Origin of the sequence: Marivita sp. (assembly GCF_965656765.1) — a bacterium.
Classification (GTDB): domain Bacteria; phylum Pseudomonadota; class Alphaproteobacteria; order Rhodobacterales; family Rhodobacteraceae; genus Marivita.
This window is the reverse complement of record NZ_CBFHLV010000022.1, coordinates 1-44,694: the sequence shown is the minus strand read 5'-3', so window position 1 is coordinate 44,694 and position 44,694 is coordinate 1. Positions and strand designations below refer to the sequence as shown.

Annotated in this window: 49 protein-coding genes and 1 riboswitch; of the genes, 35 read left to right on the top strand and 14 right to left on the bottom strand. The window is 58.6% G+C overall.

Features of this window, described 5'->3' with window-relative positions; all coding sequences use genetic code 11:
* Positions 1–452 precede the first annotated feature (452 nt).
* Positions 453–869, bottom strand: coding sequence for an iron response transcriptional regulator IrrA (gene irrA / locus ACTG4M_RS08495; RefSeq protein ID WP_439123219.1), 417 nt, complete (start codon positions 867–869; stop codon positions 453–455).
* Positions 870–1,040: 171 nt separating this feature from the next.
* Here irrA and fabA point away from each other — a divergent pair, with 171 nt between their 5' ends.
* Positions 1,041–1,550 carry a bifunctional 3-hydroxydecanoyl-ACP dehydratase/trans-2-decenoyl-ACP isomerase gene (gene fabA / locus ACTG4M_RS08490; protein WP_439123218.1) on the top strand — a complete coding sequence of 170 codons (510 nt, stop codon included), beginning with the start codon at positions 1,041–1,043 and terminating at the stop codon, positions 1,548–1,550.
* 27 nt (positions 1,551–1,577) lie between these two features.
* On the opposite strand, the gene ACTG4M_RS08485 is transcribed toward fabA, so the two are convergent.
* Positions 1,578–2,240, bottom strand: a complete 663-nt coding sequence (locus ACTG4M_RS08485) for a dimethylsulfonioproprionate lyase family protein (RefSeq protein ID WP_439123217.1) — start codon at positions 2,238–2,240, stop codon at positions 1,578–1,580.
* A 294-nt stretch (positions 2,241–2,534) separates the two neighbouring features.
* Here ACTG4M_RS08485 and ACTG4M_RS08480 point away from each other — a divergent pair, with 294 nt between their 5' ends.
* From ACTG4M_RS08480 to ACTG4M_RS08465, 4 genes are all read left to right on the top strand, one after another.
* Entirely contained in the window at positions 2,535–3,764 is a 1,230-nt protein-coding gene (locus ACTG4M_RS08480; RefSeq protein WP_439123216.1) for a beta-ketoacyl synthase N-terminal-like domain-containing protein, read from the top strand.
* Positions 3,765–3,766: 2 nt separating this feature from the next.
* Positions 3,767–4,558 (top strand): enoyl-ACP reductase FabI, encoded by a 792-nt coding sequence (locus ACTG4M_RS08475; protein ID WP_439123215.1) that lies wholly within the window; start codon positions 3,767–3,769, stop codon positions 4,556–4,558.
* A 62-nt stretch (positions 4,559–4,620) separates the two neighbouring features.
* The gene (locus ACTG4M_RS08470) at positions 4,621–5,295 is read left to right on the top strand and encodes a flavodoxin reductase (RefSeq protein WP_439123214.1); all 675 of its coding nucleotides are present in this window, start codon (positions 4,621–4,623) and stop codon (positions 5,293–5,295) included.
* 129 nt (positions 5,296–5,424) lie between these two features.
* Positions 5,425–6,447, top strand: a complete 1,023-nt coding sequence (locus ACTG4M_RS08465; RefSeq protein WP_439123213.1) for a PAS domain-containing protein — start codon at positions 5,425–5,427, stop codon at positions 6,445–6,447.
* A 13-nt stretch (positions 6,448–6,460) separates the two neighbouring features.
* On the opposite strand, the gene ACTG4M_RS08460 is transcribed toward ACTG4M_RS08465, so the two are convergent.
* Positions 6,461–7,327, bottom strand: coding sequence for a hypothetical protein (locus ACTG4M_RS08460; RefSeq protein ID WP_439123212.1), 867 nt, complete (start codon positions 7,325–7,327; stop codon positions 6,461–6,463).
* 113 nt (positions 7,328–7,440) lie between these two features.
* On the opposite strand from ACTG4M_RS08460, the gene miaB reads away from it, so the two are divergent.
* From miaB to rpsA, 15 genes are all read left to right on the top strand, one after another.
* Positions 7,441–8,763, top strand: coding sequence for a tRNA (N6-isopentenyl adenosine(37)-C2)-methylthiotransferase MiaB (gene miaB, locus ACTG4M_RS08455; RefSeq protein ID WP_439123211.1), 1,323 nt, complete (start codon positions 7,441–7,443; stop codon positions 8,761–8,763).
* A 129-nt stretch (positions 8,764–8,892) separates the two neighbouring features.
* The gene (locus ACTG4M_RS08450; RefSeq protein ID WP_439123210.1) at positions 8,893–9,423 is read left to right on the top strand and encodes an OmpA family protein; all 531 of its coding nucleotides are present in this window, start codon (positions 8,893–8,895) and stop codon (positions 9,421–9,423) included.
* A gap of 11 nt (positions 9,424–9,434) precedes the next feature.
* Positions 9,435–9,737, top strand: a complete 303-nt coding sequence (locus tag ACTG4M_RS08445) for a hypothetical protein (protein WP_439123209.1) — start codon at positions 9,435–9,437, stop codon at positions 9,735–9,737.
* Between the two features lie 75 nt (positions 9,738–9,812).
* Positions 9,813–10,790, top strand: a complete 978-nt coding sequence (locus ACTG4M_RS08440; protein WP_439123208.1) for a PhoH family protein — start codon at positions 9,813–9,815, stop codon at positions 10,788–10,790.
* Positions 10,791–10,921: 131 nt separating this feature from the next.
* Positions 10,922–11,935, top strand: a complete 1,014-nt coding sequence (locus ACTG4M_RS08435; RefSeq protein WP_439123207.1) for an IS110 family transposase — start codon at positions 10,922–10,924, stop codon at positions 11,933–11,935.
* 311 nt (positions 11,936–12,246) lie between these two features.
* Positions 12,247–12,750 (top strand): rRNA maturation RNase YbeY, encoded by a 504-nt coding sequence (gene ybeY, locus ACTG4M_RS08430; protein ID WP_439123221.1) that lies wholly within the window; start codon positions 12,247–12,249, stop codon positions 12,748–12,750.
* Positions 12,751–12,942: 192 nt separating this feature from the next.
* A complete protein-coding gene (locus ACTG4M_RS08425; RefSeq protein ID WP_439123220.1) occupies positions 12,943–13,722 on the top strand; it encodes a hemolysin family protein in 780 nt (259 codons plus the stop codon).
* A gap of 4 nt (positions 13,723–13,726) precedes the next feature.
* Positions 13,727–15,214, top strand: coding sequence for an apolipoprotein N-acyltransferase (gene lnt / locus ACTG4M_RS08420; protein ID WP_439123206.1), 1,488 nt, complete (start codon positions 13,727–13,729; stop codon positions 15,212–15,214).
* A 12-nt stretch (positions 15,215–15,226) separates the two neighbouring features.
* A riboswitch (SAM-SAH riboswitch) is annotated at positions 15,227–15,274 on the top strand.
* A 3-nt stretch (positions 15,275–15,277) separates the two neighbouring features.
* Positions 15,278–16,459 carry a methionine adenosyltransferase gene (gene metK, locus ACTG4M_RS08415; RefSeq protein ID WP_439123205.1) on the top strand — a complete coding sequence of 394 codons (1,182 nt, stop codon included), beginning with the start codon at positions 15,278–15,280 and terminating at the stop codon, positions 16,457–16,459.
* Between the two features lie 115 nt (positions 16,460–16,574).
* Positions 16,575–17,318 carry a dienelactone hydrolase family protein gene (locus ACTG4M_RS08410; RefSeq protein ID WP_439123204.1) on the top strand — a complete coding sequence of 248 codons (744 nt, stop codon included), beginning with the start codon at positions 16,575–16,577 and terminating at the stop codon, positions 17,316–17,318.
* Entirely contained in the window at positions 17,315–17,857 is a 543-nt protein-coding gene (locus ACTG4M_RS08405) for a histidine phosphatase family protein (RefSeq protein WP_439123203.1), read from the top strand. Before ACTG4M_RS08410 ends, ACTG4M_RS08405 begins: the two co-directional genes overlap by 4 nt.
* Positions 17,858–17,926: 69 nt before the next feature.
* Positions 17,927–18,643: a tRNA (guanine(46)-N(7))-methyltransferase TrmB gene (gene trmB / locus ACTG4M_RS08400; RefSeq protein WP_439123202.1), complete on the top strand. Its 717-nt coding sequence runs from the start codon at positions 17,927–17,929 to the stop codon at positions 18,641–18,643.
* Complete coding sequence (cmk, locus tag ACTG4M_RS08395; RefSeq protein WP_439123201.1) at positions 18,640–19,254, top strand: (d)CMP kinase; 615 nt, start codon at positions 18,640–18,642, stop codon at positions 19,252–19,254. Before trmB ends, cmk begins: the two co-directional genes overlap by 4 nt.
* 102 nt (positions 19,255–19,356) lie before the next feature.
* A complete protein-coding gene (locus ACTG4M_RS08390) occupies positions 19,357–20,454 on the top strand; it encodes a Hint domain-containing protein (RefSeq protein WP_439123200.1) in 1,098 nt (365 codons plus the stop codon).
* A gap of 227 nt (positions 20,455–20,681) precedes the next feature.
* A complete protein-coding gene (gene rpsA, locus ACTG4M_RS08385; protein WP_439123199.1) occupies positions 20,682–22,367 on the top strand; it encodes a 30S ribosomal protein S1 in 1,686 nt (561 codons plus the stop codon).
* Between the two features lie 184 nt (positions 22,368–22,551).
* Here rpsA and ACTG4M_RS08380 read toward each other — a convergent pair whose 3' ends face one another.
* From ACTG4M_RS08380 to ACTG4M_RS08370, 3 genes are all read right to left on the bottom strand, one after another.
* On the bottom strand, positions 22,552–23,391 hold the full coding sequence (locus ACTG4M_RS08380; RefSeq protein ID WP_439123198.1) for a 3-keto-5-aminohexanoate cleavage protein: 840 nt from the start codon (positions 23,389–23,391) through the stop codon (positions 22,552–22,554).
* A gap of 75 nt (positions 23,392–23,466) precedes the next feature.
* Positions 23,467–24,309 carry a sugar phosphate isomerase/epimerase family protein gene (locus ACTG4M_RS08375; RefSeq protein WP_439123197.1) on the bottom strand — a complete coding sequence of 281 codons (843 nt, stop codon included), beginning with the start codon at positions 24,307–24,309 and terminating at the stop codon, positions 23,467–23,469.
* Positions 24,306–25,289, bottom strand: a complete 984-nt coding sequence (locus tag ACTG4M_RS08370) for a fatty acid desaturase (protein ID WP_439123196.1) — start codon at positions 25,287–25,289, stop codon at positions 24,306–24,308. The genes ACTG4M_RS08375 and ACTG4M_RS08370 overlap by 4 nt, the downstream gene beginning before the upstream one ends.
* A 204-nt stretch (positions 25,290–25,493) precedes the next feature.
* Here ACTG4M_RS08370 and ACTG4M_RS08365 point away from each other — a divergent pair, with 204 nt between their 5' ends.
* From ACTG4M_RS08365 to ACTG4M_RS08310, 12 genes are all read left to right on the top strand, one after another.
* Positions 25,494–26,624, top strand: a complete 1,131-nt coding sequence (locus ACTG4M_RS08365; protein ID WP_439123195.1) for a lytic murein transglycosylase — start codon at positions 25,494–25,496, stop codon at positions 26,622–26,624.
* 64 nt (positions 26,625–26,688) lie between these two features.
* The gene (locus ACTG4M_RS08360) at positions 26,689–27,078 is read left to right on the top strand and encodes a hypothetical protein (protein ID WP_439123194.1); all 390 of its coding nucleotides are present in this window, start codon (positions 26,689–26,691) and stop codon (positions 27,076–27,078) included.
* Positions 27,079–27,251: 173 nt separating this feature from the next.
* Positions 27,252–28,076, top strand: coding sequence for an urease accessory protein UreD (locus ACTG4M_RS08355; protein ID WP_439123193.1), 825 nt, complete (start codon positions 27,252–27,254; stop codon positions 28,074–28,076).
* 3 nt (positions 28,077–28,079) lie between these two features.
* Positions 28,080–28,382: an urease subunit gamma gene (locus tag ACTG4M_RS08350; protein WP_439123192.1), complete on the top strand. Its 303-nt coding sequence runs from the start codon at positions 28,080–28,082 to the stop codon at positions 28,380–28,382.
* 15 nt (positions 28,383–28,397) lie between these two features.
* Positions 28,398–28,568 (top strand): hypothetical protein, encoded by a 171-nt coding sequence (locus ACTG4M_RS08345; RefSeq protein WP_439123191.1) that lies wholly within the window; start codon positions 28,398–28,400, stop codon positions 28,566–28,568.
* The gene (locus tag ACTG4M_RS08340) at positions 28,565–28,870 is read left to right on the top strand and encodes an urease subunit beta (protein ID WP_439123190.1); all 306 of its coding nucleotides are present in this window, start codon (positions 28,565–28,567) and stop codon (positions 28,868–28,870) included. Before ACTG4M_RS08345 ends, ACTG4M_RS08340 begins: the two co-directional genes overlap by 4 nt.
* Complete coding sequence (locus ACTG4M_RS08335) at positions 28,870–29,184, top strand: antifreeze protein (protein ID WP_439123189.1); 315 nt, start codon at positions 28,870–28,872, stop codon at positions 29,182–29,184. The genes ACTG4M_RS08340 and ACTG4M_RS08335 overlap by 1 nt, the downstream gene beginning before the upstream one ends.
* A gap of 1 nt (position 29,185) precedes the next feature.
* Complete coding sequence (gene ureC, locus ACTG4M_RS08330) at positions 29,186–30,946, top strand: urease subunit alpha (protein ID WP_439123188.1); 1,761 nt, start codon at positions 29,186–29,188, stop codon at positions 30,944–30,946.
* A 120-nt stretch (positions 30,947–31,066) separates the two neighbouring features.
* A complete protein-coding gene (locus ACTG4M_RS08325; protein ID WP_439123187.1) occupies positions 31,067–31,507 on the top strand; it encodes an urease accessory protein UreE in 441 nt (146 codons plus the stop codon).
* Positions 31,479–32,129 (top strand): urease accessory protein UreF, encoded by a 651-nt coding sequence (locus ACTG4M_RS08320; protein WP_439123186.1) that lies wholly within the window; start codon positions 31,479–31,481, stop codon positions 32,127–32,129. Before ACTG4M_RS08325 ends, ACTG4M_RS08320 begins: the two co-directional genes overlap by 29 nt.
* A complete protein-coding gene (gene ureG, locus ACTG4M_RS08315) occupies positions 32,126–32,737 on the top strand; it encodes an urease accessory protein UreG (protein WP_439123185.1) in 612 nt (203 codons plus the stop codon). Before ACTG4M_RS08320 ends, ureG begins: the two co-directional genes overlap by 4 nt.
* 96 nt (positions 32,738–32,833) lie before the next feature.
* Entirely contained in the window at positions 32,834–33,292 is a 459-nt protein-coding gene (locus ACTG4M_RS08310) for an NUDIX hydrolase (protein ID WP_439123184.1), read from the top strand.
* A 53-nt stretch (positions 33,293–33,345) separates the two neighbouring features.
* On the opposite strand, the gene ACTG4M_RS08305 is transcribed toward ACTG4M_RS08310, so the two are convergent.
* Complete coding sequence (locus ACTG4M_RS08305; RefSeq protein ID WP_439123183.1) at positions 33,346–34,656, bottom strand: cytochrome-c peroxidase; 1,311 nt, start codon at positions 34,654–34,656, stop codon at positions 33,346–33,348.
* On the opposite strand from ACTG4M_RS08305, the gene ACTG4M_RS08300 reads away from it, so the two are divergent.
* Positions 34,642–35,118 carry a tetratricopeptide repeat protein gene (locus tag ACTG4M_RS08300; RefSeq protein ID WP_439123182.1) on the top strand — a complete coding sequence of 159 codons (477 nt, stop codon included), beginning with the start codon at positions 34,642–34,644 and terminating at the stop codon, positions 35,116–35,118. The genes ACTG4M_RS08305 and ACTG4M_RS08300 overlap by 15 nt on opposite strands.
* Before the next feature lie 555 nt (positions 35,119–35,673).
* Here ACTG4M_RS08300 and fdh3B read toward each other — a convergent pair.
* From fdh3B to ACTG4M_RS08270, 6 genes are all read right to left on the bottom strand, one after another.
* On the bottom strand, positions 35,674–36,267 hold the full coding sequence (gene fdh3B, locus ACTG4M_RS08295) for a formate dehydrogenase FDH3 subunit beta (protein WP_072776190.1): 594 nt from the start codon (positions 36,265–36,267) through the stop codon (positions 35,674–35,676).
* A gap of 14 nt (positions 36,268–36,281) precedes the next feature.
* Positions 36,282–39,170: a formate dehydrogenase subunit alpha gene (locus ACTG4M_RS08290; protein WP_439123181.1), complete on the bottom strand. Its 2,889-nt coding sequence runs from the start codon at positions 39,168–39,170 to the stop codon at positions 36,282–36,284.
* A gap of 100 nt (positions 39,171–39,270) precedes the next feature.
* Positions 39,271–39,462 carry a ubiquinol-cytochrome c reductase iron-sulfur subunit N-terminal domain-containing protein gene (locus ACTG4M_RS08285; RefSeq protein ID WP_439123180.1) on the bottom strand — a complete coding sequence of 64 codons (192 nt, stop codon included), beginning with the start codon at positions 39,460–39,462 and terminating at the stop codon, positions 39,271–39,273.
* Positions 39,463–39,541: 79 nt separating this feature from the next.
* On the bottom strand, positions 39,542–40,156 hold the full coding sequence (locus ACTG4M_RS08280) for a TorD/DmsD family molecular chaperone (RefSeq protein WP_439123179.1): 615 nt from the start codon (positions 40,154–40,156) through the stop codon (positions 39,542–39,544).
* Positions 40,153–40,836, bottom strand: a complete 684-nt coding sequence (locus tag ACTG4M_RS08275) for a DUF3306 domain-containing protein (RefSeq protein ID WP_439123178.1) — start codon at positions 40,834–40,836, stop codon at positions 40,153–40,155. The genes ACTG4M_RS08280 and ACTG4M_RS08275 overlap by 4 nt, the downstream gene beginning before the upstream one ends.
* Positions 40,833–41,399: a DUF3305 domain-containing protein gene (locus tag ACTG4M_RS08270; protein ID WP_439123177.1), complete on the bottom strand. Its 567-nt coding sequence runs from the start codon at positions 41,397–41,399 to the stop codon at positions 40,833–40,835. Before ACTG4M_RS08270 ends, ACTG4M_RS08275 begins: the two co-directional genes overlap by 4 nt.
* Positions 41,400–41,525: 126 nt before the next feature.
* Between ACTG4M_RS08270 and ACTG4M_RS08265 the strand changes: the two genes are divergently transcribed.
* Entirely contained in the window at positions 41,526–43,496 is a 1,971-nt protein-coding gene (locus ACTG4M_RS08265; protein ID WP_439123176.1) for a 4Fe-4S binding protein, read from the top strand.
* Between the two features lie 56 nt (positions 43,497–43,552).
* On the opposite strand, the gene ACTG4M_RS08260 is transcribed toward ACTG4M_RS08265, so the two are convergent.
* Positions 43,553–44,320 carry a hypothetical protein gene (locus tag ACTG4M_RS08260; protein ID WP_439123175.1) on the bottom strand — a complete coding sequence of 256 codons (768 nt, stop codon included), beginning with the start codon at positions 44,318–44,320 and terminating at the stop codon, positions 43,553–43,555.
* A gap of 99 nt (positions 44,321–44,419) precedes the next feature.
* On the opposite strand from ACTG4M_RS08260, the gene ACTG4M_RS08255 reads away from it, so the two are divergent.
* A complete protein-coding gene (locus ACTG4M_RS08255; protein ID WP_439123174.1) occupies positions 44,420–44,611 on the top strand; it encodes a DUF6494 family protein in 192 nt (63 codons plus the stop codon).
* Positions 44,612–44,694: the final 83 nt, after the last annotated feature.

The window sequence follows — 44,694 nt, the reverse complement described above, 5'->3', positions numbered from 1 at the left end:
AACATCCAAAAATGGCTGCTGAACACTCCAATCAGCAACACCGCTCAAGCCAAACGAAAGACCCGCAGAAGACGTCTGCGTCCCAAAAACGTCGGTCAAGGGTTCCATGCCCCACTCCACTCATCCAAAACGCCCCCGCTGAAAGGGATGAATGGTGATGTGTGAATGCGGTCTTAAAGGTTGGATTTGTTTGAAATTGTTGATGCCAGTATGGAGCTATTGCGCCGCGACACTGGCGACGACAGATGCGCATTAAACCGCGCAAAAGCAGTGGTTTATGGTTGGGAAACAGGGAGTTGGTTAATGATCAGATCGCTGTGTCATAAGATGCTGAGACATTGAGACAAACACATTGTATCGTCGGCACCCCGCAAAATCGGTCATGCTTAACGATGTTTAAAGCACCAAATTTACCAGACGGTGCCGGAATGTCTTGGAATGTCCTGCGTCGATCAGGTGCGGCGCAGCTTGATCACAACGTTTACGCTTGAGATTTCAGCCCCTTCCGGAGGGCCGGGGATGCGCGCGATTTCAAGCTCATCTGCGGGGGCGTCGGTCAAGCGACCTTCGTCTTCCCAAAAGAAATGTGGATGGTCATGGGTGTTGGTGTCAAAATAACTGCGCGCGCCATCGACCGTTACTTCTTGCATGAGCCCTGCGTCACAAAAGGCGCGTAATGTGTTATAAACAGTGGCCAGCGACACTTGTTCGCCAGTATTTTGAACGGCGGCAAAAAGGCTTTCAGCTGTGACATGGCGGTTTTTTCCGTCGCCTACCAACAGTGACGCGAGCGCCACGCGCTGACGGGTCGGGCGCACGCCGCCCTTTGACAGCCAATCGGTTCCGCGTTCGATGGATTGTGACGACATGCCGTTTCCGCTCCTTGTTAGTGTACATATAGGGTGCGAATGGCTCGCAGTTCAAATAAATTCCTTGCAACAACTTGTCTCATGTCCGCATGGGGGCGGGCTTGCGTGGGCGCTGCGCCAGATGATAGAGGAAGCGGGATTTTGCCAATCATTCCGGGAGCCACGCCAAATATGACCGATTTTCCACGCAGCTTTGATCGCGACGACCTTCTGAAATGTGCGCGGGGCGAGCTGTTCGGGCCGGGAAATGCGCAGCTTCCCGAACCACCGATGCTCATGATGGATCGGATCACCGATATTTCGGGCGATGCAGGTGAGCATGGCAAAGGCCATGTTGTGGCCGAGTTCGACATCAAACCCGATCTTTGGTTTTTCGAATGCCACTTTCCCGGCAATCCGATCATGCCTGGCTGTCTTGGCCTTGATGGCTTGTGGCAACTGACCGGGTTCAACCTTGGATGGCGCGGTTGGCAGGGGCGTGGTTATGCGTTGGGCGTTGGTGAGGTGAAACTGACGGGCATGGTGCGACCAGACCGCAAAATGCTGACATATTACGTGGATTTCACCAAGGCGATCCAAACACGTCGCTTGACCATGGGTGTTGCTGATGGCCGTGTCGAGGCAGATGGCGAGACCATTTATTTGGTCAAGGACATGAAGGTCGCCCTGTCAGAAAGCTGATCCACCGGCTGCGTTCGCTAAAATTGACTATTTCTTTGGGCCACGGCTGAACACCATCTTCTGGTTTGCCAGCTTGTCGCGGTCGCCTGTCCACGCATAGCACAGAAGAGCCGGGTTCTGTTCAGCGACAGTGATGCGGTGGCGTTGTTCGGGCGGGTTAAAGATGAGAGACCCGGGCGCATAGACGCCTTGGTCATTTTCGGACACCGCTCCGGACAGGCAGATATAGCTTTCCGAGATGCCATCATGGGCATGTGCCGGATATGTACAGCCGGGGGCAAACAGCACAAGGCCAAGGATGACCTCGTTTGTGATGACCGGGCCAGTGGGCCCGGCAAGTTCGGCATATGCGTATTTACGTTCCAAACCACGCGGAACCTTTTCATAGCCATATTGCCAGACAAGATGCGCCTGCACGCTTTCCAAAGCGCGGATGAATGGCGCGTGACGTTCCATCCGGCCATTGTCTAGCGCGCGACGCAGATGCGCAGTGACTGGTTTGGACACGGTGTCGTGTTCCCGCACTTCAGCATTGGATTTGATGACGCGGCTGATTCCTTCGCGCACGGTTTTCTGGTGACTGCGGATCTTGGCACTGCCGCCGGCCGACAGGCGACGATAAAGTTCATAATAGTCACGCAACAGATAGAGCCAGTCTGGGCGATCCTGAAGGCGAATTTGGTCTGTCATAACGGTCACCGTCCGGCGCTGTGGTTGAATGCGAATCTCAGTGTTGTGTCCTGATTTCCGAGGCAGGGCGCAATACTGTTATTCATGCCGCGAGCGCATAGCGGCTTGCACGATCATCAATTCGGGCATGGCTGTTCTTGGTGAATGTCAGACCGTTGATTACGATAGTGGAAATCACCGGTGCCACGGTATTGCGACACGGGCTGCGACCGGGCGGCTTGCAAGCGCCCAATCTGCTTGCCCCCACCCCCCACCTTCCCCTACACACACTTGCAACAATTGTAAGGAGCCGTGATGCGCCGTGTTGTCGTGACAGGATTGGGGATTGTTTCGTCCATTGGGAACAATACCGACGAGGTGACCGCGAGCCTGAAGGCTGGGCGGTCTGGGATCACAGCGAATGCCGATATGGCCGAACACGGGTTTCGGTCACAGGTGGCGGGTGCGCTTGATCTGAATGTGGCCGACCATGTAGACAAGCGCACGCTGCGCTTCATGGGGCCCGGGGCGGCTTATGCCCATATCGCGATGGGACAGGCGATCGCAGATGCTGGGCTGACGCCCGAAGAAGTTGTGGATCCCATGACGGGTCTTATTGCCGGGTCCGGTGGTCCCTCAACGAGCGCAATGCTGGCAGCACATCAGACTGTGCTAAAGACTGGCGGGACCAAGCGCATTGGCCCATTTGCAGTGCCTAAGACAATGTCATCGACCGTCAGTGCAAACCTTGCAACGGCGTACCAGATCAAGGGCATGAATTTCTCAATCACATCCGCTTGCTCGACATCGTTGCATTGCATCGGCATGGCAGCGCAGCAAGTGGCTTTGGGTGCCCAAGACGTGATGTTTGCTGGCGGTGGCGAAGAACTTGACTGGACTTTGTCCTGTCTGTTCGACGCGATGGGTGCGATGTCGTCCAAGTACAACGACATGCCCGAGAAAGCTTCGCGCGCGTTCGATGCGGGCCGCGATGGGTTCGTGATTTCCGGTGGTGGCGCGATGGTCGTGCTGGAATCGCTCGACCGTGCCGTGGCGCGCGGCGCCACGATCTATGCCGAAGTGACCGGCTTTTCAGCCACCTCTGACGGGGCCGATATGGTTGCGCCGTCTGGTGAAGGTGGTGAACGCGCGATGCGTGGCGCGCTTAAGACGCTGCCAGAGGGCCGGACGGTCAGCTATATCAACGCGCATGGCACTTCGACCCCTGTGGGTGACGTGGGCGAGATCGAAGCGGTCCGCCGCGTTTTTGGCGACGGAAGCACGCCGCCCGTCAGCTCGACCAAATCCATGACCGGTCACAGTCAGGGCGCGACAGGTGCGCAAGAGGCGATCTATTGCCTGCTGGCGCTGCGCGACGATTTCATTATCCCGTCGATCAACGTCGAAACGCTTGATCCAGCGCTCAAGCCCGAAGAAATCGCAACCGATCTGGTTGAAAACGCGGGGCTGGATACGGTGATGACCAACTCTTTCGGGTTTGGTGGCACAAACGGGTCGATGCTTTTGTCGAAATACATGGATTGAAAATGACCGGACAATTAGAGGGCAAGCGCGGCCTGATCATGGGCGTCGCCAACGAGCGATCCATCGCGTGGGGGATCGCCAAGGCGATGGCAGAAGCCGGGGCCGAGCTTGCCTTCACCTATCAAGGTGAGGCATTTGGCAAGCGTCTTGAACCGCTGGCAGCAAGTGTTGGGTCGGATTTCATGGTCGACGTGGATGTGACGGATGACGCATCCTTGGATGCTGCGTTTGAAAAGCTGGGCGCCCGGTGGCCGACGATTGATTTTCTGGTGCATGCGATTGCCTTTTCCGACAAATCGGAATTGCAGGGTCGTATCCTGAACACCAGCCGGTCAAACTTTAAGAACTCGCTCGATATCTCGGCCTACAGCTTTATCGACGTGGCCCGCCGGGCGCATCCGTTGATGGTCGAAAACGGCGGCACATTGCTGACGCTGACTTATATGGGCTCAACCCGCGTTACGCCGAACTACAACGTCATGGGTGTCGCCAAGGCCGCACTTGAAGCGTCCGTGCGCTATCTTGCCAACGATCTTGGCCCAGAGGGCATCCGCGTCAATGCGATCAGCCCCGGTCCGATGAAAACGCTCGCCGGGGCGGCTATTGGCGGTGCGCGCAAGACCTACAAGCACACCGATCAGAATGCGCCGCTGCGATCCAACGCGACGCTTGACGCGGTTGGTGGCACAGCGGTTTATTTGGCGTCTGATTCAGGGGCCTGCACAACCGGGGAAATCGTTCGGGTCGATGGTGGTTTTCACGTCTTGGGTCTTCCGCAATACGAGTATCTTTGATCAAATCGGGAACCCTGCTTTGATTTGACAGTTATCTCCGGCAAAAGGAGAACACTGTTCACATGACGCATACCCTGACGCTGCAAAGTATCGAACCCGTAACGCACGACACCTACCATTTGGTGTTCAACAAGCCGGATGGATATGAATACACGCCCGGGCAAGCGTGCGATTTTGCTCTTGCGAAAGATGGCTGGCGGGATGAACAGCGGCCGTTCACATTTACCGGACTGCCGACAGAGCCCACGCTGGAATTTGTCATCAAATCCTATCCTGATCATGATGGTGTGACAGACCAAATTGCTGGATTGCAGATGACCGATCAGGTCGAAATCTCGGACGCCTGGGGCGCCATCGAGGACAAGGGGCCGGGCGTTTTCATCGCCGGTGGTGCAGGCATCACGCCCTTTGTTGCTGTTCTCAAACGCCGTTTGCAGACGCATGGATCGCTAGAGGGTTGCCAGCTGGTCTTTTCGAACAAGTCCGAGAAAGACATCATACTCCGCGACACGTTTACGTCGATGCCGGGCCTCACCTGTCATTTTGTAGTGACCGACGATCCGGATAGTGAATTTGCACGTGAAAAGATCGACAAAGACTTTCTGCGAGGCATCGTCGCTGACACCGATGGTCCAATCTATGTCTGCGGTCCCGAGCTGATGATTGAAGACATCGTTGCCGCACTTCATGCGCTGGGCGTGGCCGAAGCTCGTATCGTCACCGAGGATTTAGACTAACCAAGCGCAGCCGATACGACAATCAACTTGTCCAGGATGTCGCAGCGCAGAGTTGACGGCGTCATCTGCAGGTCAAACGAGCACCCGGCGATGCGGTTCAGTTCCGCGCGCCGAGCAAGGTAAGGTACGATGGATAGAGATGTTTCCTTTCAACCTGGCGATATCAGCGAACAGGACGCCACCGCCATTTTTAGCGGATCAACGGTGGCCATGGTTCTGACCAACCCGCGCTTACCGGACAACCCCATTGTCTATGTCAATCGCGCCTTTGAACGGTTGACGGGTTACACCTCTGATATGGCGTTGGGCAGAAATTGCCGGTTCTTGCAAGGCGAACAAACCTCGACCTCTTCAGTGTACGAGTTGCGTAAGGGTATCGAAAATCGCGAAGAAGTCGCGACGGTTCTCACCAATGTCCGTGCCAACGGCGATGCGTTCCTCAACGCCTTGCTCATTTCGCCTGTAATCGACGACAACGGCGAGCTGGTCTATTTTGTCGGCCTCCAAAGTGAGGTTGTGAGCGACAAACAGGCAGAGCGGCTCAAGCAGTTCGAGACCGTTATGGCCGAGATACAGCATAGGGTGAAAAACCACCTGTCGATGATCCTTGGGCTGATCCGGATGAAGGCCCGCAAAAGCAGCGTGCCGGATGAATTCAAAGACTTGTCACGCCGCATCGAAAGCCTGCAACTGCTCTACGAAGAAATGTCCGCGGCAACGCTTGAAAGAAACGACGGCAAGATCAAGCTGGGCGCGTATTTGGGTCGTGTTGCGAATGCGATTGCCTATCTCGACAGTCGTCCTGGCGTGCGAATGAACATTCATGTCGAACCTCTCATGGTTGACACGGAAACGGCTGTTCGCATTGGCCTTATCCTTTCCGAAGTGTTGACCAACGCCATGCAGCACGCGTTTCAGGATCAGAAATCCGGTCTGGTAGAATTGCGCGTGATGCGCACCGACAATGGTGGCATGCGTGCAATGGTGACCGATGACGGGGTTGGTATGCCTGACAACGTGACATGGCCCAACTCAGACGGTCTGGGTGGCCGGATCGTCGAGGGCTTGTGTGACGGACTGCAAGCGTCGCTTCAGGTCACGCGCGGTGCAGTCGGAACGACAGTAACTTTGGATGTGCCGGTAGCTGACTGACTGTGTCGGTGGTTTAGAACCACTGACCTGATTCCATTAGTCCTAGATCCAGCAATTGCCTTGAGTGCCATTCAAACGGCACTGAATTGTGCCAGCGAAAGGTTTCGATCTCGTAAGCCGATCCCGGATTACGCTTCAGCGCCTTGGCAGTGCGGAATGTCGCGACCGCAGCAGTAAGATTGTGATGCCATGGGCAAGCGTAGGTGTTGTATTCTTCGTGATTGAACGTGTGGTCAGGCCGAAGCTCAAGACCCGGTTTGGCACGGAATAGCGCGATCCGATCGATTTTGCGACGCTCTGGTGGCACGTGCTCCTCGTACCGCCACCGCAATCCGCCAAAGAAATCAAGCTGCCGTTCCTTGGGGTAAGTGGTTAACGGATCATTTCGACCCAGCGCATAGTAGCCCGACCTGTCGATATAGGCGTCATCAATGCACACCGCGTTTGGATGGGTGTCCAGATCGCCTGCATAGAGGTCGATGGCGTAACACAGCATCGCATCGCGCCGCTCTTCGGTATGGAAGGCCAGCAATTCGCCAATGGTACGGGTCTCGCAAAATGGAAAAAATAAGTATTCGGCGTTGTAGCACACGTAGATCCAAACGCCCGAAGCCTTGGCGATTACAGTGTTCACGATCTCTTCACGGTTGCCCTGACGCGTGAGGTCGCAATCCACGCGCAAGACGGTTTCCGCGACATCTTCGGCAAGTTCAAATTCGGGCGTCATGAACAAAATGACCGACTTGAACCCAAGGTGCAGATTATGCCGTACGGTTGTGTCGATCTCGACCGGATCTTCGGCAAAAACCAATGCGATCGGCCCCTTGGCAATAGCGCCTGGGTTCTGGGATATGAGTTCATTGATGTCTGCGTAGCGCATGAGTTGGCCTCTGCGAGAGTTTCCCACAGAGTCGATGAAAAAAGCGTGCATTGCAAGACAGGGGTGACATGCGGTATCGGCACGCCCTGAACCTTGCCCCGGAGGATTGGCCCATGTCCGAACCGAAGAAGCTCTTTATCAAGACCTATGGCTGTCAGATGAACGTTTATGACAGCGAACGCATGGCCGAGGCTTTGGGTGGTCAGGGCTATGTCGAAACCCAGACGCCCGACGACGCAGACATGATCCTGATGAACACCTGCCACATCCGCGAAAAAGCGGCCGAAAAGGTGTATTCCGAATTGGGCCGTTACAAGAAATTCAAGGCCGCAAAGCCGGACCTTAAGATCGGTGTGGCGGGCTGTGTCGCGCAGGCCGAAGGGCAGGAGATCATGCGCCGCCAGCCGATGGTCGATCTGGTTGTTGGCCCGCAAAGCTATCACCGCCTTCCCGAACTTGAGGCAAAAACACGTGCCGGCGAAAAGGCATTGGACACGGATTTTCCCGAAGAGGACAAATTCGAAGTTCTAAAAAACCGCCCCAAAGCAAAACGTGGCCCAACCGCTTTCCTGACCGTACAAGAAGGCTGCGACAAATTCTGTGCCTTCTGCGTGGTGCCCTATACCCGAGGCGCCGAGGTCAGCCGTCCTGCAGACCGTATCCTCACCGAAGCCCGCGATCTGGTAGAGCGCGGAGTGCGCGACATCACGTTGCTCGGTCAAAACGTAAACGCCTATCATGGCGCCGGAGCGGGCGGGGATTGGTCGCTCGCCCAACTGATCTGGGCGTTGAACGATATCGACGGGCTGGAACGCATCCGGTTTACCACCAGCCACCCTAACGACATGACGGATGAGCTGATCGAAGCGCATGCCAGCTGTCCCAAGCTGATGCCGTACCTGCACCTGCCTGTGCAGTCCGGGTCAGACCGGATCCTCAAGCGGATGAACCGTCAACATACGTCAGAAAGCTATTTGGAGATCATTAAGAAACTGCGCGCGGCGCGTCCCGACCTTCTGCTCTCGGGCGATTTCATTGTCGGCTTCCCTGAAGAAACCGAGGCAGATTTCCAAGCAACAATGGATATCATCCGCGCTGCCAATTACGGGTATGCCTACAGCTTCAAATACTCGACCCGCCCGGGCACGCCGGCAGCTGAACGCGACCAACTGCCCGAAGACGTCAAGGATGACCGCCTACAACGTCTTCAGGCGCTGATCACCGAACAACAAAAAGCGGCACAAGACGCGATGGTCGGCAAAGAGGTCGGCGTTCTGTTCGAAAAGCCGGGTCGCCTAGAAGGACAGATGGTCGGAAAATCAGATCACTTGCACGCGGTGCATGTTCAGGCCGATGGCCTGCAACCGGGTGACCTTCGCCGCGTCCGGATCATCGAGTCCGTGCGCAATTCGCTTAAGGGTGCGTTGATCGAATAACACATCATCTAAGGCTAAGCCGCGATATATAGAGGTTGCCCCTTTTCTGAACCGCAATCTTTGGTACTATGTCCATGAATCGGGTGGTCCATATGTGCGGATGCACCACCAAAGCTGGGAGATGCGGAAATGATTGGGCGGTTGTCCGCATTGATAGTAAGTGTCGCGCTGACGATGCCGCAGATTGCGTCTGCCCAGCAAAGCGAACGCTACACTCCGGGGATTTGGATCGATCCCGACGGGTGTGAACACTGGGTCATGGACGACGGTGTCGAAGGCTTCATGAGCCCACACCTGCGCCGCAACGGCACACCCGTCTGTCACAAGATCAGCCGCTGTGCCGTTGTCCCCACGGACACGATGTTTGGCACATCCAGCGCAACGCTCGCTCCGGGTGGCGTAAACAGTCTGCGCAATTTCTTTGCCGCCAACCCGGCAAACGGCTTTGTCATCGAAGGCCATACCGACAGCCGTGCATCTGACGCATCGAACATGGTGCTCAGTGAACGGCGCGCGCGGGCTGTCGCACGGGTTGCGCAACAGGCAGGAGCGCGGGTGTATTCAGTACGCGGATTTGGCGAAAGCCGTCCCATCGCCAACAACTCAAGCGCCGCCGGAATGGCCAAGAACCGCCGGGTGGAAATCCTATGCCTGCGCTAAGGAGATCCCACATGATCCGCACCATCACCCTAGTTACACTCTGCGCTGCGCTTGCGGGGTGTGAATCTGCCAGCACCGATAAAAGTTTTGATCGGGGGTTCGACAAAAAATCCCTGAGCGAACTGCAAGCTGGCATCTGGATTGACCCTAATGGTTGCGATCATTGGATCATTGACGATGGTGTGGAAGGCTATCTTTCCCCGCGCCTCGATCCCACCGGCAAACCAATCTGTTCGGGAAACTCTAGTGAACGCAGTATCGCTATTGGTGACTTTAAAGGCGGCTCTACATCTTTGATCGGGGATGCACTGTGAAGGAAGGGGTGACCGCTTGCACTGCGTGATGGAACTTGACACCCTGTTCTCGACACCTTTGCACCGGAGACCCGCGTGACCACAGACACCTTGTCAGAAGCGCTTGTAGAATTTCCAGATAACCGTTTGCTTATCGATCTTTGTGGCGAATACGACCGCAACCTGACCGAGATCGAAACCCGGCTTGGCGTTCAAATCCTGCGCCGTGGGAATCAGTTGGCCATTCATGGCGAACCCGATGCACAGGCCGAGGCGCGCGATGTGCTGATGTCGCTCTATCAGCGGCTGGAGCAAGGGCGTAGCGTCAGCCCGGGCGACATTGACCGCGAATTCCGCATGGCCCCAGACGAGGCAACGCCGGATGCTCAGATCGAGATGTTCGAAGGCGGCCCGGTCGAAATCAAGACCCGCAAGAAACTGGTGGAACCGCGCACCGATGCCCAGAAAGCCTATGTGCGCAGCCTGTTTGAAAACGAACTCGCCTTCGGCATTGGACCGGCGGGCACAGGCAAAACCTATCTTGCCGTGGCTGTTGGTGTGAACATGTTCATCACCGGACAGGTCGACAAGATCATCCTCAGCCGCCCGGCGGTCGAGGCAGGTGAAAAGCTGGGCTATTTGCCGGGCGACATGAAGGACAAGGTCGATCCCTACATGCAGCCGCTTTACGATGCGCTGAATGACTTCCTGCCGGGTAAACAGCTGGCACGCATGATCGAAGAAAAGACAGTGGAAATCGCGCCCTTGGCGTTTATGCGCGGTCGCACGTTGTCCAATGCATTTGTCGTGCTGGACGAGGCGCAAAACGCGACGTCCATGCAAATGAAGATGTTTCTGACCCGTCTCGGCGAAGGATCGCGCATGGTCATCACCGGCGACCGCACCCAGATCGACCTGCCGCGGGGCGTGGCCTCTGGCCTGTCAGATGCGGAACGCTTGCTCAAAACCATCCCCAAGATCAGCTTTAATTACTTCACGTCCAAAGACGTGGTCCGTCATCCTCTTGTGGCCGCGATCATCGAAGCTTACGAAAAAGACGCGGAAACGCCCTGATCTTCCTCTTTTGAAAATATGCCGGTGGGGCCGTTCATTTTGCGCCATTGATGAAGTGGATGGCTCCCGCTTCCGGCATCGCAATGTGCCATGTTGGTTGCTGTGAACTCGGCCAACAAAGGGAGCCATCCATGAACGACATTACCACAATCGGGATCGATCTGGCGAAGTCCGTTTTCCAGTTGCACGGCGTTGACGCCGAGGGTCGCCCATCGTTGCGCCGTCAACTCAGGCGCAGCCAGATGCTCGAGTTCTTCCAGCGCCAGCCGGCGTGTCTTATCGGCATGGAAGCCTGCGCGAGTGCGCATTACTGGGCACGGGAGTTGATCAAGCTCGGCCACGATGTCCGGCTGATGCAGCCCAGCTATGTGAAGGGCTACGTCAAGCGCGGCAAGACAGACAAGGCTGACGCGGAAGCGATTTGCGAGGCGGTGTCCCGCCCTTCGATGCGGTTTGTCCCCGTGAAGAGCGAGGACACGCAGGCGCTGCTCATGACGCACAAGGCGCGGGAGTTTCTGGTCCGACAGCAGACCCAGATCGTGAACGCCATGCGCGCGCATCTGGGCGAGTTCGGCATCGTCGTGCCCACGGGGATTCACAACGTCGAGCGCCTGATCGCGGCAAGTGACAGGGCCGATCTGCCCGCGCCAGCGCGCAAGGCTCTGAACCTGCTGGCCGATCAACTGGTCGACACGCAGAAGAAGATCGAAGCTCTGACCGCAGACATCCGCGCGGACGCGAGGGCCAACGCAGCCGCACGGCGCCTGCAAACGATTCCCGGCATCGGGCCGATCACCGCAAGCGCACTGGCTTCGGCTCTACCCGATATCTCGGACTTCAAATCAGGACGGGATCTCTCTGCCTGGCTGGGTCTGACGCCGCGACCTCATTCAACGGGTGGTAAGGAAAGGCTGGGGCGCATCTCGAAGATGGGCAACAGATATCTGCGGCGGTTGCTCTATCTTGGCGCCATCGCGCAGGTCAGCGCCCGGCGTCGTGGCGAGCCCGGTGAGGATTGGTTGTGGAAGATCATGCAGCGCAAGAAGCCTAAGCAGGCCGCAATTGCCCTGGCCAACCGCATGGCGCGCACGGCCTACGCGCTGATGAAGAACCAGACGGAATTCAGGGAGGCAGCGACCACCTGACAGAGACAGGGGGATCACCCCCTACAAGAAGGCAAGTGCATCGTGAGATGATGGCAAATGACGGACAAATCGCCGAGGACACCCTGTTCGAACCGGAGCGCCAGAGAGCGCGTGCCATTGATTGGGACCAGAGCGACCGCGGACTTTCATCAGGGCGCGCAGCCATCGTGCTGCAATCCAGACGCCGTATACATGGCCGCATCCGAATTTACGCCAACTTCAACCGAGACACTCTTGCCTCGCGGGAGCCATCCATACATGGTACAACCGCAATGGACGGCGGGCTGGCCCCAAAGGTATGTCCAATGACCATATTGACCGACATAGTCATGGAAGACCCACGTTGGAATGCGATGGGCTTGGATGCACTTGCCGAGAACGCCGCGATCAACACGCTGGAATTCCTCAATTTTCCGACGGAAGGCTACGAAATCGCCGTTCTGGCCTGTGACGATGCTCGCATCGCCGATCTAAATACCGAATTCCGGGAAAAGCCGACGGCGACGAATGTGCTCAGCTGGCCCGCCTACGAGCTTGCTCCGGAACAGGACGGCGGTACACCAAACCCTCCGCCGGCCCCTGATCCATCGATGGGCGAAAGCCTTGGCGATATCGCAATCGCCTTTGAGACCTGTCAGCGCGAGGCCGAAGACGCGGGCAAACCAATTGCCGATCACGTTACTCATTTGATTGTTCACGGAGTGTTACATCTTTTGGGCTATGATCACGTTCGTGACCGCGATGCCACGCTGATGGAAGGGATAGAGACACAGATACTTGGCAAAATGGGTATTGCGGACCCATATAGGGGGTAGTACGGGCCAAGCGGGCCTCCATCGGAATAGGAAAAAATGGGCGACAACGACGACTCGTCTAACGCAGCGCAAAGCGCGCGTGAGATGAATGAAAATCAACCGGAACGTGGCGTACTCGCACGTTTGCGCAGCTTTTTTGGCGGAATGTCGGACGATGCCGGCAATTCGCCTGAGCCCACGGTCGCCCGATCAATGTCTCCAATCGATGGCATGATGAACCTTCGCCGCATGCGCGTCGAAGATGTGGCCGTTCCTCGCGCCGACATTGTGTCGGTGTCGGACACCATTACGCTGCCAGAGCTGGTTGATGTTCTGCGTGAAAGCGGCCTGACCCGCTTGCCGGTTTATAATGGCACGCTGGACACGCCCGTCGGAATGGCGCACCTCAAGGATCTCGCGCTCAAACATGGCTTCAACGGCAAGAGCAGCGATTTTGATCTGAAGAAGATGCTGCGCCCTTTGCTGTTCGTGCCACCCTCCATGCCTATCGGAGTCCTGTTGGCCAAGATGCAGACCGAACGTCGACACATGGCCTTGGTGATTGACGAATACGGTGGCGTTGACGGTCTGGTGACCATCGAAGATCTGATCGAACAGGTCATCGGCGAAATTGAAGATGAACACGATCTTGACGAAGGCACCAATTTCTCGCGTGAAAACCCGGGCGTCTACATGGCTTTTGCCCGCACGCCGCTCGAAGAATTCGAAGCCGAGATCGGTTTGAACCTTACAGATCACGATGACATCGATGGTGAGGAAATCGACACTCTTGGTGGTCTGGTCTTCATGTTGGCCGGCCATGTCCCGGCCCGTGGCGAAGTTGTTCCGCATCCCGAAGGTCCAGAATTCGAAGTGATCGATGCCGACCCTCGCCGCATCAAACGAATGCGCGTACGCCTAAGTACAACCGCCAAAGGCGATAATGCCCGCGCCCGCGAGGCTGTTGAGTCGGCCACGGCGACCTCTGCCTGATCGCATGGGCCTGACCCGCCGATTTGTGGCGCTGGGCCTGGGCGCTTGTTTCGCTCTGGGCCAGCCTCCGTTCGATCTATGGTGGGTTGCTGCGCCAGCGCTTGTGGCGCTGTTCTACATTACCCGCTGGGACACCACATCAAAATCTACAGGCTGGACGGGTTGGTTGTTCGGACTGGGGTATTTCGCGCTTTCACTGCATTGGATCCTTGAGCCGTTTCAAGTTGATGCAGCCGCAACCGGCTGGATGGCGCCTTTCGCGTTGGTTGGATTGGCTGCCGGATTGGCCCTCATCTGGGCTTTGGCGTTTTGGGGTGGTCGCCGGATGGCTGCTGGACCTTTCGCCATCGCACTGTGCTGGGCGACGGTTGAACTGGCGCGCGCCTATGCGCTGACAGGGTTCCCCTGGGGGCTGGTCGGCTATGTCTGGGCACCCACACCGGTGGCGCAATGGCAGGCTGTGCTTGGGCCGCACGGGCTGACGTTTGTTACCGTAGTGATCTCGGCTTTAGTCGGGCAGGGGCTGGCACAGCGGTCATTGTTCCGCACCATTGGCGGCACCTTGGTGGCTGCGGCGCTTTGGATCACGGGCATCGCCATCACTCCCTCTGCCCAAGACCTGAGCGGGAGACCAACAGCGCGCCTGATCCAGCCCAACGCGCCACAACACCAGAAATGGGATCGTGATTTCATCCCGATCTTCTTTAATCGACAGGTGGATTTCACCGCGCAATTGCCCAAACCCGATCTCATCGTCTGGCCGGAAACCGCAGTTCCGAACCTGCTCAATGATGCTGCGCCTGCATTCGAGGTCATTGCAGACGCGGCCGTAGGCACTCCGGTGGTTCTGGGCATTCAGCGAGAAGAGCAGGGACGCTACTACAACTCGCTCGTCACCCTCGACGGCGCAGGTCAGGTTGCAGACCGGTATGACAAACACCACCTCGTGCCGTTCGGGGAATACATGCCCGCAGCCTCGCTCTTTGCGCGGTTCAATATCCTTGGGCTCGCAGCGCGGGCCGAGGTGGGCTATTCGGCGGGGCCCGGCCCGGCATTGATCGACCTTGGTGTGTTCGGTCAGGCGTTGCCACTAATCTGCTACGAGGCGGTTTTTCCACAGGATGTGAACGGCGCGCCAAGACGCCCGGATATCCTCCTGCAGATCACCAACGATGCCTGGTTCGGCACCCGCGCCGGTCCGCAACAACATTTGTCCCAAGCCCGTCTGCGCGCCATCGAACAGGGGCTGCCAATGATCCGCGTGGCCAATACTGGCATCTCGGCGGTGATTGATCCAGCAGGCCGTATCGTGGACTCTCTGCCTTTGGGCCGGGCTGGCTTCATCGACGTACCTGTGCCTGCCCCCCTTGCGGCGACGCCTTACAGTCGCACGGGAGATTGGCTGGCCGTATTGGCGCTGATCGTGGCATTTGCGGCGCTGTGGTTCGGCAAACGTCAAAGACCCATTGACCCCGACCAGCCAGCGGCGTAACGCAAATCATCATTCCCGTCACAACGGCTTCCTGACGTGACGGCAGACCCCAATGGAGCACTCATGTCCCGACAGAATTATATCTTCACCTCGGAATCCGTGTCCGAGGGCCACCCGGATAAGGTCTGTGACCGTATCTCGGACGCGATCCTTGATGCGTTTCTCAGCGAAGAACCCGAAGCACGGGTGGCTTGCGAAACCTTCGCCACAACCAACCGTGTCGTTATCGGTGGAGAGGTGGGGCTGTCGGACCAGACCCGCTTGCAAACCTACATGGACAGCATTCCCGACATCGCCCGCGCCTGTATCAGGGATATCGGCTACGAGCAGGACAAATTCCATCACGCAACCTGCGAGATCACCAACTTGCTGCACCAGCAGTCCGCGCATATCGCCCAAGGTGTGAATGCGTCCGGCAACAAGGACGAGGGTGCTGGCGATCAGGGCATCATGTTCGGCTATGCGACAAATGAAACCGACGCGCTGATGCCCGCGCCGATCCAGTTCAGCCATGCCATTCTCAAGCGGCTGGCCGAGGTGCGCAAGTCCGGCGCCGAACCTTTGTTGCGCCCTGATGCCAAATCACAGATCTCGGTGCGCTATGAGAATGGCAAGCCGATGGGCGTGACGTCGATTGTTCTGTCCACGCAACACGCCGACGAAAGCCAAAGCTCTGCCGATATCCGCGCGATTGTTGAGCCGTATATCCGCGAAGTCCTGCCTGAAGGCTGGATCACTGGCGACACCGAATGGTGGGTCAACCCGACCGGCACTTTCGTGATCGGTGGGCCGGACGGTGATGCAGGCCTCACAGGCCGCAAGATCATCGTCGATACCTACGGCGGGGCAGCCCCGCATGGCGGCGGCGCTTTCTCGGGCAAAGACCCGACCAAGGTGGACCGCTCTGCTGCGTATGCCGCGCGCTACCTTGCCAAGAACGTCGTGGCCGCGGGCATGGCAGAACGCTGCACGATCCAGCTTTCATACGCCATCGGCGTGTCCAAGCCGCTGTCGATCTATGCCGACACACATGGCACAGGCGATGTCGAGGCCGCCGCTATTGAGGCTGCAATTCCCAAGGTGATGGACCTCACCCCGCGTGGCATCCGCACCCATCTGGAACTGAACAAGCCGATTTACGAACGCACCGCGGCCTACGGGCATTTTGGGCGTGAACCCGAAGCGGATGGCGGCTTCAGCTGGGAACGCACTGATCTGGTGGACGCGCTCAAGTCGTCTGTTTGATGTAAATACCATAGGGTTGGGCATCGCTGCCCGACCCGCTCTCTGGTATCTCTGGCCTTTTCTTTTGCGTATCGGCGCTATGCTTCATAGCGTCCGAGACCAAAAGGAGATCGTCATGATCCGAGCAAGTCTGGCTGCACTGGCGCTGACCGCGACCGCCGCCCAAGCTGAAATTTCCGCCGATTATCACCGCTATACCGTGGGAGACCGCGAATACGAAGGCTATGTCGCGACCAACACAGCGATTGAACCCAAAGGGACGGTCCTGATCGTCCATGACTGGGACGGCATGACCGATTACGAGGAACGCCGTGCCGAAATGCTGGCGGCGTTGGGCTATACCGCCTTTGCCATCGATGTGTACGGCGCAGACGAAGACCCGCAAGGCATGGATGAATATCGTGCTTTGTCCGGCGCGATGTATGGCGACCGCGATGAATTCCGCATGCGCTTGATGGGTGCCATCGAAGAAGCCTCCAATATCGCTGGCGCAACCGACAGCCATGTGATGATGGGCTACTGCTTTGGCGGTGCTGCCGTTCTCGAAGCGGCCCGGGCCGGGGCTGATCTTGATGGGTTTGTCAGCTTCCATGGCGGTTTGGGTACGCCCGACGGTCAGGATTATTCTGCCACGACCGCGCCGATCATGCTTTTCCACGGTTCGGCTGACCCGGTCTCAGGCATGGGTGATTTGGCGTCACTGCTTGATCAACTCCAAGAGGCAGGGGTCACCCACGGTGCTGAAGTGTTCGGCGGCGCGCGCCATAGCTTCACCGTCTACGGATCGCGCGACTATGATCTGGTTGCTGATCAAGGCAGTTGGGACGGCCTGCAAGAATTTCTAGACGAACAGCTATGATCCACCGTTTGATCGTGATCCTCGGCCTGCTTTGGCCGGGGATGTTGCTGGCCAACGATTGGGATGCGCTGGAAACCCCCGGCGCGTTTACCATAATGCGCCATGCTTTGGCGCCCGGAACCGGTGACCCGGCGAACCTGACAGTTGGCGATTGCAGTACGCAACGCAACCTTGATGATAGGGGCCGCGATCAGGCCCACCGCATCGGTGCGGCCTTCCGCGATCGGGGGCACAAGTTCGATGTGGTACTCAGCAGCCAATGGTGCCGCTGCCATGAAACGGCAGAACTGCTTGCCATTGGCCCGGTTCAAGACGAACCCGCGTTCAATTCGTTCTTTCAGGATTTCTCGACTCGTGACAGCCAGACTGCAAACGCGCTAGACCTGCTGAACGGGCGAACTGACCGACCATTTGTTGTGACCCATCAGGTCAACATCCGCGCTTTGACGGGCCAAACGACACGATCTGGCGAAGTCTTGGTTGTTCGTCATGCCGGAGACCGGCTTGAGGTGCTTGGGTCGATTTTGATCGATCCCTGAGTATATTGTGCCGACAAAAGCGACCGACCTCCGTTGCGGGGCAATGCCGCAATCGCTAAACCGCGCGCCATGACAGATACCAAACACCCCTCCGGTGCGCCGTGGCGCAACTTTTATGGCCGCTTCAAGGGCAAGACCCTGCGTCCCAGCCAGAAAGATTATCTGGAAAGCGACCTTGATGCGCTAAGCCCAGGCGCAGTGTCGTGGGAGGAAAACCCAGACCGTACGCCGCTTGACCTAAAGGCGGTGTTTGGGGACAAACCTGTTTGGCTTGAGATCGGGTTCGGCGGCGGTGAACATTTGGTTCATCAGGCGCAGACCTATCCAGATGTAGGGATCATTGGCTGTGAGCCGTTCATCAATGGTGTCGCGATGCTTTTGGGCAAGGTCCGCGATTCTGGCGTAACCAATCTTCGCGTTCATCCCGGTGACGCGCGCGATATGTTTGATGTCTTGCCGGCAGGATCGGTGGAAAAGGCGTTTCTTCTCTATCCCGACCCTTGGCCCAAAAAGCGCCATCATCGCCGTCGCTTTGTGACGCAAGAACATCTTGAACCGCTCTACACAGTGCTCGCGCCGGGGGCTGAATTTCGTGTTGCGACAGACATTCCCGACTACGTGCGCCAAACCTTGATCGAAGTCCCGAAAGCGGGATTCCAGTGGCTGGCCGAACGTCCCGGAGATTGGCGTCACCCGTGGGATGATTGGTATTCAACCCGATACGAGATGAAGGCGCTGCGGGAAAAGCGGATGCCGCATTATATGACCTTTCGGAAACCGACATGATGTCCCCGTTTACAGTCGCCATTGATGGCCCCGCCGCTGCGGGCAAAGGCACGATCAGCAAAGAGGTTGCCGTGCATTTCGATCTGGCGCATCTTGATACCGGCCTGCTATACCGCGCCGTCGGAGCCCGAATGTTGCGCGGCGAAGACCCGACGGCAGCGGCGCAAACGCTTGTTGCTTCAGACCTCGAAAACCCGGAACTGCGCACCGCCGATGTCGCTCAGGCTGCGTCCAAAGTCGCGGTGATCCCAGAGGTGCGTGCCGCCTTGTTGAATTTTCAGCGCGCATTTGCCCGGCGCTCGGGCGGGGCGGTTCTGGACGGGCGGGATATCGGCACAGTGATCTGCCCGCGCGCCGAGGTGAAGCTGTTCGTGACCGCAAGCGCTGAAGTGCGTGCCCAACGACGGCTCTCCGAATTGCAAGAGCGTGGTTTTGACACTGATCTCGAAACCGTGCTGGCGGACGTCAAAGCCCGTGACGACCGCGACATGACCCGCGCTGATGCACCGCTGCGTCCGGCGGGTGATGCGGTGACGATCGACACCTCGGAACTCAGCATTGGCGAAGCCGTAGCACAGGCCATCGCTGCCGTTAAAGTGCGGTGTGACTGACCCGGCGCAGGTCAGCCGAACTAAAACTGTTCTTTCGTTTGCCGTTACGCTCCAGACCTTCGGGCACGGAGCGATCACGTCGCGCGACTTCGGAGAACACCTTTGGCTGACCTTATCTACATCGGCATCCGACCTTCGATGGATACGTTCGAAAGCAATGCTACAAATGAACAGCCTGGCGCCATGTACGGCACCTATCAGGCCACTGCGATGCAGGTTGTCAGCGTGGCGATGTCGGACAATTTCACTTCAGGTTCCACGAACAGCGATGATTTCGGTGCCACACCGGATACCTTCACGTACAATCTGGGATCGGGAACCATCACCAGTGGACTTGATGGTGAAGCGCGTTTTTCAGGGACGGTGATCACCGCGGGATCGACCACACCCCAGCCTATGACATTCAGTGTCTATCAGTTGCAGAACGGGGCGACCTTCGTTCGTTTGCCTGACGGATATAATATCAACCAACTGACCATCTCTTCGATGGTAGCGGATGGCTATGTCAGTATTACTACCAATGCATCCAGCACATCGACCGTGGTCTGTTTTGTCAAAGGCACCTGGATAGAAACGCCGTCGGGTCGCCGCCGGATCGAAGACATATCGGCGGGCGACCTTGTCCTGACTGAGGATCGGGGGCCTCAGCGAGTTGTCCGGAACGATCATTGGTCGGTCGTTGCAACCAGCCGAACTGCCCCCGTGCACATTGCTTCGGGTGCATTGGGCGCAGGCCTGCCTTTTGCGCCTTTGCGGCTTTCTCGCCAACACCGCGTCTACATGACCTCGCCGGTGGCGCGGCGGATGTTTGATTCTCCGGGCGCACTTGTTGCGGCGCACCATCTGATCGGGCTGCCCGGCATAGCGCTTGAACCCGAAGGTCAGGTGATAACCTACCACCACATCCTCTGCCGAAACCACGAACTCATCCGGGCCAATGGGGTGCGTGCAGAGACGCTACTCAATGCAGAGGTCAGCAGACGTGCGGCCCCCGAAGTTCTAGGATCATCTGCGGCAATAGCACTTTCCCGCGAACCAGTGCGTCCTTTGCTCTCTGCCAAGAAGCAGCGCCGCTATGTTGCCCGTGTTTCGGCCAGGGCGTCTCGCAAAGCAAACGCAACCGCCACTAGTGCGGGCCTCCAGGGCAGTTTATTTCCGCACAGATTGGCTGGCAGCCCCGCGCCGATCCAGCCCTGCTAATCGCATGAGCCCTTGCCAGTTGGCGCTTGCTCTGCTAATCGGCGCGCGTCGCTAAAAGGCAAACAATGCCGCGAACGAAGATCGAGCAGGGGTCGGCAACCACCGGCCCTCTTTGTTTTGCGGAGGCCTTGACCAATTCCGTTCGCCACAAGTGCGGGCACCAACCCCAGACCGGCGGAGACAACCGCGCGGCCAGATAAATGATACGTAAAGGAAACTGACGCCACATGGCTATGAACGCATCTATGGAAGAATTCGAAGCGCTTTTGAACGAAAGCCTCGAAATGGACACACCGGACGAAGGGTCCGTTGTCAAAGGCAAGGTTATCGCAATTGAAGCGGGCCAAGCCATCATCGACGTAGGCTACAAGATGGAAGGCCGCGTTGATCTTAAAGAATTTGCAAACCCCGGCGAAGCGCCCGACCTGTCTGTCGGCGATGAAGTCGAGGTGTTTCTGCGCTCTGCAGAAAACGCGCGCGGCGAAGCGGTCATCTCCCGCGAAATGGCGCGCCGTGAAGAAGCATGGGATCGTCTCGAGAAGGCTTATGCCGACGACGCCCGCGTCGAAGGCGCGATCTTTGGCCGTGTCAAAGGTGGCTTCACTGTCGACCTCGGCGGCGCAGTTGCGTTCCTTCCCGGCTCGCAGGTTGATGTTCGCCCCGTACGCGACGCTGGCCCGCTTATGGGTCTTAAGCAGCCGTTCCAGATTCTCAAGATGGACCGTCGTCGTGGCAACATCGTTGTGTCCCGCCGTGCGATCCTCGAAGAGAGCCGCGCCGAACAGCGCGCGGAAGTCATCGGCAACCTCACCGAAGGTCAGGCAGTCGATGGTGTGGTCAAGAACATCACCGAATACGGTGCGTTCGTGGACCTTGGTGGAGTAGACGGCTTGCTGCACGTGACAGACATGGCATGGCGCCGTGTGAACCACCCGTCCGAAATCCTCGCGATTGGCGAGACGGTCAAGGTTCAGGTCATCAAGATCAACAAAGAAACCCACCGCATCAGCCTCGGCATGAAGCAGCTGCAGGAAGATCCGTGGGATCTGGTTGCTGCCAAGTATCCGCTGGAATCCGTGCATATGGGCCGCGTGACCAATATCACCGACTACGGCGCATTTGTTGAACTTGAGCCGGGTGTCGAAGGTCTGGTCCACGTGTCTGAGATGTCCTGGACCAAGAAGAACGTTCATCCGGGCAAGATCGTGTCGACCTCGCAAGAAGTCGAAGTCATGGTTCTGGAAATCGACGGTGCCAAGCGCCGCGTTTCCTTGGGTCTCAAGCAGACCATGCGCAACCCGTGGGAAGTGTTTGCAGAATCACACCCCGAGGGCACCGAGGTCGAAGGCGAAGTCAAGAACATCACCGAATTCGGTCTGTTTGTTGGCCTCGACGGCGACATCGACGGCATGGTTCACCTTTCGGACCTGTCGTGGGACGAACGTGGCGAAGACGCGATCCAGAACTACCGCAAGGGCGACATGGTTCAGGCCGTTGTCACCGAAGTGGATGTCGAGAAAGAGCGTATCTCGCTTTCCGTCAAAGCGCTGGGTGGTGACAAGTTCGCCGAGGCCGTTGGTGGCACCAAGCGTGGTTCCGTGATCACCGTTCAGGTTACTGCCATCGAAGAAGGCGGGATCGAAGTGGAATTCGAGGGCATGAAGTCCTTCATCCGCCGCTCCGACCTGTCACGTGACCGTTCCGACCAGCGCCCAGAGCGCTTCAATGTCGGTGACAAGGTCGATGTGCGCGTGACCAACGTGGACAGCAAGACCCGTCGTCTGGGTCTGTCGATCAAGGCGCTGGAAATCGCGGAAGAGAAGGAAGCAGTTCAGCAGTACGGTTCGTCCGACTCTGGTGCATCGCTCGGCGACATCTTGGGTGCCGCACTCAAGACCGGCGACGACGACTGATCGTTTCGATTTAGTAAGACATTTGGAACCCCCGCATCACAGGATGCGGGGGTTTCTTTTTTGCCAAGTGCATGATGCGTTAACGCATCACGTGTTTCCGTTAACGGAAACAGGGGGCTCTGCCCCCGTCCGCCGATGGCGGACTCCCCCGCGGTATTTTTGAACCAGAGAAGCTGAGGGACGTTTAAGCTGCAACCTTGCGCAGTCCTAGCATCTCACGGGCTTGTTGCCAGGTCGCGACGGGGCGGTCATGCTTTTCACAGATATCGACGACACGTTTGACCAAGGCTGCATTTGACGGGGCGAGGGTGGTGCGATCAAGACGAATGTTGTCTTCCAGCCCGGTGCGGGCATGGCCCCCGGACGAAATCGCCCATTCATTTAGAACGATCTGGTTCGGTCCGATCCCAGCAGCGCACCACGGCGTGTCGTCGCCAAACAAGCGCTTGACCGTGTGAATGTAGAAATCGAACACGTCGCGGTCGACCGGCATCGCGTTTTTCACACCCATGACGAACTGCACATAGGGGCTGTCCGTAATCTCGCCTGATTTGAACATCGCGGCTGCGCGAAAGATGTGGGACAAGTCGAACGCCTCAATCTCGGGTTTGATGTCATAGCTGCGCATTTCCGACGCCAGCCAAGCCACCAGATCAGGTGGGTTTTCGTAAACGCGGGTCGGGAAATTGTTCGATCCAACCGATAGGGAGGCCATATCTGGCCGGAGGGGCAGCATTCCACCTCGTGTCTTGCCAGCCCCCGAACGCCCACCCGTGGACAGCTGTATGATCATCCCCGGGCAGTGCTTTTCTACACCCTCTTTGAGCTGTGCAAAGCGATCGGGGTCTGAGGATGGTGTCTCATCGTCGTTGCGCACATGGGCGTGCATTATCGTGGCACCCGCCTCGAATGCCTCGTGGGTGCTTTCGATCTGTTCCGAGACCCTGGTGGGCACAGCGGGGTTATCGGCTTTGGTTGGCAGCGATCCGGTGATGGCAACGCAAATGATGCAAGGCGTGGTCATGGGATGTGGATGTCCTGAAATGTCGGTGGCGCGCAGTTTGGCATGAAAAGCAGGCGTGTCAAACTTGTTCAGCGCTCAGGTGTCGCCGCCCAGATCATCCCAAATCTCGCGCACCCATTGCTGGATCAATTGCGCTTCGCGCCAGCGGTTCGACATCTCGCGCTCGTCGGGGCCAGTCATGGCATATTCCGGTGGGCCGAGTTCGCAGACGAAGATACAATCACCCGACGCATTGCGCGCGCGCCAATCGGCCATCCCTTCGCGCCACCAGCCCTTGAACAGATCAACCCATTTCTGGTGCTGTGGGAAATCCAGTTGCAGCTGGATCTGCTGGCGGCTTGCCACCCGCCCCTGAAAGCTGTCTGACTGTTGTAGAACGCGGCTGATCAGCCCAAGGTCGTGATCCGACAGGGGCAACCAGAATTCCCGATCGACCACGTAATGCGACAGGTCTGCACAGATGCGCATCTCCGGGATGCGGTCCAACAATTGCAGCGTCGTATAAAGATCGTTGGTGATGCAGTTGCGGTGGGTTTCAAACTGGATCGGCATGCCGATGCGGTTGGATATCGCCATCCATGTCTCGATTACCGGGACCATGTCATCCAAGGCAATCGGCATCACCTGACCGATCACATCGACAAACGGTGCGCCAAAATCCACCGCCATGTGCAGCGTGTCCTCAAGGCTTTCAATTGTTTTCGGGAACGCCACGATCAGTGGCGTAAGGCCAGTGGCCTCCATATGCGGGCGCACCGCGTGGGCGACGGCGACATCCGACGCACCCAGATCAATCGCCATCCCGTCAAACCCGGCCCCGGCGACCATGTCGCAGACTTGATCATAGGGTAGTTTCACACCAGTCTGGTCATGCGGCTGCATCGCCCAGAGCGACGTGTAGACCTGAAGCCGCCTCACTCGGCAGGCACGCGGCGTGTACGGCCACCTGCAGTGGGCACGATCCAAACTTCGTTCATCGGGTATTGGCTTTCATCCTTGGCGGTCAGTTTGCGGATCACTTCAATCTGGAACTCGATCCAACCCATGCGGTGGACCTCACCTGCTTTGTCTTCGATTTTGTCGTTCAATTCACGCAGCTTCCAAAAGGGAACAGCGGGAAACGTGTGATGCGCGGTGTGATAGGGCATTTGCCAGCAAAGCCACCGAAAGAACGCATTGGTGCGGGTCGACCGGGTGTTCTCCAGAATGTCATTTTCGTGGCTGAGACCCAGATGTTCGATGGTGTTCTGCAGCTGGTGCACCGGCTTGGTCAGGATCATCGGGAGCAGCCAAAAGGTGAGCGCAGCCCAGCTGCCGGTGATCAACGACACCAGCGCGATCATTGCATAAAGCCCCAGGTGTATGCGGCTTTCGCGGATCACCTTGGCCTCTTCCTCGGGGCGGATGAACGGCTCAACGATCACGCCGCGTGCGCGACGGATCACACCGAACACCCGGTTGCGCCAATAGGTAACCCCCGACAGCCAAAGCAAGTAGGTCGTCAGCGTATAGGGTTCGCGGACCAACTCGCCGTCGCGTTCCCAATCCTGGGTGTACTGATGGTGGGCAAAGTGCATGATCTGGTCGAAATCGCGCGGAAACACTTGGATAAAACCGATAATCCGACCGAAAATTTCGTTCAGGCGGCGGGTTTTAAAGACGGTCGCATGGCTGAGTTCATGTTGCGCGGCATAAAGAAAATTGAGCAGCACACCCAGTGCAAAGCCCGTGACCCAGACCCAGCCGGTCCCCATTGCCAAGGCGTGCAGATACCCGACACACAAAATAGCCCCGACATGGCTGGCCATCTGAAGCGCGCCTTGCAGATCAGAGCGTTCAGTGAGGCTGCGCAACTCCGTCGGGCTCAGCAATTTACGGCGTGAGAAACTGGCGTCCATTGGTCCCTCCTGAATTCTTTGCGATAGCCTGGCTGGGTTTGATGCAAAAGAAAAGGGATCTGAGATGCATCTGGCATCCCCGCGCTGGCAATTGCCCGTTTTGCGCGCATCCGCCGATATCCAAACGAATTGCGTTGCGCCATTGTGTGCAAAGCAACTTGGCCGCACAATGCAAAGAAAACGCATCCAGAGGTGAGCAGACCGATGCAGATCAATCGACGACTTTTTGGGCTCGGGCTTGCGAGCTTTGGCCTGACCGCCTGTTCGGGCGCGGCACCCAGCCGTGTCTCGACAAACGCACCGACGGGGTTGCCCGCCGATCTGCGCCCTGTGCCCAACAGCGCTTACGACGCTTGGGTCGCGTCTTTGCGGGGCCGGGCGTCTGCGCAAGGGATTTCGCAGACCACATTGGCAGCGGCGTTTCGCGGCACCGGGTATTTGCCCGGTGTGGTCACGCGTGACCGAAACCAGACCGAGTTCAGCCGCAGCCTAGAAGACTATCTGTCCATCGCTACATCGGATGAGCGGGTGCAAAAGGGCCGCGCGGCCTTTGCACGGCATCGCGGGACGCTCAATGCGTTGCAGGATCGTTACGGCGTTGATGCGCGGATCATCACCGCAATTTGGGGGCTCGAGAGTTTTTACGGCGAACGGCGCGGGCAGGTGCCGGTGATCTCGGCGACGTCGACATTGGCCTTTGATGGGCGCCGCGGCCGGTTCTTTGAACAGCAATTGATTGCAGCGCTCAAAATCCTGCAGAACGGCGATATACCGGCGTCGCAAATGACTGGTAGCTGGGCGGGTGCCATGGGTCACACGCAGTTTATCCCGACCTCGTATTTGCAATTCGCCGTAGACTACACCGGCGACGGGCGGCGCGACATCTGGTCGGACGACCCAAGCGATGCGCTTGCGTCTGCGGCGGCCTATTTGCAGCGCAATGGCTGGACGCGCGGCCAAAGCTGGGGGAGCGAGTCGCCCCAAGGGTCACTTCAGCCGCAACCGGGCGGGCCACGTTTTGCTACAACCAGCAATTTCCGGGTGATCAAGCGCTATAACAATTCTGACGCCTATGCGATTGGTGTGGGCCATCTGGCTGACCGGATCGGTGGCGCAGGCCCATTGCGTGCCAGCTTTCCGCCAGATGCAAACGGGCTGACCAAGGCAGATCGCATCACGCTGCAACAACGGCTGACCGCACGGGGGTTCGACACCCAAGGTGCGGATGGCGTGATTGGGTCGAACACTGAAAGCGCCATTCGCGCCTATCAAGCCAGCCGGGGGATGCCCGCGACAGGAACGCCATCGCAAGCCTTGTTGCAAAGTCTTCGATAGCGGCGTGGTCCGTGTGTTCAGGTGGTTGCGCAACACGGTCGTGCTGATGTGGTTGTGTGGCGCTTTGGCAGTCAGCACTCTGGCCTTGGGGGTGCAAGCCTTCACACTGTCGGCACAGGTCGCCACCGCAACGGCAAGTGCGTCAGCGGCGGCTCTCCGGCATCGCAAAGAACTTGCCAAAGCAGTGACCAAAGCCAAGGCCAAGGCGCGGCTGCGGCGTATTTTGGTTGCAGTCCCTGTTGTGGGAACAGGCGTTGCGGTGGCGTTTGAGGCTCAGGATTTCCATGACTGGCAGCTGGATAACCCAGAAGGCACATTTGCGGACTATTCCTGCGAGGTGGCTGAACTGAGCGCCGAAGTGGTGGATGAGGTGTTGCAAGACTTGCCTCAAGGCGTCCGCCCGTCGCGTGATCTGGTGCTGCGCCAACTGCCGGAATGCGAAGCTCCGGCGTAGTTTTGAGTGTTTACGTGGTGATTAATTTACGGGCGGAATCGAAAAAGAAGCGCACTAAATGTGCGTTCTCGTTTGGCGATCGCTTGTTTTGGCCCGGCACAATGCCCGTTTTGACGCTTGCCAACGAAATGCGTTGGAACTCTGCCGCGGCGGATTGTTAGCGTCTTGGCAGAATGACTCACTTAACTGCCCTCACCACCTTGCCGCCCCGGTCCCATGGCAAGCTGCACATCGCCGCCAAAGCGCGGGCAGATGGCGTGTCGGCGCTTGCCGATCTGCACCAGACCGGGTCGGCCAAAATCCTGATGACACCAGCGCGCGACGCCGTCGAAGGGGTGATTTTGAATACTTCGGGTGGTCTGACCGGTGGCGACACGCTGTCCATTGCGGCCACTGCACAAACTGGGGCGCGGCTTCGGCTCACGACCCAAGCGGCCGAACGGGTGTACCGAACCGCTGATGACACCACCGCCCGCGTGCGCAATATGGTGACGGTCGAAGCCGGTGGGCGGATTGATTGGTTGCCGCAGGAAACCATCCTGTTCCAAAACGGTGCGCTCCGGCGGTCTCTGAATATCAAGATGGCGGGTGATGCTCGTGTGCTGGTGGTCGAACCGGTCCTGTTTGGACGCTTGGCGATGGGAGAAGCGGTCACGCAGGCACGCTTTGCTGACAGCCTGACGTTGGAACGCGACGGCGACACCGTTTTCCGCGATGCCAGCACGTTAAAAGGCGATATCACCGCCATCCTCGACAAACCTGCGCTGGGCAATGGCGCACGGGCGATGGCACTTGTGCTCTTTGCCGCGCCCGAGGCCGAGGCGCATCTTGATCCCATCCGCGCGCTGCTACCCGAAACGGCGGGTGTGTCGCTGGTGCAGGATGGCGTGCTTGTTTTACGAGCGCTTGCCTCCGACGGGTTCGAGCTGCGCCGCACCCTGATCCCTGTTCTTGATCGGCTGAGTGGTGACGCCCTGCCGCGATCCTGGAGACTTTGAAGTATGAACCTGACCCCCCGTGAAAAAGACAAGCTGCTGGTCGCCATGGCTGCTGTGGTCGCCCGCAAGCGGCTGGAACGCGGCGTTAAGCTGAACCATCCCGAAGCGATTGCCCTGATCACCGATGCCGTGGTCGAGGGCGCGCGCGACGGGCGTAGCGTTGCTGACATGATGCAGGCCGGCGCGCAGGTTATCACCCGTGACCAATGCATGGAGGGTGTGCCCGAAATGATCCACGAGGTTCAGGTCGAAGCCACGTTTCCCGACGGTACAAAGCTTGTCACCGTTCACAACCCAATCCGCTGATCCATGAGGTTCAAAGTGAAATATATCGTTCCTGCTCTGATCATGACCGCAACGCCGGTCTTGGCGCATCCTGGCGAACATACGCACCCCCATGACGGCGCGCATTGGCTGACCCTCGCGTCCGGGCTTGGCCTGCTTGTTGTGGCGGGCGGTTTGGCCTTTGCCAAGTCGAGGTCCCGCAAATGATCCCCGGTGAGTTGTTTCCCGCCGAGGGTTCGTTGACGCTCAACCCGGACCGGCCTGCAATAATGCTGATGGTTGCCAACACTGGCGACCGGCCGGTGCAGGTGGGCAGCCATTACCATTTCGCTGAAACCAATCCGGCGCTTGAATTTGACCGCGACGCGGCCCGCGGACATCGGCTTGATATTGCGCCGGGCACGGCCGTGCGGTTTGAACCGGGGCAACGCCGCGAGGTGCAGCTGATCCCGTTGGGCGGTGCACGTCGTGTGGTCGGATTCAATCAGCAGATCATGGGAGATCTTTGATGCCCCGGATCGTTACGCCGATGGATTACTGGGTCACCGGAATGCAGGCTGGTTGGGTTCTGGCCGAAGCGCAAAGCGTCATCACGATGCGTATGATGGGGGCAATGGGCCTCTGGTCCGTGCCCAAGTCTGAAAACAAGCGGATGCTGAACGAAAAGGTGTTCGCCTTTGTCAAAGGCACAACCGACGCGTCACGCGCCGCCCTCGCTGGCGAAAGCCCGGATGTGATTGCGGCACTGGCGATCAAACCGATCCGGCAGAAAACACGCGCCAATCACCGGCGCCTGACAAAACGTGGACTAAAGAGGGCCTGATATGCCAGCAGAGATCAAACGCGCCGATTACGCCGCCATGTTCGGGCCGACCGTGGGCGACAAGCTGCGTCTGGCCGACACCGACCTGATCATCGAGGTCGAACGTGACCTAACCGCTGAAGCGGTCGGCGCGGCGACTGCCGGCGGCAGCGGAGCCAATGCACTGGTCTACGGCGAAGAGGTCAAGTTTGGTGGCGGCAAGGTAATCCGCGACGGGATGGGGCAATCCCAAGCCACCCGCGCCGACGGGGCCGTAGACACAGTCATCACCAATGCGTTGATCGTCGATTATACCGGCATTTACAAAGCCGATGTTGGTCTGCGCGATGGGCGCATCCACAAGATTGGCAAGGCGGGCAACCCGGACACTCAGCCCGGTGTCGACATTATTGTCGGCCCCGGAACCGAGGCCATCGCGGGCGAGGGGCGCATCCTGACTGCTGGCGGCTTTGACAGCCACATTCACTTTATCTGCCCGCAACAGATCGACGACGCGTTGCATTCCGGCCTGACCACGATGCTGGGCGGTGGCACCGGCCCCGCGCATGGCACACTTGCGACCACCTGCACGCCGGGTCCATGGCACATCGGCCGTATGCTGCAATCCGCTGATGCGTTCCCAATGAACCTTGCCTTTGCGGGCAAGGGCAACGCGTCACTGCCGGCTGCTTTGGAAGAGCAGGTCAAAGCTGGCGCATGCGCGCTCAAGCTGCACGAAGATTGGGGCACCACCCCCGGAGCCATCGACTGCTGTTTGTCCGTGGCCGACGCGATGGATGTACAGGTGATGATCCACACCGACACGCTCAATGAATCCGGGTTTGTCGAACACACCGTCAAGGCCATGAAGGGCCGCACGATCCACGCTTTCCACACCGAAGGGGCCGGCGGCGGGCACGCGCCGGATATCATCAAGATATGTGGTGAAGAGCATGTGCTCCCGAGCTCGACCAACCCGACACGGCCGTTCACGGTGAACACGCTGGAAGAGCATCTGGACATGCTCATGGTCTGTCACCACCTTGACAAATCTATCCCTGAGGACATCGCCTTTGCCGAAAGCCGCATTCGGCGCGAGACGATTGCTGCCGAAGACATCCTGCATGACATGGGTGCGTTTTCGATCATAGCGTCTGACAGCCAGGCGATGGGCCGCGTGGGCGAGGTGATCATCCGCACCTGGCAGACCGCCGACAAGATGAAGAAGCAACGCGGTGCGTTGGCCGAAGAAACTGGCGACAACGACAACATGCGCGTGCGCCGCTACATCGCGAAGTATACGATCAACCCGGCCATTGCCCATGGCATCAGCTCCCATATCGGTAGCATCGAAGAAGGCAAACGCGCCGACCTGTGCCTCTGGTCGCCTGCATTCTTTGGCGTGAAGCCCGAGATGGTGCTTCTGGGCGGTACAATCGTCTGCGCTCAGATGGGCGATCCAAACGCGTCGATCCCGACACCGCAACCGGTCTATTCGCGGCCGATGTTCGGCGCTTACGGGCGCAGCGTTGAAAACTCCGCCGTGGTCTTTGTATCCGAGGCGGCACAGGCCGACGGCATCGGCGAAAAGCTGGGCATCGCCAAGAAAACGCTGGCAGTTCAAAACACGCGTGGCATTGGCAAGTCTGATCTCAAGCTGAACACCGCAACCCCCAAGGTCGAGGTGAATCCTGAAACCTACGAGGTCCGTGCCGACGGTGAATTGCTGGTGTGCGAACCCGCAGAGGTTTTGCCGATGGCGCAGCGGTATTTCCTGTTTTGATCCCGGACGTCATTGTAACCACATGTTGCCAAGCGACGTGACGCGACCGACTGCGCCAATGTGGGCGCGTCACGCACCCACTAGGTTGATCGCGCAACATCGCTGTACTGAAAGTGCATTATGCTTACTGCCTCTACATATCACCCACACACCCACGGGACGCCGGCTGAGCGGATTTCCCTAAGCTATGAGGCGCGGTTCCTTCGTCGCCGTGTGCTTACCACTGACAGTGGCCTTGAGTTCCTGCTGGATCTTGAACAGACCACTTCGCTTGACCACGGCGGTGCGATCAGGCTCGAAGATGGACGCGAGATCGAAGTAACCGCTGCGCCGGAACCCCTGCTCGAAATCACCGGCGAAAATCTTGTCCGCCTCGCGTGGCATATCGGAAACCGCCACACGCCCTGTCAGGTCGAGGCCACGCGCCTGCTGATCCAGCCCGATCATGTGATCCGCGATATGCTTGGCAAGCTGGGCGCGACTGTGACGGAACGCGTTGAACCTTTCACCCCAGAGGGAGGAGCTTACGGTCATGGACGGACCCATTCTCACGCCCACTGACCCGATCCTGACGCTTGCGCAATGGCTGTCACCGGGATTTCCCATCGGGGCCTTTGCCTATTCCAGCGGGTTGGAACAGGCAATTGCCGACAAGGTCGTGACACCTGCAACATTGGAAGAGTGGCTTTCGGACATGTTGCGCGACGGAAATGGCCTGACAGATGCGCTGCTGATCCGCGCGGCAGCCACTGGCTCTGATCCGCAAGACGTTGACCAGACGGCCCGCGCCTTCAGCCCCAGCCGCGAACGCCTGCTTGAGATTGACGCGCAAGGCATCGCGTTCTGTGATCAGCTGCGCGCAAATTGGGGAATTGATGCCGCGCACCTGACCTATCCGGTGGCGCTGGGCGTTGGGATCAAACATCTGGACCTGCCCCTGACCGTTGCTGTGCAAATGTACCTGCATGCTTGGGTGAGTGCCGTTGTCGCCGCGTGCCAGCGCCTGATGGCGCTGGGCCAGACCGAGGCACAGCGCATCGTGGCAGCCCTTGCTCCGCTTTGTTCTGAGATCGCAGCGCAGGCTGAACACCAAACGCTTGACGATCTGACCAGCCAAAGCTTTGCTGCCGATATCGCAGCGATGCGTCACGAAACTCTCAGCCCAAGGATTTTCCGCACATGACCACCCGCAACGGACCCCTTCGTGTCGGCATCGGTGGCCCTGTCGGTGCAGGAAAAACCTCGCTCACTGCGGCACTTGCGCGGCGGTTGAAAGACACCCATTCGGTCGGTGTGATCACAAATGATATCTATACGCAGGAAGACGCGGAAGCGCTGATGCGCATGCAGATCCTGCCACAAGATCGGGTGATCGGGGTGGAAACTGGCGGCTGCCCTCACACCGCGATCCGTGAAGATGCATCAATCAACCTTGCTGCCGTGGCCGAGATGGTCAAACGCCACCCCGAGGTCGAAGTGGTGCTGATTGAATCCGGTGGCGACAACTTGTCCGCCACGTTCAGCCCGGAATTGGCAGACGTGACGCTGTATGTAATCGATGTGGCCGCCGGCGAGGAAATCCCCCGCAAGGGTGGCCCTGCACTGACGCGGTCGGACATTCTGGTGATCAACAAAACCGACCTCGCCCCCCATGTCGGGGCATCGCTCGAGGTGATGGATCGCGACGCCACCCGCATGCGCGAGGGACGGCCATTCGTCTTTGCGGCCATCCGGCACGATCAGGGGGTCGACGATGTTTTGACCCACCTGAAACGTCTGTCCGGGCTTTGAGCTATAGGCTCATAGGTTTCCCGAATTTGCCAAATTTACATTTTTGACATATCTTGTGTGTATAGCAGTAATAAAAACAATAAATTGCGAAGCGACATGGCAAAAACTGGCAAACAGATCGCCGCTCTCCCGATGCGGTGGAAAAAGGATGGTACGTTCCAGGTGCTAATGGTCACGTCCCGCGATACGGGACGGTGGATCATGCCAAAGGGTTGGACCATGAACGGGAAAAAACCCTGGACTGCGGCCGAGATTGAAGCCCTGGAAGAAGCGGGCGCACTTGGTTACATCGGTCAGGAAGTGATCGGCGCATATACCTACAAGAAAAAACTGGATGACGGAACCGCGCTCAAATGCGAGGTCGATGTTTATCCGATGGTTGTTGAAAAACTCAAACGCAATTGGAAAGAGCGCGACCAGCGCAAACGCAAATGGTTCTCTGCCAAGGGGGCCGCCAAACGGGTGAGCGAGCCGAAACTTGCGGACCTGTTGCGCAGCCTTTCCAAAAAGCCGGCCAATCAGCCGGTCATTCGGGAATTTCTAAAGGCCTCGTAACCGGGGTAAATCCATCACAGGATTTAACAAAGCAGGCTCGCGCGTTTTGTGTCTCAATCGACGGGTAATCCGCTTGGCACACTCTCTGGTCGCCCCAATGGCCTTTCTAGCGCAGTCACCCCAGTCAAGCTGTCCAGAAACGCCACGATGTCGTCCACCTGATCGTCGCTCAACGACACCGGGCGCACATCTAGCGTCGCCGCGTGGCGCGCCATTTCCAGACGGTCCGACTGAATCACAAAGTCGACTTCTTGCAACCACGGCACCTGTGGCAATGCCGCCTTTTCCGGTACCCATTGGGCGCGCATGGTCACTGGATCGGCCATGTGTCGCACCATGTCGCGCAGGCTGTCATAAGCCCCGTTATGTCCGTAAGGCGCAGTCAGCGCGACATTGCGCAAAGGCGGTGTGCGAAAGCGGTAAGCATCTTCCAGATCATCCGTCGCACCCATGCGCCCGACATCGCGCGGCATAGGATCCCATACGCGCGTGCGGCCGGGGCCAAACGGCGGCAAAGCCATTGCGTGAAAGTCCTGATCGCTCAGCAACGGGCCGTTGTGGCATTGCGCACAGCGCGCTGCACCAAAGAACAACTGTCGTCCGCGTTCGGCAGCGGCGGGCAGGGGGGTGCCATCGGTCAGAAACGCATCGTAGGGGCTGTCATAATTGGCCCATTCGGTGCCGATAAATGCGGCCAACGCGTTGCCAATCTCGACAATCGTCACATCCTGGGGCCGGTCGATATGATCGAACGCGCGCACGAACATCGCACCATACGCGGGGATTGTCCGAACCCGTTTGGCCAGGATCGGCCAGGCCAGATCAATGCGATCCGTCACAGCACCAATCACTTCGTTTTCGCCGGTGTTCCCGGCCATTTCGAACTGCGCTGTCATGGGGAACAGCGCTTGCGCCGCCAGCAGAGAATTCAGGCCCTTTGGCAACCACTCCTCTGCGGGGCTGTCAAATCCGTTACCATAGATGTCCGAGACCTCCAGCCGCCCGTCATGGAACATCACCCGCACGTCTCGGTGCCCAAGGTTCCACAGGGCAGGCGCGTTGCGCGGGATGCGTTTGTGAATGCGGTCAGGTCCGTCACCCGGCGTTCTATCGGGCCCCAGACCGGTGCCGCCCTCACCGATGCCCAGCGACAACCCGTCACTTCCGCCCAGATCATGATGGTGGCAGGTTCCGCACGAGATATTCCTGTTTCCGCTCAGAATCTTGTCGTAAAACAACAGCTGACCCAGCCGTGCCTGATCGGCATCAAAGGCGATGAAATCGTCGGCTGTGATCGGTTGCGCCAGTGCAGCCGGGGCAGCCAAAGACAGAGTGAAGAACAGACCAAGATGAAGCTGACCCATTGGATTTTTGCCTGCTGCCTGATGGCGGCCCCCGCCTTTGCCGATATCGAAGACGCGCGTGACCTGATGGAGGAAGGCCGCTTTGAGGAGGCGTACGATGCCCTCTGGCCCGCCGCGCGGTCCGGCAATGCCGAGGCCGAGGAACTGATCGGCGTCATGTACGCGTTGGGGCTGGGTGTCGAACAGGACTACGTCCGCGCCTTCGACTGGTACCTGCGCGCGTCGCTCAAAGGCCACCCCGGTGCGCAATCGGGCATCGGCTGGTACTATGAAACCGGCCTCGGGTTGCCCGCCCCCGACCTCGTCCGCGCGTTCCTGTGGTATCAACTCAGCACCATCGGAGGCGACCCCGACGCCGCCATCTCGGTCGAGGAAGTGGTCAAGAAAATGACGCCTGATCAGATCGAACATGCCCAATCCCTCGTGGACGACTACCGGGTCTGGCTCTACCCGTTCCGCTAAGTTTCGCGGATGTCGTTAACAGGGGCAAGTGGCAGGAGTGTGGCGTTTGTTGTGTAGGTTGCGTGATTTCACGCACCATTTTATGCATCCGAACTCTCGTTTTGTTGCGTGAAATCACGCACCCTACGGTTGGTATGGGCCACCCAACCGCACGCCCCATTTCGAACCCGTTAACCAACCCTCCCGCATACACCCGCCCACAAAGCGCTTTGAGCGGGAAGGGTCACTCCCATGCCGCGACACCACAGAACTGACACCCTCTCATATGCCGGAAGGCTGACCATGAGAGACCGGTCTGAACAGGCTCTGGCATCCCCAGAGTACAGGTCACGCGTTGAATCGCGGATTTGAGAGAACCGTCAGGCCCATAAGGGCGGCGCCGCTTCTTCTGTGAGATACAATTAACGGTCAGGCAATAGCCCGACCATCACTTCATCCAACCGGCGGGGCTGACCCAACCGGCCACAGGATGTTGCGCAGGTAATAAACCCCAAAAGAAAAAGCCCCGGAGCGTGCTCCGGGGCCTTTCGTGTCGTCAAACCGATCCGTTTGGGATCAGCCGTCTTTCTGGTCGTAGGCTGTGCCCCAGCCCCAAGCGCCGGACCCGAAACCACGGGCCACAACACGCTCGCGGTAGATCGAGGCAACGATGTCGCCATCGCCCGCCAGCAATGCCTTGGTTGCGCACATCTCGGCGCAGATCGGCAGCTTGCCTTCGTCGATCCGGTTGCGGCCGTACTTTGCGAACTCGGCTGTGGAGTGGTTCTCTTCCGGGCCACCGGCGCAGAAGGTGCACTTGTCCATCTTGCCACGGCTGCCGAAGTTGCCCGCTTGCGGGTACTGCGGTGCGCCGAAGGGGCAGGCGTAGAAGCAGTAGCCGCAGCCAATGCAGAGGTCCTTGGAGTGCAGGACCACGCCTTCTTCGTTCTGGTAGAAGCAATCCACCGGACAGACGGCCATACAGGGCGCGTCCGAACAATGCATGCAAGCCACCGAGATCGACCGTTCGCCGGGCTTGCCATCATTGATGGTCACCACCTTGCGGCGGTTGATGCCCCACGGAACTTCGTGCTCGTTTTTACAGGCTGTGACGCAGGCGTTGCATTCAATGCAGCGTTCGGCGTCGACAAGGAATTTAGCTCGTGCCATGTCTCAGGTCCTCCTCAAGCTGCCATGATTTTACAAAGTGTGGCTTTGGTTTCCTGCATCTGGGTCACCGAGTCATACCCGTAGGTCTGCGCGGTGTTTGTCGATTCACCCAAGACATATGGATCGGCGCCTTCAGGATACTTGGACCGCTGGTCCTCGCCCTGATAGTGACCGCCAAAGTGGAATGGCATGAACGCCACGCCCGGTGCGACCCGTTCGGTCAGCATGGCCATAACCTTGACCTTGCCGCCTTCGGGGCCTTCGACCCAGACCTGCGCACCATCCCGCACACCAAGGTCATTGGCGTCACGCGGGTTGATTTCGATGAACATGTCCTGCTGCAGTTCGGCCAGCCACGGGTTTGACCGTGTCTCGTCACCGCCACCTTCGTATTCGACCAGGCGGCCGGACGTGAGGATGATCGGGTAATCCGCCGAGAAGTCATTGGCCTGGATCGACTTGTACATCGTCGGCACACGCCAGAACTTCTTGTCCTCATAGGTCGGGTAGTCGGCCACGAGGTCATAGCGGTTGGTATAGAGCGGTTCGCGGTGTTTCGGCACCGGATCCGGGAAAGTCCACACCACGGCACGGGCCTTGGCGTTGCCGAAGGGCGCACATTCGTGCTTGATCGCGACCCGCTGGATGCCGCCTGACAGGTCGGTTTTCCAGTTGGTCTTTGGACCAGCTACGGCGTCGATCGCTGCGCGTTCGTCATCCGTCAGATCGCCGTCCCATCCAAGGTCCATGAGCATCTGCATGGTGAATTCAGGGTAGCCATCCTGAATTTCCGAATTCGCAGAGGCCACGCCCTCGGCCAACAGGTTGTCGCCATCCTTTTCCACACCAAAACGGGCGCGGAAGGTCAGGCCACCTTTGGAGACCGGCAGCGACATGTCGTAGAGGTTCGGCGTGCCGGGATGGTTCATCTCGGGGGTGCCCCAAGCAGGCCATGGCATCCCGTAGTAATCGCCATCTGCCGGGCCACCAATGGCCTGAAGCGTGGTGCGATCAAAGGTGTGCTGGTTCGCCATGTGCAGCTTGAGCCGCTCTGGCGACTGGCCGGTATAGCCGATGGTCCACATGCCGCGGTTGAATTCGCGGGTGATGTCTTCGACGTTCGGCGTCACGCCATCGTCTTCGATCGCGATGTTGCGGAAGATCTTGTCGTGGAAGCCGAACTTCTGCGCAAACAGACCCATGATCTCGTGGTCTGTCTTCGATTCGAACATCGGTGCCATGACCTGATCGCGCCACTGGATCGATCGGTTCGAAGCGGTGACAGAGCCACGTGTTTCGAACTGCGTCGTTGCCGGCAGCAGGTACACGCCATCGGTGCGATCATGCAAAACAGCAGACACAGTCGGGAACGGATCGATCACGACCAGCGTGTCGAGCTTTTCCATCGCGGTCTTCATTTCTGGCAGACGGGTCTGCGAGTTGGGCGCGTGGCCCCACAGAACCATCACACGGGTGTTGTCCGGCTGGTCAAGGTTTTCCTTGTCTTCCAGAACACCGTCGATCCAGCGCGACACCGGGATACCCGTCAGGTTCATCATCGGCGTATCGCCAACAGTTTCCTGCGAGAACTGACCCTTGAGCCAATCCAGGTCTTCTTCCCAGACGCGCGCCCAGTGGGCCCACGAACCTGCGGACAGGCCATAATAGCCGGGCAGGGTGTCAGCCAGAACGCCAAGGTCGGTTGCGCCCTGCACGTTGTCGTGGCCACGGAAGATGTTGGTGCCACCACCGGCCTGACCCATGTTGCCCAAAGCAAGCTGAAGCACACAATAGGCGCGGGTGTTGTTGTTGCCGTTGGTGTGCTGCGTGCCACCCATGCACCAGATCACGGTGCCGGGACGGTTGTTGGCCAGTGTCCGCGCGACGCGCTCAAGCTGCGAACCGGGGGCACCGGTGACGCGCTCGACCTCTTCGGGGTTCCACTTGGCGACTTCTTCCTTGATCTGGTCCATACCCCAGACACGGGTGCGAATGAACTCTTTGTCCTCCCAGCCGTTTTCGAAGATGTGCCAGAGGATGCCCCAGACCAGCGCCACGTCTGAACCCGGACGGAAGCGGACATATTCGTCAGCGTGCGCGGCTGTGCGTGTGAAACGCGGGTCGCAGACAATAACCGGAGCGTTGTTCTGCTCTTTTGCCTTGAGGATGTGCAGCAGGGACACCGGGTGCGCTTCGGCAGGGTTGCCGCCGATCAGGAAGATCGCACGCGACTTATGGATGTCGTTGTAGCTGTTGGTCATGGCGCCGTAGCCCCATGTGTTCGCCACACCGGCCACAGTGGTTGAGTGGCAGATACGCGCCTGGTGGTCGATGTTGTTCGTGCCCCAATAGGCGGCGAACTTGCGCATCAGGTAGGCTTGTTCGTTGTTGTGCTTGGCGGAACCGAGCCAGTAGACCGAGTCAGGGCCGCTTTCGTCGCGGACCTCAAGCATCTTGTCACCGATCTCGTTGATCGCCTGCTCCCACGAGATGCGCTTCCACTCTCCACCCTCTTTCTTCATCGGGTACTTGAGGCGGCGTTCGCCATGGGCGTGCTCGCGGACGGCAGCACCTTTGGCGCAGTGGGCGCCAAGGTTGAACGGGCTGTCCCAGCCGGGCTCTTGCCCGATCCAGACGCCGTTGCTGACTTCTGCAACAACGGTACAGCCGACCGAGCAGTGTGTGCAGACGGATTTAACGGTCTCAACCGCGCCGTTGACGGCGGATTGTGCGCTGGCTTGCGTGACAGCACCACCTGTGGCGCTGATCGCGGCAAGACCACCGATGGCCAGGCCTGATCCGCGCAGGAACGAACGTCTGTCGACAGATTTATTGGCGACTTCCGAGATCAGGCCGGTCCGCGCAGCGCGCCGTGTCAGCCCTCCGGTTTTCTTTCTTAGCATGGTATCCCTCTCAAGCTACCTTTGGCGCTGTGCGCCGTCGGCGGGGTTGCGATCTGTAGCCCAGTTGAGTCGGGCGACAGAGAAGGTGACGTACGAGGTTTCAGAACCGAGTACTGGCGAGATAGGCGCGGGTGTGTGCGGTGTCTTGCATCTTACCGTCGGCCTTGGGCGTTTCTGCTGCTTCGGCTTGGGTGCCTGACACAGCGACTGCCGCCACTGCAGCGGGGGCTGCGGTGCCTGCCAGTTTCAGAAAATCACGGCGGCTTTTGGACGCCTCGGTTTTCTCAGTCATGGAAGGTTCCTCCCTTCTTTCTGTTTGGTGCGACACGGTGGCCGCTGGGTGACGGTTGCCCGTCAGGTGCAATCCCGACTTATGCCGGGGTTAGTCTGAACGCTTCGCGCTCAATCTTCATGAATGCCTGCCCGACCGACCCGACAGCGCTGTAAAGCATCGCGGTCTTTGCGGTTTCCAGATCGGCATAAAAATGTCCTGCCCATGGCGCAATGTGCCTGTTGAAGAAGGTCTTTTGATCTTCAAGCGTGGATGGCGTGGAAAAGCGTCCGACAATCAACCCGCCCATCACTTCCATCAGCGTGGCGATGTTGTCTTCTGGCTCGTAAACATTGGGCGCGCGTTCGATGCGGCGCGCCGACAGATCGCTGCGCAAAACGGCCAACGGTTTTTCGTGCAGAAACCCTGTCAGGTAAAAGCTGGCATAGGGGAGCAGTTCGCCGCGACCCAGACCAATGAACAGCTTGTTGAATTCGCGCTCGGCCTGTTCGGGCGTAGTGGTCTTGGCGCAGTCGGCGAGGCGAGTAATTGCCTGACCAAGATCGGTCTCGTCGCCAGTCAGACCAGCGGTTTGGGACAACAAGAGTTCATCGGGCGGCGCTGACAGGATCAGGCCAAGGAAGTTATAAAGATCCGCCCTAAGGCGATCTTCGTCTGACACCGATGGCGAGGGCTGAGCCGCGCTCATTGTCATCCCGTCTCACTTTCAATTTTGAATCGCATCCGGCGAGGACGCATAGGTTCCGTTTCCACTGTATCCAATGGTGTGCCGTCGGCATATTCATCGCCGTCCGGATTGACCCCTACCATGGTCGTAGATGCAGGTGCGGAAATTGCATTATCTTGCATATTTTCCGTAATTGCCGTGGTTTCCGGCTCTGAATCCAGATCAGGCTCTGCCATAGTGATTTCCGACAGATTCTGTGGGGCATCAATGTGTTCGCCGCTTTGCGCCGCGATTTTGGCGCGCTCTTGTTCTTCGAGCGCCTGTACATGGCGTAGCATTCCCTTGCCGACCTGGTACGCAGTTTTTACGCCCGGCGCATCAGTTGCAGCATTGGTGAAATCGCCATCGTAATCGTTTAGCCCGTCAAGATTTGCGAGCACTGGATTGAGCCGCCACAGCTGCCGCATCGCGCGGCGGCGCAGCCGTTCGGGCACAGCCTTGTTCATGAAACCTGCGATGTCCTGACCGGGTTCAAGACTGTCGGGATCGGGAAGGCCAAACTCTTCGAGAATTTCAGCATCGGTTTTTTCTTCAAGCTCGGCTTGCGTCGCTTCGACCTCTGCGGCCTCGACCTTGCGGGCCTCTTCTGCTTCTTCGGCCTCGACCCGCGCCTTGCGGCGGGACCAGAAATCTGATCCCCGGCTCATGACGGGCGGGCCTTTCGCGTGCTCGATGGTGCGCGGTAGACATCGCTCACCTGCGCGATACGCGGATCGCCTTTGCCATCTTCGACCTTGTCCTCGAGATACCGCTTGCGCTTGCGTTTGACGAAGGGTTCCTCGACGAAATGCAGGTCGGTCCATTCTTGAACCCACGCAACAAGGGCAGGCGGCATTGGCACCTTTTCCACCACATCGTCTCCGCCATCGGCATATTGCATCGCCTCATGCGGATTGGCCGTGATGAGCTTGACCTTGTAGGGCCAGTCGTCCTCGCCGGGTTGGAGCACGACATAGGCGCAGACCACCTGCTCCGCGAGGCCAATGCGGTATGCCTCTGCATCTGTACGCCAGAGGGTCAGGGTTGCAGTGCCGACATGGAATTCGGTTACGTCACCATCCTCGCGCAGCAGTTTCCAATGCGCAGGTGCGGCGCCCGGCGTCAATGCGGTGGGGGTATAGGCCCATTTCTGCCATCGGGTCACACCCGGTTTGCGTTGGATGACAACGCCCACGGGCATCTCTATTGAACGGTTATCGGTCTTGGTCAAACGCGTGTCCTCCCCAGTCCGGCCTCACGGGCGCGGTTGACATCTGCGTAGCATAGCCCTTGGGTAAGTCCAAATATCAAACCAGCGACAAGAGACCACGCAGGCACGTGCCGCGAAAGGGCCGAGATGGGAACCAAACTACTTCTATGTGACTGTCTTGGCAGTCAAAATGTTGATGCAGCACGGATTGACGATGTCACGTCGCTTGATCCGACCAAGGTCTACACGAACCTGTGTGGCACGCAGGCCGAGTCTGCGGCCAAGGCGATGGAAGACGGCGATGTGATGATCGCCTGCGCACAGGAAAGCGCGTTTTTCGAGATGCTGGCCGAGGAGTTAGGCGTCGATACCCCCGTCTTTGTCGACATCCGTGATCGTGCGGGCTGGAGCGATCAGGGCGCGTCTGCTGGACCAAAGCAAGCTGCCCTTGCAGCAGAGGCGGCGTTGCGGTTACCGGTGCCAAAGGTGGTCGATGTTGTCAGTGAAGGCACCTGTTTGATCATCGGCGCGGGCGATGCGGTGTTCTCAGCAGCTGCACAGCTTTGCGATACGCTCGCCGTGACGGTGTTGCAGACTGACATTTCTGATGTGCCGCTGGATCGGCGTTTCGATGTGGTCCGGGGGCATGTGCGCACCCTCGGTGGCGCGCTGGGGCAATTCGAAGTCAAGATCAACGGGTTTTCCCAATTGCTGCCGGGTGGCCGTGGCGCGTTCACCTTCAGTGATCCCAAAGACGGGGCGATGTCTGAATGTGATATTGTTGTCGATCTGACGAGCGAACCTGCCATGGTGCCCGCGCCGCACAAGCGTGAAGGGTATCTGCGCGCTGATCCGCGCCAGCCGGTGGCGGTTGCGGCTGTTCTGGCCGAGGCGGCGCAGATGGTCGGCACCTTTGAAAAGCCGCTTTATATCGCTTTGGAACCTGCTTTGTGCGCCCACAGCCGCGCCGAACAAACAGGCTGTTCCAAATGCCTCAACATCTGCCCAACGGGCGCGATCACGTCTGCGGGCGATCACGTCGCAATCGATCCGATGATCTGCGCGGGCTGCGGTGCCTGTGCGGCGCTTTGCCCGTCGGGTGCCATCGCATATGACGCGCCGCCGGTGTCCGCAGTGTTCCGGCGTTTGGACGCGCTGTCGTCAACTTATCGCAAGGCTGGCGGCAAAGCGCCCCGGCTCTTGGTGCATGATGCGGATCATGGGGCTGAGATGATCAGCCTTGCTGCGCGTTTTGGCCGAGGTCTGCCTGCGGATGTGATCCCGTTCGCGATGGACAGTCTTGCCGCCTTTGGTCATGCCGAGATGATGGCGGCCCTCAGCTGTGGCTTTGCGTCGGTGGATGTTTTGCTCGCCCCGCGCACCGAACGCGATACGCCAGAACATGAGGCCGCGCTGGCAAATGCGCTGTCTGGTGGTGGCCGGGTTCAGGTGCTCGACCTCGTTGATCCCGACGCGTTGAGCGATCACCTTTACGGCGGGGTGGTGTCGGATACGGTGGCCACTCCGAGCCTGCCCATCGGCACCCGCCGTCAGGTTGCACGTGTGTCGGCGCAAGCGATGAACCCCGAAGCCGAGATTTTGCCGTTGCCCGAAAGCGCCCCTTATGGCGCAGTTCTGGTCAACCAAGATTCTTGTACGTTGTGCCTGAGCTGCGTTTCGCTTTGCCCGTCGGGCGCACTCGGCGACAACCCGGACCTGCCGCAACTGCTGTTCCAAGAGGACGCCTGCCTGCAATGCGGACTTTGCGCCACGATCTGCCCGGAGACAGCGATCACGCTTGAGCCGCGCATGAACCTGACCGATGCGGCGTTCAGCCAAGTGGTGTTGAACGAGGAAGAGCCGTTTGCCTGTATCGAATGCGGCGCTTTGTTCGGGGTAAAGTCGACCATCGAAAAGATCACCGAAAAGCTGGTGGGCAAGCATTCGATGTTCGCCACCAGCGACGCGGCCAAGATGATCCAGATGTGTGACAATTGCCGAATTCAGGCGCAGTACCATTCGCAGAACAATCCGTTCGCGCTGGGCGAGCCGCGTATTCCGCGCACGACGGATGATTACCTTAAAGAAACGCCGTATTCGAAGCGTAAGGATCATTGAACAGAAAGCCGTTTCGAAACAGCTCTGGTAAGCGCGTGTAACCGCGTTTGCCCTTGTTAATCCTGCATCGACTGCACTGGGCGACCCAGATCCGCTGGCGGGATACCTTGCACAAACGCCATGATGTTTTCCAGATCATCGAGTGTCATCTCGACGGCTGCGATCGGTGAAGGGCGGGTGGCATCAAATGGTTCGGTTACGTCGGTAATCTGAGTGAACGCCGGATGTGGGTTCAACACGTAGAAGGCCTGAAACCTGTCCTCCCAATCGCGCAACGTGCGCAAAACGGCAAAGGACGGGGTGGATCCAATAGAGTTCATGCGGTTCTTGTCATTGACCACGTGACAGCGCCCGCAATGCGAAAGCGATGCCTCTTCGCCGCGAAGCGCGTCACCGTCATAGGTGATTTCCACCACAACTTTCTTAACCTCGACTTGCGAGGTGAACAGCTGTGCGCCATCGACCTGGTAGCTGTCGACCGTGTTGCGCCCGACATCCGAGCGCAGCCAATCGGCAAAGCGCTGGGCGTCTGGGTCGTCGCCCGGGTCGAATTTCCAAACGGTGTCTAACCCCTGAAACGCAACCATACCGATAGAGCCGAACTGCGCGTCGGCAGCGGCGCCGGGTTCTGCCAGCGTGATCCGCGTCTGGGTCTTGAGCGAAAAGCGCGGCAGGATGAATTTCAGCAGCCCGGAGTCGACCAGTGCGTCCGGCGCGGTCAGTGTAAAGGTCTTGTCCTGCGCTTGCGCCGGAGCGGTCAGCCCGAATGCCGTAAGCGCGAGCACAGTCATCCAAAAAGACAGGTGTTTTCCGATTGCGGTCATTAAGCAGCGCCTCCTCGCTTGAAAGCCTAATGGCGCTGGCTTACACCCGTCAACGCTTCAACTCGCAAAGAACGAGCCGATGCCCAAGGGAGAAGACTGATGAGCGAAGATTTCAACATGTCCATGCGCAAGTTCCTCAAGCAGGTTGGGGTCACCTCCCAGCAGGCCATCGAAGAGGCGATGCGCAACGCTGACACCAGCGGCAAGACCTTTGATGCCAAGGTGGTTTTGACGATTGACGGGCTCGATTTCGAGCATGTGGTGACCGGCAAGATCAAGGGACAAGACTGACGTGGCATTGGATCGTGACGCGGTTCTGGCCGCACTGAAAGCCGTGACCGACCCGGTCTCGGGGCAAGATATCGTGGCCGCGG

Excerpts from the sequence above, each read along its gene's own strand:
- irrA (WP_439123219.1), bottom strand. The coding sequence starts at position 869 with ATGTCGTCACAATCCATCGAACGCGGAACCGATTGGCTGTCAAAGGGC.
- fabA (WP_439123218.1), top strand. The coding sequence starts at position 1,041 with ATGACCGATTTTCCACGCAGCTTTGATCGCGACGACCTTCTGAAATGT.
- ACTG4M_RS08485 (WP_439123217.1), bottom strand. The coding sequence starts at position 2,240 with ATGACAGACCAAATTCGCCTTCAGGATCGCCCAGACTGGCTCTATCTG.
- ACTG4M_RS08480 (WP_439123216.1), top strand. The coding sequence starts at position 2,535 with ATGCGCCGTGTTGTCGTGACAGGATTGGGGATTGTTTCGTCCATTGGG.
- ACTG4M_RS08475 (WP_439123215.1), top strand. The coding sequence starts at position 3,767 with ATGACCGGACAATTAGAGGGCAAGCGCGGCCTGATCATGGGCGTCGCC.
- ACTG4M_RS08470 (WP_439123214.1), top strand. The coding sequence starts at position 4,621 with ATGACGCATACCCTGACGCTGCAAAGTATCGAACCCGTAACGCACGAC.
- ACTG4M_RS08465 (WP_439123213.1), top strand. The coding sequence starts at position 5,425 with ATGGATAGAGATGTTTCCTTTCAACCTGGCGATATCAGCGAACAGGAC.
- ACTG4M_RS08460 (WP_439123212.1), bottom strand. The coding sequence starts at position 7,327 with ATGCGCTACGCAGACATCAATGAACTCATATCCCAGAACCCAGGCGCT.
- miaB (WP_439123211.1), top strand. The coding sequence starts at position 7,441 with ATGTCCGAACCGAAGAAGCTCTTTATCAAGACCTATGGCTGTCAGATG.
- ACTG4M_RS08450 (WP_439123210.1), top strand. The coding sequence starts at position 8,893 with ATGATTGGGCGGTTGTCCGCATTGATAGTAAGTGTCGCGCTGACGATG.
- ACTG4M_RS08445 (WP_439123209.1), top strand. The coding sequence starts at position 9,435 with ATGATCCGCACCATCACCCTAGTTACACTCTGCGCTGCGCTTGCGGGG.
- ACTG4M_RS08435 (WP_439123207.1), top strand. The coding sequence starts at position 10,922 with ATGAACGACATTACCACAATCGGGATCGATCTGGCGAAGTCCGTTTTC.
- ACTG4M_RS08425 (WP_439123220.1), top strand. The coding sequence starts at position 12,943 with ATGTCTCCAATCGATGGCATGATGAACCTTCGCCGCATGCGCGTCGAA.
- lnt (WP_439123206.1), top strand. The coding sequence starts at position 13,727 with ATGGGCCTGACCCGCCGATTTGTGGCGCTGGGCCTGGGCGCTTGTTTC.
- metK (WP_439123205.1), top strand. The coding sequence starts at position 15,278 with ATGTCCCGACAGAATTATATCTTCACCTCGGAATCCGTGTCCGAGGGC.
- ACTG4M_RS08410 (WP_439123204.1), top strand. The coding sequence starts at position 16,575 with ATGATCCGAGCAAGTCTGGCTGCACTGGCGCTGACCGCGACCGCCGCC.
- ACTG4M_RS08405 (WP_439123203.1), top strand. The coding sequence starts at position 17,315 with ATGATCCACCGTTTGATCGTGATCCTCGGCCTGCTTTGGCCGGGGATG.
- trmB (WP_439123202.1), top strand. The coding sequence starts at position 17,927 with ATGACAGATACCAAACACCCCTCCGGTGCGCCGTGGCGCAACTTTTAT.
- cmk (WP_439123201.1), top strand. The coding sequence starts at position 18,640 with ATGATGTCCCCGTTTACAGTCGCCATTGATGGCCCCGCCGCTGCGGGC.
- rpsA (WP_439123199.1), top strand. The coding sequence starts at position 20,682 with ATGGCTATGAACGCATCTATGGAAGAATTCGAAGCGCTTTTGAACGAA.
- ACTG4M_RS08380 (WP_439123198.1), bottom strand. The coding sequence starts at position 23,391 with ATGACCACGCCTTGCATCATTTGCGTTGCCATCACCGGATCGCTGCCA.
- ACTG4M_RS08370 (WP_439123196.1), bottom strand. The coding sequence starts at position 25,289 with ATGGACGCCAGTTTCTCACGCCGTAAATTGCTGAGCCCGACGGAGTTG.
- ACTG4M_RS08365 (WP_439123195.1), top strand. The coding sequence starts at position 25,494 with ATGCAGATCAATCGACGACTTTTTGGGCTCGGGCTTGCGAGCTTTGGC.
- ACTG4M_RS08355 (WP_439123193.1), top strand. The coding sequence starts at position 27,252 with ATGACTCACTTAACTGCCCTCACCACCTTGCCGCCCCGGTCCCATGGC.
- ACTG4M_RS08350 (WP_439123192.1), top strand. The coding sequence starts at position 28,080 with ATGAACCTGACCCCCCGTGAAAAAGACAAGCTGCTGGTCGCCATGGCT.
- ACTG4M_RS08340 (WP_439123190.1), top strand. The coding sequence starts at position 28,565 with ATGATCCCCGGTGAGTTGTTTCCCGCCGAGGGTTCGTTGACGCTCAAC.
- ACTG4M_RS08335 (WP_439123189.1), top strand. The coding sequence starts at position 28,870 with ATGCCCCGGATCGTTACGCCGATGGATTACTGGGTCACCGGAATGCAG.
- ureC (WP_439123188.1), top strand. The coding sequence starts at position 29,186 with ATGCCAGCAGAGATCAAACGCGCCGATTACGCCGCCATGTTCGGGCCG.
- ACTG4M_RS08325 (WP_439123187.1), top strand. The coding sequence starts at position 31,067 with ATGCTTACTGCCTCTACATATCACCCACACACCCACGGGACGCCGGCT.
- ACTG4M_RS08320 (WP_439123186.1), top strand. The coding sequence starts at position 31,479 with ATGGACGGACCCATTCTCACGCCCACTGACCCGATCCTGACGCTTGCG.
- ureG (WP_439123185.1), top strand. The coding sequence starts at position 32,126 with ATGACCACCCGCAACGGACCCCTTCGTGTCGGCATCGGTGGCCCTGTC.
- ACTG4M_RS08310 (WP_439123184.1), top strand. The coding sequence starts at position 32,834 with ATGGCAAAAACTGGCAAACAGATCGCCGCTCTCCCGATGCGGTGGAAA.
- ACTG4M_RS08300 (WP_439123182.1), top strand. The coding sequence starts at position 34,642 with ATGAAGCTGACCCATTGGATTTTTGCCTGCTGCCTGATGGCGGCCCCC.
- ACTG4M_RS08305 (WP_439123183.1), bottom strand. The coding sequence starts at position 34,656 with ATGGGTCAGCTTCATCTTGGTCTGTTCTTCACTCTGTCTTTGGCTGCC.
- fdh3B (WP_072776190.1), bottom strand. The coding sequence starts at position 36,267 with ATGGCACGAGCTAAATTCCTTGTCGACGCCGAACGCTGCATTGAATGC.
- ACTG4M_RS08290 (WP_439123181.1), bottom strand. The coding sequence starts at position 39,170 with ATGCTAAGAAAGAAAACCGGAGGGCTGACACGGCGCGCTGCGCGGACC.
- ACTG4M_RS08285 (WP_439123180.1), bottom strand. The coding sequence starts at position 39,462 with ATGACTGAGAAAACCGAGGCGTCCAAAAGCCGCCGTGATTTTCTGAAA.
- ACTG4M_RS08280 (WP_439123179.1), bottom strand. The coding sequence starts at position 40,156 with ATGACAATGAGCGCGGCTCAGCCCTCGCCATCGGTGTCAGACGAAGAT.
- ACTG4M_RS08275 (WP_439123178.1), bottom strand. The coding sequence starts at position 40,836 with ATGAGCCGGGGATCAGATTTCTGGTCCCGCCGCAAGGCGCGGGTCGAG.
- ACTG4M_RS08265 (WP_439123176.1), top strand. The coding sequence starts at position 41,526 with ATGGGAACCAAACTACTTCTATGTGACTGTCTTGGCAGTCAAAATGTT.
- ACTG4M_RS08260 (WP_439123175.1), bottom strand. The coding sequence starts at position 44,320 with ATGACCGCAATCGGAAAACACCTGTCTTTTTGGATGACTGTGCTCGCG.
- ACTG4M_RS08255 (WP_439123174.1), top strand. The coding sequence starts at position 44,420 with ATGAGCGAAGATTTCAACATGTCCATGCGCAAGTTCCTCAAGCAGGTT.